Genomic DNA, 56598 nt, shown 5'->3' with positions numbered 1-56598 from the left:
TGGCTGGTCTGAGGTGGTCGGAGATCGCTGCACTCGATGAGCGCGACGCGATGCGGGACGACGACGGACGGCTGTTCCTGGCAATCAGGCGTCGCCATGTCCTCGACGAGGAGGGCAAGCGAGTCACCCTGCCGGGCACGAAGGGTGGGCGAGGGGTCACCCGGATGGTGCCGGTCCTGCCCGAGCTGGTGCCCATCGTGGAGCGTCACCTGACCGGGAAGCCGGACGCGCCGCTCTTCCCCTCGCCGCGAGGCGCGCGCCTCGACTCACGGCACTGGCGGCGAGACGGAGGGTGGAAGGAGGCGTGTGAGGTCGTCGACCGGGTAGGCCTGCGTCCCCACGACCTGCGGCACACCGCTGCAACGGCATGGCTCCGGATGACCGGCGACCTCAAGGCGGTCCAGAGCCTCATGGGACACAGCACGGCGAGCATGACGCTCGACCTCTACGCGCACGTCCTCAACGACACCCTGACGAGGGCAGCGGACATGATGGCCAAGGGCTTGGCTGACGCGGCCAACGGGGAGCCTCTGACCGCGGGCGAGCCCCTAGAAATTGCCGAGGGCTCGTAATGGGCTCGCACGGCGCATCCCTCGTGCCGTTCGATGTCGTCGCAGGGGCCTTGATTGTGGCACTGACCTGCGGAAACGTGGTGGTCGGGGTGACAGGATTTGAACCTGCGGCCTCTTCGTCCCGAACGAAGCGCGCTACCAAGCTGCGCCACACCCCGTGGCAATCGCCGCTCACGCCAGTTCGACGGGAGCAGCGACAGTGAAGGATAGCCCACCCGGCCCGGCCGCTCCCAATCGGTATGCCGTCGCGCAGCCGCCCGCCGGGCGGCGGGCTCAGGCGGTGGCGGGCACCAGGGTGAGCAGGGTGGCCTCGGGACGGCAGCAGAACCGCACGGGGGCGTAGGGCGAGGTGCCCAGCCCGGCCGACACGTGCAGCCAGGCGGCATCCTCCGGGGCGGCCGACGACGGGGCCGAGCCGGCACCCGGCCACCACCGCGACACGCCCTTGGCCCGGGTGGTCGGCAGGTCGCAGTTGGTCACCAACGCCCCGTAGAACGGCACGGCGAGCTGCCCGCCGTGGGTGTGGCCGGCAATCAGCAGCCTGGCCCCGTCGGCTGCCATCGGATCCAGCACCCGCTGGTAGGGGGCGTGCGTGACCCCGATCGTCACGGCGGCGGTGGGCGAGGCAGGCCCGGCCACCGCGGCATACTCGTCCAGCCGGATGTGGGCGTCGTCGGTGCCGACGAGCTCCACCTCGGCGCCGCCGACCGACAGGGTGGTGCGGGCATTGTCGAGGTCGACCCACCCGCCGGCGCGCAGCCCGGCGCGCAGGTCCTCGATCGGCAGGCGCACCCGTCCGGGCGGGGCCTGGGCGTGGCGGCGGGTGAGGTAGCGGGCCGGGTTCTTCGGCACCGGCGCGTAGTAGTCGTTCGACCCCATGACGAACACCCCGGGGAACGCGAACAGCGGCTCCATCGCCCTCAGCGCCCCGGGCACGGCGTCGAGCGCCGCGAGGTTGTCGCCGGAGTTGACCACCAGGTCGGGCGTCAGGGCGGCCAGCCCGCGCACCCACTCGATGCGGCGGCGCTGGCGGGGCACGAGGTGCAGGTCGGAGACCTGGAGGACGCGCAGCGGCGGCGATCCGGGTGCGAGCACCGGCACGGTGAACCGGCGCAGCGCGAACCAGTTGCGCTCGACCAGGCTGGCGTAGCCGACGCCCGCCACGCCCAGGGCGGCGGCACCGGCGACCGCGCCCAACGCGGTGCCCAGGGGAGTGTTCATCGCCGACATCCTTGCAAACCGGATCTCGGTGGCTCGGACCCCCACCCAAACCGGATCTCGGTGGGTCGGACCCCCACCCGCCTGCGAGACTGGGGCCATGACCGACCAGAGCCTCAAGGCCACCGTCCAGAGCGACCTCACCGACGCCATCCGTCAGCGTGACCAGGTGCGGTCCGGCACGCTCCGGCTCGCGCTCACCTCCATCACCAACGAGGAGGTGTCGGGGACCGAGGCCCGCGAGCTGAGCGACGACGAGGTGCTCAAGGTGCTGGCCAAGGAGGCCAAGAAGCGCAAGGAGGCGGCGACCGCCTACGCCGGCGCCGGGCGTCCCGAGCTCGCCGCCAAGGAGGAGGCCGAGCTCGCCGTCCTCGAGGCCTACCTGCCCGCGCAGCTCTCCGACGACGAGCTCACGACCATCGTCGCCGCCGCGATCGAGCAGACCGGGGCGACCGGTATGCCGCAGCTGGGCCAGGTCATGAAGGTCGCCCAGGGCGTCGTGGCCGGCCGGGCCGACGGCGGCCGCGTCGCCGCCGCCGTGAAGGCGGCTCTCACCCAGGGCTGACCGTGCCGTGGGCTTGACGAGCGAAGGGCCCCTCACCGGTGGTGAGGGGCCCTTCGCTGTCGTTCACGGCTTGGGCGGCGGCTTGGTCTTGGTCGGCTTGGGGCCGGGCGTCTTGGTCGGGCTGGGCTGGGGCTTGGGCTGCACGGGCGGCGGCGGGTTGTAGCCGCTGGAGACGTAGAGGCCGATCGTCGACCCGCGCAGCGCCGAGCCGCTCGGGTTGGTGTAGACCACGATGCCCTGCGGGTAGCCGCTGTTGGTCTGCCCCGCGACCTGCACGAGGAAGCCGGCCTCCTTGAGCCTGGCGGTGGCCTCAGCGATCGACAGGCCGCCGACGAAGGGCACCGAGATGCGGTCACCGTTGACGATCTTGTCGCTCGGGTCGTCGAACTGCCGATCGGGCAGGCCCTGCGACGCATTCTCGATCAGGCTCTTCCAGATCGGAGCGGCGATGTCGCCACCGAAGACCCCCGGGTAGAAGCCGCCACCCAGGCTGATGCGGTTCATTCCGCGCTGCGAGTACGGCGTGCCGACCCACACCGCGGCGGCACGCTGCGCCGTGTAGCCGACGAACCAGGACTCCACGTGGTTGTCGGTCGTGCCGGTCTTGCCCGCCGCCGGTCGCGAGCCGAGCTTGGCCCTGCTGCCGGTCCCGTTCTTGATGACACCCTGGAGCAGCGAGGTCGCGCCCTTGGCCACGTCGGGGTCGATGACCTGCTTGCAGGGCGTGGTGCCCAGCTTGAGCGGCTTCTTGTCGGCGGTGGTGATCGACAGGATCGGGTTGGGGGGGCAGTACTTGCCGTTGTTCGCGAGGATCCCGTACGAGCTCGCCAGGGTCATCGGGGTGACGTCACCGGTGCCCAGGACGCTGCTGGCGTAGCACGGGAGGTTGTCGCCCGAGCCCGTGTGCAGGTGCATCTTGGTCATCGTGTTGAGCACGTTCCTGGCGCCCAGCTTGAAGGTCAGCGACGCGAACGCGGTGTTGATCGAGTCCGCGGTCGCCTTCTTCAGGGGGATCGGCCGCCCGCCGACCGCGTAGTCGTTGTGGATCGTGTACGGACCGCCGGGTGCGCAGGAGCCGATCTCCTTGGGGGTGTAGACGGCGCCCTTCGTGGTGCTGGCGAACTTCGACGGCACGGTGCCGTTGACCGGCGTGCCGGTCTCGAGGGCGCGCACGATCGCGAACATCTTGGCCGTCGAGCCGAACTGGAATCCCGCCGTGCCGTTGTACTTCTCGTCGACGTTCCAGTTGACCTCGGTGAAGCCGTAGGCGCTCTGCTGCGCCTTGTTCGTCGGGTACCTGGTGTTCTGCACCATCGCGAGGACCCGCCCGGTGCTGGGCTCGATGATCGTGCCCGCGCTGCCGACCAGCCTGGAACGCTTGGCCTTGGACTTGTCCGCCGGGTCCTTGGGCAGCGCCGTGTTGCCGTACGGCACCCGCTTGGTGAGGTCCTTGAGCGACTGCTCCTGCACCTGCGGGTCGAGCGTGGTCTGGATGGTCAGGCCGCCGCCGGTGATGTTCTTGATCCGCTCAGGGCGGGTCTTGCCGAGCACGTCGAGAGCATGGTTGTCCATGTCCTTGAGGTACTCCATGACGTAGTTGCAGAAGTACGGCTCGGAGGACGCGGCGCAGTTGCTCAGCGGGTTCTTCAGCTTGAGCATCTTCTTGACGGGGATGGCCTTGGCCGACTTGAGCTGCTTGGCCGAGATGATCCCCAGGGCGTACATCCGGTCGAGCACCACGTCTCGGCGGGCCTGCGCCTTCTCGGGGTTGTTCCGTGGGTCGGTCTTGCCCGGGTTCTGCACGAGACCGGCGAGCAGCGCCGCCTGCGGGAGGTTCAGCTTCGACGCGCTGATGCTGAAGTAGTGCTGGGCGGCCGCCTCGACGCCGTAGGCGAGGTCACCGTAGTAGGCGAGGTTGAGGTACCCCTGCAGGATCTGGTCCTTGGTCATCTCCTTCTCGAGCGTGACCGCGTACTTGATCTCCTGGATCTTGCGCGCAGCGCTCTTGCGTACCGCTGCCTGCGCGGCCTCCTCGTCGTTGTTCCGCAGCGCGTTCTCCTGCAGCGTCAGCTTGACGTACTGCTGGGTCAGGGTGGACGCACCCTGGACGTCGCCGCCCTGGGCGTTCGACGCGGCCGCGCGCAGGATTCCACGGGGGTCGACGCCACCGTGCTCGTAGAACCGGCTGTCCTCGATCGCGATCTGCGCCTTCTGCATGATCGGCGCGACCTGCTTGAGGTTGACGATGATGCGGTTCTCCTGCTGGGGGGTCGCCAGGATCCCCCCGCGCGCGTCCTTGATCGTCGACTGCTGCGACAGCTGGGTCGCGGTGAACTCACCCGGCAGGTCGTCGAACATCTTCACACCGGAGGTCGCTGCGCTCCCCGTCGCGCCCACCGCGGGGATCAGCAGACCGGCCGTCAGGAGGCCCATGACCATCGCCGTGGCGACGAAGGCCCCGAGCAGGCTGACGACATTTCCGAGGTTGGTGGCGCGTCCTTGCATGCGGACAGGGTAACTGGCGAACCTTGAGCGGCCCGTTTCCCGCGACCTCGTGCGCGGAATGGGGCGGTTGCGCCCGGTTACCGCCTAGTTTTCGCCCCGCCCATCGGAGCGGGTCGGCATGGCTCGGAATGACTAGTCCCTTTGGTCATGCCAGAACTACACGAATGGGCCATGTCGGCAGAGTGCCTTCAGTTCCTATCGTTTCCACACGTCGATACGGACATAAGACGCACGGTGAAGCGTCTGAAGCAGGAGTATCTGGAGGCACTGAGAATGACTATCGCACCGGAGCGGCCGAGCGGCCAGCCCGTCGGGACGGGTTGGATGGACGACTGGGCCCCGTTGGGTTCCTGCTCGAAGTCGGACCCTGATGCGCTGTTCGTCCAGGGTGCTGCCCAGCAGACCGCCAAGGTCGTCTGCCAGCGTTGTCCCGTGATCGCCGAGTGCCTCGCAGACGCCCTCGACAACCGCACCGAGTTCGGCGTCTGGGGTGGGATGACCGAGCGCGAGCGCCGGGCCCTGCTCAAGCGTCGCCCCAACATCACCTCCTGGGCCGCTCTGTTCGCCCAGGCCCGCAACCAGACGCCGGCCGAGGCCGAGAGCGCCTGACCCCACAGCAGCCGAGAACGCCGCGCCGTTTGCGCGGACCTGCCGACCCCAGGTCGGAGCGACAGAACCCCTGACCCATCCCCCGCGGGTCGGGGGTTCCGTCGTCTGCCGGGGGGCCGGGTCACGACGGGTGGGGTCAGGACGGCTGCGGCCAGGCCGGTGCGATCAAGCGGGTGGGGTCAGACGAGCGCCGTGAGGGCTGTGGCCACCTCGCGCAGACCGTCGAGGTCGTGGATGTCCTGGGCCGAGGCCGGCACCTCCACCACGGGTATGCCGGGATGTCCGGCGGTGAACCGCGCCGCCAACCGCTCCTGCCGATCCGCCGTCTCCGCCAGCGACGCGTGCAGGCGCAGGAGCCCTTCGGTGGTGGCGGCCGTGCTCGACCGGGTCTCCGCGTCGGCCAGCTGCTCGGCCGCGGCGAGCGCCCGCGAGGCCGTCAGGGACGGCGCCGCCACCCGCTGGATCCGGTTCACGACCAGCCCGGCGAGCGGCATGTCCTCCTCGTCGAGGCGACCCGCGAAGAACGACGCCTCGCGCAGGGCGTCGCGTTCGGGGGCCGCGACCACGACGAACGCGGTCTCGGGAGCCTTGAGCAGGGCGTAGGTCAGGTCGGCCCGCTCACGGAACCCGCCGAACATGGTGTCGAGGGCGGCGACGAAGGTCTGGACGTCCTGCAGCAACTGACCGCCGAGCACCCGCGAGAGGGTGTTCGTGACGACGTTGACCCCGACGCTGAACACCTTGAAGCCGGCCCGGCCGCCGGCCTTGGCGGGGGCGGAGAGCAGCCGGATGAACCGCCCGTCGAGGAACGAGCCGAGCCGCTTGGGGGCGTCGAGGAAGTCGAGCGCGGACCGTGACGGGGGAGTGTCGACGATGATGAGGTCCCACCGGCCGTCACGTCCGGCCTCGGCGCGGAGCTGGCCAAGCTTCTCCATCGCCATGTACTCCTGGGTGCCCGCGAACGAGCTCGAGACTGCTTGGTAGAACGGGTTCGCGAGGATCTGGGCGGCCTTCTCGGGGGTGGCGTGCTGTTCGACCACCTCGTCGAAGGTGCGCTTCATGTCGAGCATCATGGCGTCGAGCGTGCCCCCCGAGTCCGCGGTGCCCGCGCCGTCGCCCACGCCGGCCACCGGGCGTGGGGTGTTGTCGAGCTCGCTGAGGCCCAGCGACTGGGCCAGCCGGCGGGCGGGGTCGATGGTGAGGACGACGACGTGGCGACCGTGCTCGGCGGCCCACAGCCCCATCGCGGCGGCGGTCGTGGTCTTGCCCACCCCGCCGGCACCGCAGCAGACGACGATCCGCGTCTCCGGGTCGGTGAGCAGCGTGGCGAGGTCGAGCTGCGCGGCTCCGGTGCCGGGGCGAGCCGTGGCCGTGGCGGGAGACGTCGAGGACGCGGCGGCCCGGGCGGACCTTGTGCGGGGAGGCATCAGACCATCCCCTGCTCGGCGACGGCCTGGGCCAGGACCGTGATCCCGCCGCCCTCGGTGCCCTCCGCGAGCAGCGGCAACCGCACGGTCAGCCGGCCCTCCTGCGCGAGGACAGCCTCCTGCTCGCGCTCCAGGGCGACCCGGTCGGCGTGGTGGACCGCGTCGGCCAGCAGCCCGGCGACCACGCCTTCGGTCACCTGCACGCCCACGGTGGCGAGGTCGGCAGCCACACCCTTGGCGAGCCTGCCGTTGGGCGCTCGCCGCACCGCCGCGAGGGCTGCGTCGGTCAGGAGCGGGTCGCGGAGCTGGTTCACGACGATCGCGCCCAGGGGGAGGTCGGTGCGGCGCAGCTCGGCCAGCGCGTCGACGGTCTCCTGGACGGGCATCTCCTCGAGCAGCGTCACGACGTGCACCGCCGTGGTGTGGCTGCGCAGCATCCGGGTGATCGAGTCGGCCTGCGAGCGGATCGGCCCCACCCGGGCGACGTCGGCGACCTCGGCATTGACGTTGAGGAACCGCACGACCCGCCCCGTGGGTGGGGCGTCGAGCACGACGGCGTCGTAGGTCGGGGCGGCCGGCCCCTTGCCGGTTCGCCGCCCCGCCGCCTCGTAGACCTTGCCGATCAGCAGGACGTCGCGGACCCCTGGAGCGATGGTCGTCGCGAAGTCGACCGCTCCGAAGCGATCGAGCACCGTCATCGCCTTGCCGACCTTGTAGAACTTCTGGAGGTACTCGCGCAGCGACTCCTTGGCGTCGACCGAGATCGCCCACAGCTGGCCGCCGCTGCGGTCGTGCACGATCCGCGTCTCGGTGTGACCGAGGGGTGGCACGTCGAAGGTCTGCGAGATGCCCTGCCGTCCTTCGACCTCCACGAGCAGCACGTGCTTGCCCTGTCGGGTCAGCGCGAGGGCCATCGCCGCAGCGACCGTCGTCTTGCCCGTGCCGCCCTTGCCGGTCACCACGTGGAGACGGACCTTCGACAGGTCGTGGGCCGGGGGCATGACCCCAGCCTAGGAGGCGAGCAGGTCGAGGGCCTCGAGCACCCGGGCGAACGCCGGGTGCTCCGGGTCGATCAAGCCGTAGTGGCCGCCGCCGTCCACGGGCGTGAGGCGCACGTTCGGCGCGTGGTGGGCCGCGGCATACCGCTCGCTCAGCTCGAAGGGCACGACGTCGTCGTCGCGGGCGTGCAGCAACAGCGTCGGTATGGCGGGTGGGAGCCGCGACGGGTCGGCCGCGGCATAGACGTCGGGGAGGTCGGCCAGCCGGCCGCCGAGGAAGGTCGGGATCGCGTCGCCGCCCACGTCGTTCGCCACGCCGTGGGCCAGGTCGACGACACCAGCGAGGCTGACGACTCCGCGGATGCCGTGCGCCCACGACTGGGCCGCGGCCCAGGTCACGAGCTGGCCGCCGGCGGAGTGGCCGACGAGGACCCACGGGCGGTCGAGGTCAGGGTCGCGGCGGACCGCGGCGACGCCGTGCGCGATGTCGTCGGCGGTCCCGGGCCATCCACCACCGGGCATGCCGGGGCGGCGGTACTCGAGGACCGCTGTCGGGTAACCCGCGTCGGCGAACGCCTGCGCCTGCCGGCCGGCGTGGGTGCGGTCGTACTCGGGTCGCCAGAAACCGCCGTGCACGACGACCACGCTGAGGCGACGGGTGACGCGCTCGGGCAGGCGCACGTCGTAGACCTGGGCGGGGTCCTCGCCGTAGGGCGTGGTGCGGGTCGGCGGGGCAGCCCGTTCGTCGAGCACCTGGATCGGGTCACGGGCCATGCGGCCATCCTGCCAGTGGTGGCTAGGCTGCAACCCATGAAGAAGTTCGAGTACGCGACGGTGCCGCTCATCGTCCACGCGACGAAGCAGATCCTCGACCAGTGGGGCGAGGACGGCTGGGAGCTCGTCCAGGTCCTCACCGGGCCCGACGGCAACGGCCTGGTCGCCTACCTGAAGAGGGAGAAAGCCGCATGAGTGCCGTTGAGGACCGCCTGGCCGAGCTCGGCCTGACCGTGCCCGAGGTCGCCAAGCCGGTGGCCGCCTACGTGCCGGCCGTCCAGGACGGACGCCGGATCTACACCTCGGGCCAGCTGCCCATGGTGGCCGGGGCGCTCGTGCAGACCGGCAAGGTCGGCGAGGGCCACGGGCTCGTGCCGCCGGAGGACGCGAAGAAGCTCGCGGAGATCTGCGCGCTCAACGCGATCGCCGCGGTCAAGGGCCTGGTCGGCGACCTCGACAAGGTGACCCAGGTGGTCAAGCTCGTCGGGTTCGTCGCCTCCGACCCGGCCTTCACCGGTCAGCCGGGCGTCATCAACGGCGCCAGCGAGCTGATCGGCAAGGCCTTCGGCGACGCCGGCATCCACGCCCGGTCGGCCGTCGGGGTGGCCGTGCTGCCGCTGGACGCCCCCGTCGAGGTCGAGATCGTCGTCGCCCTCGCCGACGAGTAGACCGGATGGCCGACGCGGTGGTCAGGCGCGAGTTCCCCATCGCCGACTCCCCGTCGCTGCGGGCTCGGGCGGACTCCTGGCTGAGTGCGCCCGACCCGTCGGGACCGGTGCCGCCCAAGCGCGCCGCCACGGTGATGTTCGTGCGCGACGGCGCCGCCGGCGTTGAGGTCTTCATGCTGCGCCGGGTCGCGACGATGGAGTTCGCGCCGCGGATGATGGTGTTCCCCGGCGGTGGGGTCGACCCGCGCGACGCCGATGCGGCGTTGCCGTGGGCCGGCCCGACCCCGGCCGAGTGGGCCGCGCGGCTCGAGGTCGACGAGCCGACGGCCCGGGTGCTGGTCGCGGCGGCGGTCCGTGAGGTGTTCGAGGAGTCCGGCGTCCTGCTGGCGGGGCCCTCGCCCGACGAGGTGATCTCCGACGTCAGCGGCGCCCACTGGCACGAGCAGCGCCGGCGCCTGCTCGACCGCGAGGCGTCGCTGTCCGAGGTGCTGGAGCAGCACGGGCTGGTGCTGCGCTCAGACCTGTTGGGCTACCGCGCCCACTGGATCACCCCGGAGTTCGAGGCGCGTCGCTACGACACGCGGTTCTTCAGCGCCGCGGTGCCGCAGGGCCAGCGCGCCGACGACGACACCACCGAGGCCGACGAGGCCGACTGGGTGCGTCCGGCCGACCTGCTGGCGGCCTGGCGCGACGGGCGGGCGCTGATGCTGCCGCCCACTGTCGTCGCGGTCGAGGAGGTGGCCGCGGCCAGGTCCGCAGCCGAGTTCATCGCCGAGACGCCGGTCATCGCCCCGGTGCAGCCCGAGCTGGTCGACACCGGCGACGGCCTGGTGATGCGGGCGGACCTTCCCCGATGAGTCCAGCAACCTTTGCTAGCAGAGGAAACTCGTTCACGGACAGGCTGCAACCTGTCCGTGAACCCGAAACCCTTGCTAGCAAAGGTTCGTGGAGGGGGCGGTCGGGGTGAGCGCTGCCGAGGCGCCCGAGCCGTCGGCGGCGGTCGGCGACTGGCACGGCGGCCAGGTCACCGAGCGGGCGCTCTGCGTCCTCTGCCCCAACCCGAGCCCGATGACCCTCGACGGCACCAACACCTGGGTGCTGCTCGAGCCCGGCTCGACCGACGCGGTCGTGATCGACCCCGGCCCGCTCGACGAGGGCCACCTGCGCGCGGTGGTCGACGCCGTGGCCGCGAAGGGTGCCCGTGTCGCCCAGACGGTCCTCACCCACGGCCACGCCGACCACGCCGAGGGGGCGGGCCGCTTCGCGGAGCTGACCGGCGCGCCGACCCGGGCGGTCGGTCGCGGCCACGACGACCTCGCCGACGGTGCCGTCGTGACGACCGGGGGCCTCGAGCTGCGGGTCGTCGCCACCCCCGGGCACACGTCCGACTCGCTGTCGTTCGCCCTCGCCGCCGACCACGCCCTCCTCACCGGCGACACGGTCCTGGGCCGCGGCACCACGGTGGTCGCGCACCCCGACGGTGAGCTCGCGGCATACCTGGCGTCGTTGGGGCGGATCGCGCAGCTCACCGGCGACGGGGAGGTGACCGCGATCCTGCCCGGCCACGGGCCCGTGGTGCCGGACGCGTCGGCGATGGTGGCCTTCTACCGGACCCATCGCGCCGAACGCCTCGAGCAGGTGCGCCAGGCGCTCGCGGACGGAGCGGCCGCGTCACCCGACCCGGTGCAGGCCGTGGTCGAGCGCGTGTATGCCGACGTGCCCCGCGAGGTCTGGCCGGCGGCGGCGCAGAGCGTGGCGGCCCAGCTCGAGTACCTCCGGGCGCGCGGCTGACCCGCCGACGACGCGCCGGGGGTGACCGGCGGCCGTCAGTGGCGGGTCGTCAGTGGCGCAACGGGAAGGTCAGCGGGCCCGGCGCTTGAGGCGCTCGACGTCGAGCAGCAGCACCGCGCGCGCCTCGAGCCGCAGCCAGCCACGCGTGGCGAAGTCGGCGAGCGCCTTGTTGACCGTCTCGCGGGAGGCGCCGACCAGCTGTGCGAGCTCTTCCTGGGTGAGGTCGTGGGCGACCAGGATGCCCTCCTCGACGGGGCGTCCGAACCGGGCCGACAGGTCGAGCAGGGCCTTCGCGACGCGGCCGGGGACGTCGGTGAAGACGAGGTCGGCGAGGTTCTCGTTCGTGCGGCGCAGGCGCTTGGCGAGCGCGGCCAGCAGGACCTTCGCGACGCCGGGGCGCCCTTCGAGCAGGCCGTTGAGGTCGTCGTTGCCGATGCCCAGGAGCTGGGTCTCGGCCACCGCGGTCGCCGTCATCGTGCGCGGGCCGGGGTCGAACAGGCTGAGCTCGCCGAACATCTCACCCGGGCCGAGGATCGCGACGAGGTTCTCGCGGCCGTCGGCGCTGCGGCGCCCGAGCTTCACCTTGCCCTCGCGGATGACGTAGAGCCGGTCGCCCTGGTCACCCTCCGTGAACAGCACGTCGCCGCGCTCGAGGCGGGTCTGCGTCATCGAGGCCATCAACGTCGTCGACGCCTCGTCGTCCAGCGCTGCGAACAGCGGGGCCTTCTTCACCACGTCGTGATCCACGGGCGACAGTGTGCCACGTCGGATGTCTGCCTCGCCCCGTAGTCTGTGGTGGTGTCTGGAGCTCCCGCGCGCGCTGCCGGCGACGAGTCCCCCGTCGCCCTGACGCGGCGTGCCCGGCGGATGTACCGGATCCTCCACGAGCACTACCCCTATGCCCACTGCGAGCTCGACTTCGACAACCCGCTGCAGCTCCTGGTGGCGACCGTGCTGTCCGCGCAGACCACCGACGTGATGGTCAACAAGGTGACGCCGCAGCTCTTCGCGCGCTACCCCGACGCCGCCGCGCTGGCCGGGGCGGACCGCGAGGAGATGGAGGCGCTGCTCAAGCCGACCGGCTTCTTCCGCGCCAAGACCAACTCGGTGATGAAGCTCGGCGCCGACCTGGTCGAGCGCTTCGACGGCGAGGTGCCGCCGCGGATGAAGGACCTCGTCACGCTCCCCGGCGTCGGCCGCAAGACCGCGAACGTCGTGCTCGGCAACGCCTTCGGCATCCCCGGCATCACCGTCGACACCCACTTCGGCCGGCTGGTCCGCCGGTTCGGCTGGACCACCGAGGACGACCCGGTCAAGGTCGAGCACGCCGTCGGGGCGCTGATCCCGCGCAAGGAGTGGACGATGCTGTCGCACGTCCTGATCTTCCACGGCCGCCGCACCTGCCACGCGAAGAAGCCCGCCTGCGGCGCGTGCCCCGTGGCCCGGTTGTGCCCCTCCTACGGCGTGGGGGAGACCGACCCGGTCAAGGCCGAGAAGCTGCTCAAGTTCGAGCTCGCGCCCGGGGCGACCAACCCGTATGCCGCGGCGTCGGCTGCCGCTGCCGGCTCCGGTGCGGTGGCGCAGGCCGATGTGACCGGGACCCGCGCGCCGTGACCCTCGGCCGTCCCTCCTGGATCGACCGCGCCCGTGACGCGATCGCCGCCGCGGACCGCGGGTACTTCGAGACCTTCGCCCCGCCGCCGGAGGGGGGCCGACGCTCCAGCGTGATGATCCTGTTCGGCCCGTCGCCGGCCGGGGGCGAGGACGTCGTGCTCACCGAGCGCGCCCACACCCTGCGGACCCAGCCCGGCGACATCTCGTTCCCCGGCGGCAAGCGCGAGCCGTCCGACCCCTCGAACGCCGCGGCCGCCCTGCGCGAGACGCAGGAGGAGGTCGGGATCGACCCCGCCACGATCGAGGTCGTGGCGGAGCTGCCCGACATCTACCTGAGCCCCCGCCAGTTCGTCGTCACCCCGGTGCTCGGCTGGTGGCGCGACCCGAGCCCGCTCGACACGGTCGACCCGACCGAGGTGCATCGAGCCGTCCGGGCGCCGCTGGCGGAGCTGCTCGACCCCGCGGCCCGGTTCACCGTGTCGCACCCGAGCGGCTACCGCGGGCCGGGGTTCGAGTTCGACGGGTTGTTCGTCTGGGGGTTCACGGCCGGCCTGCTGTCCGCGGTGCTCGATTTCGGCGGGCTGACCGTTCCGTGGGACCGTAGCGTCGAGCGTCCGCTCCCCGACCGCTACCGGCCGGGGGGATCGCAGGACGCCCTCACCCGGACCGCGACGGAAGGCCGAGCCTGATGTTCCTCGGACTGACCGTCCTCGACTACCTGCTGATCCTGTTGTTCATCAGCTATGCGTTCACCGGGTTCCGCCAGGGTCTGGTGGTCAGCGTCCTGTCCCTCGCGGGGTTCCTCACCGGCGGTGCGCTCGCCATGTGGCTCGTCCCCAAGGGGATCGAGCAGTGGACCGAGCTGGAGTCGTCGCCGCTGCTGCGCTCGGTCGTCCTGATCGCCGGGGTGTTCATCCTCGCGTCCGCCGGCCAGGCGGTCGCCGTGGCGGTCGGCGGGTCGCTGCGGTCGCGGCTGAAGATCAAGCCGGCCCAGTGGTTCGATGCCAGCGCCGGCGCCGTCGCCGTCGTCCTCTCGGCCGCCGTGCTCGTCTGGTTCATCGCCGGTGCCCTGCGTGGGGGTGCGCCGGCCCCGATCGCCAAGGCCATCGGTGAGTCCCGCGTGCTGCGCGCCATCGACACGGTGGTGCCGCCGGGCACGTCGCGACTGTTCGCGTCGTTCCGGGAGGTGCTCGACCGCGAGGGCTTCCCGCGCGTGTTCGACGGCCTCGAGAGCGAGCGGATCGCCCCGGTCGCCCCTCCCGACCCTGCTGTCGCCCAGACCGCAGGGGTGCGGGCAGCCGCAGCCTCGGTCATCAAGATCACCGGGGTCGCCGATGCCTGCAACCGCGGGCAGGAGGGCAGCGGCTGGGTCGTCGCCCGCGAGCGCGTGGTGACCAACGCCCACGTCGTCGCCGGCATGGAGACCGCCACCCTGCGCATCCACGGCACCGGGCGGTCCTACGTCGGCCGCGTGGTCATCTTCGACGCCAAGCGCGACCTGGCTGTCCTCGCCGTGCCCGGCCTGCCGGCCCAGCCGCTGAGCCAGGGAGCCGACCTGGCCCGCGGCGACAGCGGGGTCGTGGCCGGCTTCCCGCTCGACGGTCCCTACCGGCTCGACGCCGCGCGGGTCCGGGAGGTCGTCGACGCCCGAGGCTCGGACATCTACGGCCAGCCCGGCACCAGTCGTGAGGTCTACTCGCTCTACGCCCAGGTGCGTCCCGGCAACTCCGGTGGCCCGCTGCTGTCGACCGACGGCCGCGTGGTCGGCGTCGTCTTCGCGAAGTCGCTCGACGACGCCAGCACCGGCTACGCGCTGACGATGGACGAGGCCAAGCCCGTCCTCGACGCCGCCTCGAGCGCCTCGACCCCGGTCGACACCGGCGCCTGCGTCGCCGGCTGAGCCACCCGGCATATCCCTCTCGCACCCCCACCCCGAGCACTTGTTGCCATCTGGTGGTCACGGATCGGTGGTTTCGGGGGTCTGGTGACCACCTGCACGCAACAAGTCACCCACTCCGAGGACTTGTTGCCATCTGGTGGTCACGGATCGGTGGTTTCGGGGGTCTGGTGACCACCTGCACGCAGGAAGTGCGGGTGAGACCGCGTCGCCTCAGTGGAGGGTGGCGAGCCAGTCGAGCAGGTGCTGGTTGACCACGTCGGGGGCCTCCTCGGGCAGGAAGTGACCCGCGTTCGGCACGAGGTGTCGCTCGAACGGGCCGGTCACGTAGGAGGCCGAGCCGCCCGCCGTGTCGGCCAGCACCGCACCGTCGTGCTCGCCGTGCAGCTGGAGCACCGGCAGGCTGATCGGTGTCCTCATCCGGGCCGCGAACTTCCAGCCGTCGGGCCGGACCTGGCTGCGGACCACCCACCGGTAGTACTCCGCGGCGGAGTGGGCCACGAACGGCAGCGCCATCGCGTCGGCGTAGATCCGGGCTTCCTCCGGTGAGGGCCAGATCCCCTCGGGGGAGGCCCACTCGCGCAGCAGCCGCTGGACGTAGCCGCCGTGCACGGTCATCTGCCGCTCCGGGACGAACGGTCTCTGCAACCCGCCCAGGTAGGCGTTCGCCCTGAGCTGGCGCGGGTTCGCGAACGACGCCTTCCGGAACACTAGCGGGTGGGGCATCGACAGTGATGCGATGGCCCGGGTCACGGTGGGCTGCAGGGTCGGCATGCTCCACGCGATCCAGCCGCCCCAGCCGTGTCCGACCACCACCGCGCGTGATCCCCCGAGCGAACGCAGCACCGACGCCACGTCGGTCGCCGACGTGCGCGTGTCGTAGCCGCGTGGGGGCTTGTCCGACGCCCCGTAGCCGCGCAGGTCCATCGCGCAGGCGCGGTACCCGCTCTCGGCCAGGGCTGCCATCTGGTGCCGCCACGCCCACCAGAACTGCGGGAAGCCGTGCAACAGCAACACGATCGGCCCTTCGCCCTGCTCGGCGACGTGGAAGCGCGCACCGTTGGCCGCGACGAACCGGTGCTCCCACGGGCCCTCGATGAGGACCATCGAGGCGTCGAGACTCATGGCTGGGTATGCCGTTCGGCTGGGTGTCGGTGGACGGGTCGCGTCTGTCGCTGGCCCGGTGAGGGTACCGCTCCGGGTGGGGGTCCGTCAGGACGCTGACTTGACCGCGGTGACGGTGTCCTGGGCGTTCTTGATGGTGCGCTCGGGCTTGCCCTTGATCTTCTTCATGCTGTTGCGCCCCACGAGCCCGAGGACCGCGGCGACGAGGAACAGCAGCCCGGTGGTGATCAGGTAGCCGGCCCACTCGGGGAGCCAGATGTCGATCACGGCGACGATGGTGTGGAACAGGAAGATCAGCCCGAGCAGGGCGACGAACCCGGCGGCCGCGAACATGCCGGCGCCCGCTGCGGCCCGCTTGGCGTCAGCCGCGATCTCGGCCTTGGCCAACGCGATCTCGCTGCGGACGATCGTCGAGACGTCGTGGGTGGCGTCGGCAACGAGCTGACCGATGGTCCGTTCGGTGCCGTCGTTGTTCAGCTGGTTGGGAGCCATGCGCCTCACCTTCGCTTCCTCGTGTCCGGTGTGCCGGCTTCCCAACCCTAACGGCGTCGTTGGCCGTCCACATCCGTGACCTCGTCCGATGCCCGTTCCGTGACCTCGCCCGACGCTCCCTGCGTGGGCCCGGCCGATGCCGCGGCGGGCACTGTGTCCGGCGCCTCGAAGCAGTCGGGGATGCCGTCGCCGTCGTCGTCGCGCGACTCCAGCTCCCAGAGGCGCCGGTAGACCCGGTTGCGGGCACGCAGCACCACGGTGGCGAGGATCGCCGAGACCAGTGACCCGACCAGGACCGCCAGCTTCACGTGCTCGTCGCGGGGGCTGCCCGTGCCGAAGGCCAGCTCGCCCACGAGGAGCGAGACGGTGAACCCGATACCGGCCAGCAGCGACAGCCCCACGACGTCCCACCAGGCCAGGTCGTCGTCGAGCTCGGCCCGGGTGAACCGCGCGAAGACCCACGTGCCGCCGAAGACCCCGACCAGCTTGCCGAGGACCAGCGCGAGGACCACCGCGACCGCGGCCTCGTCGGCGAGGCTGTCGCCGAAGCCGCCACCCACCACCCTGACCCCGGCGGCGAAGAACGCGAACACCGGGACCGCGACCCCGGCCGACAACGGTCGCAGCCGGTGCTCGAACCGGTGCGCGACGTCGGTGTCGGCGTCGAGGGGGCTCACCGTCGGCACCCGTGACACCCGCGACGCCCGGGTCTGCGGTTTCACCGGCACGACGAGCCCCAGCAGCACGCCCGCCACGGTGGCGTGGATGCCGGAGGCGTGCACGAGCGCCCAGGTGACGGCGGCCAGGGGGAGCAGCAGCCACCAGTGCGCGACCCGGCGTTGGACCAGGGCCGCGAAGAGGGCCAGCGGCACCAGGGCGAGCGCGAGCAGGGGGAGGTCGAGCTCCTTCGTGTAGAAGACCGCGATGATCGTGATTGCGACCAGGTCGTCGACGACCGCGAGGGTGAGCAGGAAGCTGCGCAGCGCCGACGGCAGGTGGGTGCCGATCACCGCGAGCACGGCCAGCGCGAAGGCGATGTCGGTCGCCGTCGGGATCGCCCAGCCCCGCAGCGCGTCACCCTGCGCGCCCAGGAGGGTGACGGACCCGGCATACACGAGGGCCGGGAGGGCGACGCCGGACACGGCGGCGGCCACGGGCAGGGCGGCCCTGGACGGGGTGCGCAGCTCGCCGACGAGGAACTCGCGCTTGAGCTCGAGGCCGGCGACGAAGAAGAAGATTGCGAGCAGGCCGTCGGCCGCCCACTGCCCGAGGGACAGGTCGAGGTGCAGCGCAGCCGGGCCGAGCGTGGTGTCGCGCAAGCCGCTGTAGGCCGCGTGCCACGGCGAGTTCGCCCAGGCCAGTGCGGTGACGGCCGCGAACAGCAGCAGGGCGCCACCCACGGTCTCGGTGCGCAGGGCCCCGGCGACGTGCTGCGCCTCCTGCCACGTGGTGCGGGCGAAGAGACGGGGCCGCAAGGGGTTGAGGCTCATGGGTTCCTCAGGGGTCGGCAACGGGCACAGACGTCCGCGCGGACGCCGCCGACCAGACTTCCCGGCTCACCTGCGGTCCATCCTAGTCGCGGGCGACGGTGGGGGTCTCGCTGCGAGCCCGGTCCCGGAGCACCGCGAACATCGCGGCGAGGGCCTGGTCGTCCTCGTCGCTGGCGCTGACCTCGCCCTCCTGGGTGAGGGTCTTCCCGAAGGAGAGCCCGGGGCCGTCGACCACGGTCATCTTCACGCGCTCGAGGGTCTGTCGAAGCGCCGACTTCGCGTAGCTCGCGCCGTGCCAGCCGTAGCCGACGCAGCCCACCGGCAGGCCCTCCCACTCGGCGTAGAGGTAGTCGATGGCGTTCTTCAGGGCAGCGTTGTAGCCGCGGTTGTACTCGGGCATGACGAGCACCAGCGCGTCGGTCGCCAGCATGGCCGCCGACCACCGGCGGGTGTGCTCGTGGGTGTAGTTGCCGTCGGCGGGCTGGCCCGGCTCGTCGAGGAAGGGCAGGTCGAGCTCGCGCAGGTCGTGGACCGTCACGTCGAAGTCGGCCGGGACCGCCTCGAGCGCCCACTCGGCGACCTGGTGGCCGATCCGCTTGGGACGGGTGCTGGCGATGACGACGGACAGGCGGATGGAGGCCATGGCGAGAGCCTAGGCGGCCGTGCTCAACCGCGGGTCAGGCGCTCGACCCACTCGGCCGGCCACGGAGCGCTCGTGGGGCGACCCGGTCCACGGCGGTCGAGGTGCACCGTGACGTAGCGCCCGTGCGCGGCCCGGACGCGGGCCGACTGCTCGAACTCCTCACCCCAGACCTCGAACCCGAAGGTCATCGACGACGTGCCCAGCTCGGTGACCGAGACGGTCGTCGTCACCTCCTGGCCGAAGAACAGGGGAGCCTCGAAGTCGGCCTCGAACCGGACCCGAGGGGCGACGGGGAAGTAGCCGTCCAACCCCCGTTCCCTCGTCAGCGCGGCTTCTGCTGCCTCGACCAGCCGGATGACGGTGCTGTTGTGGTAGATCCCGGCGGCGTCGGTGTCGATCCACTCGATCCGCGACCGCAGCGACGCGCTCGCGGTTGCCACGGCGGACGGGCTCATGCGGACACGGGCTGAGGGGTCGTCGCGGCGGGCTGGCTCGCGCCAGGACGCCAGCGCAGGTGGACCTGGTCCTCGGTGCCCTCCCGGAGCAGGGCCAGTCGCGGGGGGATCTTGTCGGTGCGCGCCGTGGGTGGCCGGCGCCGCCCGGCCTTCCACGGGTCGGGCCACTCGGCAGCCGGCCCGGCGTAGCCCTGTTCGGCGGCGGCGTGCAGCGTCCACATCGGGTCGTAGAGGTGGGTCCGGCCGAGGGCGCAGAGGTCTGCGCGCCCCGCGAGGAGGATCGAGTTGACGTCGTCGTGGGAGGAGATCGCGCCGACCGCGATGACCGCAACCCCTGCGGGACGGGCGACCTCGTGACGGATCCGGTCTGCGAAGGGGGTCTGGTACGACCGCCCGAAGGCCGGCTTCTCCGCCTTGCTGACCTGGCCGGTCGAGACGTCGATGGCCGCGGCGCCGTGGGCGATGAAGGCACGCGCGATCTCCACGCCGTCGTGCTCGGTGTTGCCGTCCGGCAGCCAGTCGGTCGCCGAGATCCGCACGGTCACCGGCACGTGGTCGGGGACCGCGGCGGTGACGGCGTCGAACACCTCGAGCGGGAAGCGCAGCCGGTTCTCCAGCGACCCGCCGTACTCGTCGGTGCGCTGGTTGGAGACGGGCGAGAGGAACGACGACAGCAGGTAGCCGTGTGCGGCGTGCACCTCGACGAGGTCGAACCCGGCCACGATGCCGCGCCGGGTCGCGTCGCGGAAGTCGGCGACGACCTGGTCCATGTCGGCCCGCGTCATCTCCCGGGGCAGGTGGCAGCCCTCGCCGTAGGGCAGCGCCGACGGCCCGACGACCTCCCAGTTGGCTTCGGGCAGTGGCTCGTCCATGCCCTCCCACATGAGCTTGGTCGAGCCCTTGCGGCCCGAGTGCCCCAGCTGCAGGCCGATCTTCGCGGTGCTGCGCTCGTGGACGAACGCCACGACCCGCCCCCAGGCGTCGCGCTGCTCGTCGGTCCACAGCCCCGGGCAGCCGAGGGTGATCCGGCCCTCGGGTGACACACAGGTCATCTCCGACATCACCAGGCCGGCCCCGCCGAGGGCCTTGGAACCCAGGTGCACGAGGTGGAACTCACCCGGCACACCGTCCACGGCGGAGTACATGTCCATCGGGGAGAGGACCACCCGGTTCTTCAGCTCCAGCGGGCCGATCCGCGCCGGCTGGAACATCGCCGGGGCCAGCTCATCGGCCTCGACGGTTCCGATGCCGGCAGCCACCCCTAGCGCGAAGGCGGCCTGGATCCGGGCGGCGAAGTCGGTGTCGCGGTCCTTGAGGTTCTCGAAGGTGATCCGGCGGGAGCGGGTGAGGAGGTTGAAGACGAACTCGTCGGGGTCCTGGTCGGCGTACATGCCGATGTTCTCGAACCACTCGAGGCTGGCCTGGGCCGCGCGCTGCGTCGACTCGACGACCGGCTTGCGCTCCTCCTGGTAGGCAGCCAGGGCCTGCGGCACGGACGCGTGCTCGTGCAGGCAGGCGGCCAGGGCCAGGGCGTCCTCCATCGCAAGCTTGGTGCCCGACCCGATGGAGAAGTGCGCGGTGTGGGCGGCATCGCCCAGCAGGACGACGTTGTCGTGGTGCCAGCTCTCGTTGCGGACGGTGGTGAAGCTCAGCCACTTGGAGTTGTTGGTGAGGATGCGGTGGCCGCCGAGGTCGTCGGCGAAGATCTCCGCGACCCGTTGCACGGCATACTCGTCCGACACCCCGGGAGGGAACACCTCGTCGGCGGTGCGGTCGAGACCGGCGCGGCGCCAGACCTCCTCGTGCATCTCGACGATGAAGGTGGACCCCTGGTCGGAGTAGGGGTAGCCGTGGATCTGCATGGTCCCGAACTCGGTGTTGCGCACGATGAACTGGAAGGCCTCGAAGACGAGGTCGGTGCCGAACCAGATGTACTTGTTGTGGCGCGGGTCGAGGCTGGGGCCGAACGCGTCGGCGTACTTCGTGCGGACCTGGGAGTTGAGGCCGTCGGCGGCGACGACGAGGTCGTGGGACGCGCACAGCTCGTCGGCGTCGGGCGCGACGGTGCGGTAGTGGACCTCGACGCCGAGCTCGGCCACCCGCGCCTGGAGGATGGCGAGCAGCTCCTTGCGGCTCATCGCCGCGAACCCCTGGCCCCCGATCGTCGACGACGTGCCGTCGATCGCCACGTCGATGTCGGTCCAGCGGGCGAACCGGCTCTCCATCGCCCGGTAGATCGTGGTGTCGGCGCTCTCGATCCCGCCGAGGGTCTCGTCGGAGAAGACCACCCCGAAGCCGAAGGTGTCGTCGGGGGCGTTGCGCTCCCAGACGGTCACCTCGTGGCCGGCGTCGAGCTGCTTCATCAGGGCTGCGAGGTAGAGGCCACCCGGGCCTCCGCCCACGATCGCGATCCTCATGACGTCGTCTCCTCGGTGGGCTGTCGGTCTGGCCGTTGCTGCTGGGTCAGGTCGCGGAGCTTGAAGTGCTGGAGCTTGCCGCTGGTGTTGCGGGGCAGCTGGTCGACGAAGCGCACCCGGCGGGGGTACTTGTAGGGCGCCAGCGTGGCCTTCACGTGGTCCTGGATCTCCCTGGCCTTGGCGTAGTCGCCGACCACCCCCTCGCGCAGCACGACGAACGCGCTGACGATCGAGCCCCGCTCGGGGTCGGGCTCGCCGACGACACCGGCCTCCACCACGTCGGGGTGGCCGTCGATCGCGGCCTCCACCTCGGGCGCGCCGATGTTGTAGCCCGACGACACGATCATGCTGTCGGTGCGTGCTCGGTAGAAGAAGTAGCCGTCCTCGTCCTCCACGAAGGTGTCACCGGTGACGTTCCAGCCGTCGACGACGTAGGCGTGCTGCCGGTCGTCGTCGAGGTAGCGGCACCCGACCGGGCCGATCACCGCGAGCCGTCCCTCGGTGCCCGGCGGCACGGGGCGGTCGTCCGGGCCGAGGATCGTGGCGCGGTAGCCGGGCACGGGCTTGCCGGTGCTGCCGGGACGGATGTCGTCGCCTGCGGCGGAGATGAAGATGTGCAGCATCTCGGTGGCGCCGATGCCGTCGACGATCACCAGCCCGAGCTCGGACCGGACCGTCTCCCACACCTCGTGCGCGATGTGCTCGCCAGCGCTCACCGCGATGCGGAGCCCCTTGAGCCGGGGGAGGTGCCCGGCCTTGATGATCTGCTTGTACGCGGTGGGAGCCGTGGCGAGGACGGTCACCCCGTGCTCCTCCACGATCTCGGCGAGCTGTGCGGGCGTGGCCATCTCGGTCACCAGTGCGCAGGCACCGGCCCGGAGGGTGAACACCACGAGCATGCCCAGCCCGAAGGTGAAGGCGAACGGCGCGGTGCAGGCCACGACGTCGTCCTCGGTGAGCCGCAGCGTATGGCGCCCGAAGGTGTTGTCGATCGACAGGATGTCGCGGTGGAAGTGCGTGGTGATCTTGGGGACGCCGGTGCTGCCCGAGGTGGGGCCGAAGAGGGCGACGTCGTCGGCTGCGGTGTCGACGGCGCGGTAGGTGTCCGGCTTCGACCGGACCCGGCGAGTCAGGTCGTCGTCGCCGTCCCCGCCGTAGGGGACGACGAGGAGGTCGCTCGCGACGGTGTCGCGCACCGTCTCGACGTCCTCGACGAACCGGTGGTCGACGAGTGCCACGGAAGGGCGGGTCTTCTCGACGATCGGGCCGAGCTCGCGGGCGCGCAGGGCGGCCATCGTCGTGACCGCGATGCCGCCGGCCTTGAGGGTGCCCAGCCACGCGGCGACGGTCCAGGGGTTGTTGGGGGAGCGGAGCAGGACGCGGTTGCCGGGCACGAGGCCGAGGTCGTCGGTCAGCACGGCGGCGACCTGGTTGACCCTCCGCAGCAGGTCGCCGTAGCTCCACACCGTGCCGTCGGGGGTGCGCAGCGCAGGCCGGTCGGCGCCGTGCTGCGCGATGGTCGCGTCGAGCAGCTCGACCGCGGCGTTGAGGCGCTCGGGGTACTGCAGCTCCGGCGTGGTGAACTCCAGCGTCGGCCACTCGCTGGTGGGCGGCAGGTGGTCGCGGGCGAACGTGTCGGTGTAGCCGCTCGGGGAGAGGGCGGTGGTGGGGGAGCTGGACATCACTGACCTCCGGGGGTGGCGCGGATCATGCCTTCCTGCACGACGGTGGCTAGGTGCTCGCCGTCGGGGGTGAAGAAGCGACCGAGGCCGACACCACGGCCGGAGTCGGCGGCGACCGCCTCCTGGGCGTAGAGCAGCCAGCCGTCGAGGGCGCCCGGCGCCGGCTGCCGGTGGAACCACATCGCGTGGTCGAGGCTGGCCGTGACCAACCCGGGCTGGGCCCAGGCGAGGTCGAGGACGCGCAGCACCGGCTCCAGGATCGTGTAGTCGCAGACGTAGGCCAGGGCGGCGAGGTCGCGCTGGGCATCCGTGAGCCCGTCGACCGGCCGCAGCGCGTCGAACGGCTTGACCCACAGGGCCTGCTGGGGCGCGGAGCCACCGTCGACCTCGAGGTAGACCGGGCCGGGGACGTGGCGCATGTCGAAGCTGCGCCCGCCCGACCAGTACTCCTTCGACACCGCCGTCATCGTCGAGTCCCCGCCCGGGTCGCGGTCGCGCAGGTATGCCGCGGAGCTGGGCAGCGTGTCGGCTGCCGGGACGTCGGCCGGTGCCGACGCGGCATACCGGCCCCCGGGCTCGCCGGCGGCGAAGCTGGCGAGGCAGGTGTAGGCGGCCTTGCCGTTCTGGAACGCGCGCACCTGCCGCGTGGCGTAGCCACGCCCGTCGCGCAGCACCTCGACCTCGTAGGTGACCGGTGCACCGATGTCGACCGGCCGCATGAAGTAGCTGTGCATCGAGTGCATGGTCTTGCCGTCGGTCACCGTGCGCAACGCTGCCGCCGCGGCCTGCGCGACCATGTCGCCGCCGTAGGCCTTGGGCCACGGGCACGGCTGCGTCGTCGCGGTGAAGGCGACGTCGAAGTGCTGGGCCGCAACGGGATCCAGGGCCAGCGCCCTCGTGACGATCTCGCTCGTGGGTGCCTTGGCCTCGTCCGGCGCGCTCGTCACGGGCGGTCCGCCCAGTGGCGCAGCTCGTGGTCGGAGACCTGGGGGAGGTTGACGACGATGTTCTCCGGGGTGCGGGTCGTCATCCAGGTCAGGGGGTTGTTGCGGTCGAGGTTGCACTCGACGTGCGGCATGAACGGCGGCACGAACACCCAGTCACCCTCGGCCATGTCGAGGTAGTCCTCGAACCGCTCGCCGAAGTAGATGCGCGCGCGACCGGAGAGGACGTAGCCGCCGGTCTCGGCCTCGCCGTGGTGGTGCGGCGCGGAGCGGTAGCCGGCCTCGTTGCTCACCTTGCCGAACCACAGCCGCCGCGCCGGGGTGTGCTGGATGCTGACGCCCGAGACGCGGCTGGCGCCCTCCGACTGGCCCGTGTCGCCGACCTCGAGCCCGGCGCGGGTGACGACAGGGACGACGAGCCCGTTGGCATCGGCATACATCGAGTTGTCGCCTTCGAGCTGGTACTTGCTGAGGTCAGGTTCCACGGGTGGCTCTCCTTCATCGGGGTCTGGGTCAGGTCTGGGTGAGGTCTGGGGGAGGTCTGGGGGAGGTCTGGTGTGGCGCTCAGGCCGTGGGTGCGGTGAGACGGATCGTGTTGCGCAGCAGCCCGATCCCCTCGATCTCGGTCTCGAGCACATCGCCGTCGACGAGGAACTGCTTCGGGTCGCGGGCGACGCCGACGCCTCCGGGTGTGCCGGTGAGCACCAGGTCTCCGGGCCGCAGGACCGTGAAGGTCGAGATGTAGGCGAGCAGATCGGCGGCGTCGAAGACCAGCGTCGCCGTGCTGTCGCGCTGCACCTGCGCGCCGTTGACGCGGCAGGTGATGGTCAGGCCGCGGGTGGGGTCCACCTCGTCGGGGGTGACGACGACGGGGCCGGTCGGGGTCGAGTCGTCCCAGGCCTTGCCCTGGAACCACTGGAGCGTGCGGTACTGCCAGTCGCGCACGGACACGTCGTTGGCCACGGTGTAGCCCGCGATCGCGGCCGCTGCCGTGGCGCGGTCGGCGCGACGGATGGTCGCCCCGACGACGACAGCCAGCTCTGCCTCCCAGTCGACGTCGGTGCCGGCGGGGAGGGAGACGTCGTCGACCGGGCCGACGAGGCTGTCGGCGTACTTGACGAAGAGCGTCGGGTGGGTCGGCAGCTCGCGCCCGGTCTCGAGGATGTGGTCGCCGTAGTTGAGGCCGCAGCAGATCACCTTGCCGGGCCGGGGCAGCGGCCGCACCGGCTCGGCCCCGGGGAGGAGCTCACCCAGTGGGCTGTCCGGTCCGAGGGTGCCGCCGGCGGCGAGGTGGGCGGACAGGTCGGTGGCGGGGAGGGCTCGCCAGCCGTCGGCGGCGCGGGCCGCGGCGCGCGTGGTCCCCTGGTGGGCGACGGTGCCGAACTGCATATAGCGAGATTTTCACGATCGTCGCCAAACGTCAATAGATGGGCTAGGCTCGAGCCACGTCACTCCGTCCCGCGCCGGCCACCCCTGGAGGTTCGATGTCCGCCCAGCCGCTGACCCCCGTGCCCGTCAACCCCGCGTCCCTGCCGACGCCGAGCGGCTACTCGCACGGCACGCTCAGCGGCAACACGCTCTACCTCGGCGGCCAGACGGCGCTCGACGAGCAGCTGCAGATCGTGCCGGGCGGGATCGTCGAGCAGTTCCGGCAGGCCTTCTCCAACGTCCTCACCACCCTGACCGAGGCGGGCGGCATCCCCGCCGACCTCGTGAGCATCACGATCTACCTCACCGACATCCCCGACTACCAGGCCCACGGCCGCGAGATCGGTCGCGCCTGGCGTGAGCTGGCCGGCCCGGTCTACCCCGCGATGGCAGGGATCGGCACGACCGCGCTCTGGCAGCCCGAGGCCCTCATCGAGATCGTCGGCGTCGCCGTCATCCCCGACGAGCGGCTCCGGCCTCAGCGGTGACGTAGTCGTGCGCCGGCCCCGCGAGGAGCTGGTGCAGGGCGAAGAAGGTCTCTGCCGCCCTGGTCCCCGACCACGAGTCGGGCAGCAGCTCGGTCGGCAGGCCGGGGTCGAGGTAGGGCAGCCGGCGCCACGAGGTCAGGGCCCGCACGTAGTCCGCGAAGGCCTGCGGCCCGGGCCGGACCTGCGGCTGGGCGGCCCAGCCCGCCCGCGCCGGCTCGAAGGTGTCGAGGAAGTCGGTGTAGAGCTGTCCCAGCGAGGCCAGGTCCCACCACTGGGCGACCTTGTCGGCGGGGTCGCCGAAGGCCAGGTACTCCGCGCGGAACAGGTCGACGTAGGGGTCGAGGCCGTCACCGAGCAGGACCGCCCGGGCGTCGTCGGCGAGGTGGCCGGGCGCGATCCACACGCCGGAGGACACGGTGCCGAAGCCCAGCCACGACAGCCGGGCGCGCAGCGCGTGCCGTTTCTGCCGCTCGGACTCCGGGACCGAGAAGACCACGACGACCCAGTCGTGCGAATGCTGCCCGGGTCGGGCGAAGATCCGCCGGTCGCCGACCTCGAGCACCTGCCTGGCGTACTCCGACAGCGCGTAGCCGGCCACGCCGTCACGGCGCTCGGCCTCGACGATCCCCCGGCGCTTGAGCCTCGACAGCGAGGAGCGGACCGCCTGCTCGTCGACCCCTGCTGCTGCCATCAGCCGGATCAGCGCGCTCACGCTGATCCAGCCACCGAACTCGCGGACGTAGAGGCCGAGCAGGGTGACGATGAGGGCGCGCGGCGGCAGTGGCCCCCGCTCGCTGCCACCATCGAGCTCGGTCGTCGTCACGGGACGAAATCTATCCGGCGGGTGGGCGAGACTTGTCCTCATCGGTGGCGAGTTCTAGAGTTCCGTTGCACAGAACTTGAAATCCGTATCGTGGAAGATTGAGGTCACGCGATGTCCGCACCGAGCCCGGGGTACTCCATCACCGTGCGCGCCGAGGCGCCGGCCGCGATCGACACCACCGGGGTCATCGCGGCCGCCGTCGCCGCGGCGGGAGGGGCGCTCACCGCCCTCGACGTCGTGGAGTCACACGGCTCCACGCTGGTCGTGGACGTGACCTGCAACGCCTCCGACGCCGACCACGCCGACCGGATCACCGCCGAGATCGCGGCGGTCGCGGGGGTCACGGTCCGCAAGGTCAGCGATCGCACCTTCCTGCTCCACCTCGGCGGCAAGCTCGAGGTCGTGCCGAAGGTGCCGCTGAAGCACCGCGACGACCTGTCCCGCGCCTACACCCCCGGGGTGGCCCGGGTCTGCCTCGCCATCGCGGAGAACCCCGAAGACGCGCGACGCCTCACCATCAAGCGCAACACCGTCGCCGTCGTGACCGACGGCTCGGCGGTCCTGGGCCTGGGCAACATCGGCCCGGCGGCGGCGCTGCCCGTCATGGAGGGCAAGGCCGCGCTGTTCAAGCAGTTCGCTGGCGTGGACGCCTGGCCGGTCTGCCTCGACACCCAGGACACCGAGCAGATCATCATGATCGTCAAGGCGATCGCCCCGGTCTACGGCGGCGTGAACCTCGAGGACATCTCGGCTCCCCGCTGCTTCGAGATCGAGGCCCGGCTGCGCGACGAGCTCGACATCCCGGTCTTCCACGACGACCAGCACGGCACCGCCATCGTCACCCTCGCCGCCCTCCGCAACGCGCTGCGCGTCGTGGGCAAGACGCTGGAGGAGGTGCGGATCGTGGTCTCGGGGGTGGGGGCTGCCGGTCATGCCATCATCCGGCTCCTCGACGCCCAGGGGGCCACCGACATCATCGGGTGCGACCGCCGCGGTGCACTGGACCCCGAGGCCGACCATGCCGACGAGTTCCGGGGCTGGATCGCCCGCAACACCAACCCGTCCCGCACGACCGGGACCCTCAAGGAGGTGCTGCGCGGAGCTGACGTGTTCATCGGCGTCTCGGCGCCGAACCTGCTCGACGGTGACGACATCGCGACGATGGCCGAGCGCGCCATCGTCTTCGCGATGGCCAACCCGGACCCCGAGGTCGACCCTGTGGCGGCGAGCCGGCACGCTGCCGTCGTCGCCACCGGCCGGTCCGACTACGCCAACCAGATCAACAACGTGCTCGCCTTCCCGGGATTCTTCCGCGGCCTGCTCGACGCCGGGGCGCGCGACATCACCGACGAGATGATGATCGCCGCCGCGGGCGCCATCGCCGACTGCGTCCACCCCGACGAGCTGAACGCCAGCTACATCGTGCCCAGCGTCTTCGACCCCGACGTCGCACCGGCCGTGGCCGCTGCGGTGCGGCAGGCAGCCGGCGGGCGCCACGCCGACCCGGCCGCGCGGCATACCGGCTCTGCCACGAGCCGCGAGGCGACAGCTCGATGACCGTGGACCTGGCCGCCCTCGGAGCCGCCCTCGACGACCGGCTGCGGGCCGCCGATGCCGACCTCGCCGCGCGGTTCCCCGGCGAGCGACCGGTGCGCCAACCGGTGCACACGGTCTACGTGCCGGCCGACCGCTACGACGCCGACCTCGGGTCGCGGTGGCAGGCCGAGGCGCTCGCGGCCCTGGACGAGCACGGCGGTGGCGCCGAGGGTGCGGCCGACGCGTTCGGTCTCCCGGCGCACCTCGCGGCGGACCTGTACACCCGTGTGCGCGCCAAGCTCGAGCGGGAGGCCATCGAGGACCTGCGGATCGACTTCGAGGACGGCTACGGCGCCCGGCCCGACGACGAGGAGGACGCGGCCGTCGACGCCGCCGCGGCGGGACTCCTGCGCGCGGTGGAGGCAGGGACCGCGACCGCCTTCAGCGGTATCCGGTTCAAGAGCTTCGAGGCGCCGACGCGGGCTCGCGGGCTGCGCACCTTCGCGCGGTTCGTCGGGGCGGTGGCGCGCGACGGGCGGCTGCCCGACGGGTTCGTCGTGACCTTCCCCAAGGTGACCTCGGTGGACCAGGTCGAGGCGATGCTCGTGGCCTGCCAGCAGGTCGAGGCGGCGGCCGGGCTGGCCGACGGGGCGATCCGGTTCGAGATCCAGGTCGAGACCCCCCAGGCGATCTGCGGGCCGGACGGCACGGCCCTGGTCGCCCGGATGGTGCACGCCTCCTCGGGGCGCTGCACCTCTCTGCACTACGGCACCTACGACTTCTCGGCGTCGTGCGGCATCGCGGCGGCGTACCAGTCGATGGAGCACCCGGCGGCCGACCACGCCAAGGCGGTCATGCAGGTCGCCGCAGCCGGCACCGGCGTGCACCTGTCCGACGGTTCCACCAACATCCTCCCGGTGGGCAGCCACGACGACGTGCTCGCGGCCTGGCGGCTGCACGGGCGGCTGGTGCGACGCTCGCTCGAGCGCGGCTACTACCAGGGCTGGGACCTGCACCCGGCCCAGCTGCCGAGCCGGTACGCCGCGACCTACTCGTTCTTCCGCGAGGGCCTGCCCGCGGCGGCGGAGCGGCTGCGCAACTACGTGGGCCAGGTCGCGTCCGGGGTGATGGACGAGCCGGCGACGGCCCGGGCGCTCGCTGACTTCGTCGTGCGGGGCCTGGACTGTGGCGCCGCCGACGAGCAGGAGGTGCACGTCCTCACCGGCCTGGACCGCCCCGCCATCGATCGGCTCGCGAAGCGGTCCCTGGCCTGACGGGGTCGCCGGGACCGCCGGCGGAGGCCGCGCAGTAGGTTGGCCGCATGCGCGTCAGGGTGGAGTTCACGACCGAGCCGTTCCACGGCGAGGACGGCCAGCTGCCCGAGCACGTCACCGCCTCCGCCGACGCCCTCCGGTATGCCGGGTTGGCGCCCGACCTGGGGCCACTCGGCACCTCGGTGGAGGGCGAGGCGGACCAGGTGGTCGACGCGCTGTCGGCGGCACTCAAGGAGGCACTGGCGCACGGGGCGACCCGGGTGACCCTCGTCGTCGGCGACATCGACGCGACCACCGACCACCCGGACGGCCCGCCGGCCGCGGCAGGGGCGTCGTCGACCGACCTCACCGACGGGTTGTCACGCCTCATCGCGGACGTCGAGCGCGAGCTCGGAGGCGCGTTGGCCGGTCTGCCGCGGGCCGAGAAGCAGCACGCGGTCCGGCTGCTCGAGGAGCGTGGCGCGTTCGAGATGCGCCGCAGTGCCGAGACGGTGGCGGAGGCCCTCGGACTGACCCGCTTCACCGTCTACAACTACCTCAACCGAATTCGCGAGACGGCTGCCGAGCCGTCGGGCTGAGTCGCCGACGAACGAGTTTCTCTCCGCCGCGTCATCGCGGACCCCTCTCGCGCGTCGAGTCAGCGGTCGTCGTCGACCTGGCGTCGGACCGGGGTGCCGCGTGGCGTGGGTCACAGCAGGAAGTTTTCCGGCCGCCGTGCGTCATGTTCGGTCCCTCTCGCGGTCTCAAGTCATTGGTGGGTGAGGGCCCCGGGCGGGTGTTCGCTGCGCCCAGAGGTCTGGCGCCCCCGAGTTCCGGGGGCCGCCGGCTCTTGGTCACGCACACAACGATTCAGATTCCGCGCAGAGATGGTGGTAACAGTGAGTTCAGCAACAGCGCGCCCGACGCGCCCGCACGGGTCATCGCAGGGTGCCCGACGGTGGCTTCGTGGGTTCGTGGCCTTCCTCCTCGTGGTCGCCGGCGGAAGCGCCGCGACCGTGGTCACCTCCGGCAGCGCGCTGGCGGCCGGGGGTGCGCTGACCGCAGCCGCCGCTCCCCAGGCGGCCCCGGCCGCACCCGCCCCCAACGGGTCGTGCGGAATGGCCAGCCCGGGCACGGGTCCGTACGCCAGCACCCTGTGCTGGCTGGACATGACGAGCTACAACATCGTGGCCGCTGCCACCGGCCAGCAGATCACGGAGTCGCTCCCGGGCGGCTACACGGCTACCTTCACGCTGACCGTCACCGGCCCGCGAGCGCTCTCCGCCTACCCCTTCCCGACCTTCTCCCAGGCCTACCTCGGCACGGGTTCCTACACGGGCGTGCCCGGGAAGCCGGCTCTCTACCAAGGCCTGTGGAACTCCGGGCTGGGGACGTCCGCCGCGCAGAACAGCTCGACCATCAACCTCTCCAACATCGTCGTGACCGACTCGGCCGGGAACCGGGTGACCAACTACTCGCTGGTCAGTGCTGACGCCGAGAGCACGGACTACCCGAGCAACGTCGCCTACCCGGAGTCCTTCACCTGGACCTCCGACCAGCCGTTCACCTCGCTCCAGCCGCTGGGCAACTCCTGCGGCGGCGGGTTCACCGGGGTGGGCACGACCACCGTCACCTGCACCGGTGGCGGCGCGGGAAGCCAGCAGCGCAAGACCGGTAACGCGATCCTGGCGACGACCAACCCCTCCACCCTCACCGCCGTGGTGCAGGCCTCCGCATCGCGACAGGGCGTGGCCTTCGGCTTCCTCTTCGAGAGCGTGACCCTGAACAAGACGGTGGTCAACGCGTATGGGGGAGACTCCTTCACCGTCGACGTGACCGGCAGCAACGGAACGCTGCAGGGCACCGCGAGCACCGCGCCCGGGGGCGCCTCGGCCACGACTGGTCCCGTCACCGTCATCGGCGACACCGCAGGTTCCATGGTCACCCTCTCGGAAACCGCGGCCGCCGCGAACGTCGGCACCTACACCCCGGCCTAGTCCTGCACGAGCGCGAATCCCGGCACCGCCGGACCGTTGCCGGCGGGAAACGCGGGCCTGTCCGCCCAGGTGAGCCTCTCCCCGGGCGCCGATGTCGTGTGCACCATCACCAACACGGCCCCGGCAGACCCGAAGCTGACCCTCGTGAAGTCGTCCACGACCACGCAGCTCACCCAGGTGGGTCAGCAGGTCCCCTACTCGTTCCTGGTGACGAACACCGGCAACGTGACCGTCACCGACCTGTCGGTCGCCGACACGCAGCTCGCGCCCGCGGTGCAGGCGAACATGTCTGCGGTCAGCTGTCCCTCGACGACGTTGGCGGCAGGTCAGTCGGTGACCTGCACGGGCACGTACACCGTGACCCAGGCCGACCTGGACAACGGTGAGCTCAAGGACTCGGCGACCGCGACGGGCGAGACGCCGTCGGGACCGGTGACCACGCCGCCGTCCGCTGTGACCATCCCCGGGAACTCGAGCCCGTCGATCTCGATCGTGAAATCGGCCAACCCGACGGTGGTCGCCGCGGCGGGTGACACGGTGGCGTACTCGTTCGTGGTGAAGAACACCGGCAACGTGACGCTGCACGACGTGGCGGTGGACGACACGTTCACGGCTCCGGCTGGTCCGGCACTGGCGATCTCCTGCCCGAAGACGGTGCTGGCCCCGGACGAGTCGGAGACCTGCACGGCCAGCTACTCGGTGACGCAGGCCGATGTCGATGCCGGCAGCATCCTGAACTCGGCGACCTCGACGGGCACGCCCCCGACCGGTCCGCCCGTCGTCTCACCTCCCTCGACCGCTGTCGTCAACACGCCCTCACCCGAGCCGTCGATCTCGATCGTGAAGTCGGCCAACCCGACGGTGGTCGCCGCGGCGGGTGACACGGTGGCGTACTCGTTCGTGGTGAAGAACACCGGCAACGTGACGCTGCACGACGTGGCGGTGGACGACACGTTCACGGTGCCGGCTGGTCCGGCACTGGCGATCTCCTGCCCGAAGACGGTGCTGGCCCCGGACGAGTCGGAGACCTGCACGGCCAGCTACTCGGTGACGCAGGCCGATGTCGATGCCGGCAGCATCCTGAACTCGGCGACCTCGACGGGCACGCCCCCGACCGGTCCGCCGGTGGTGTCACCCCCGTCCACGGCAGTCGTCACCGCCAACCCCTCCACCGGGTTGTCGTTGGTGAAGTCGGCGGTGCTGAGCACCGACGCGAACGGTGATGGCAAGGCGGGGGTCGGGGACGAGATCTCGTACTCGTTCCTGGTCACGAACACTGGTGCGGTCACGCTGCACGGCGTCACGGTGGTTGACCAGCTGGTCGCTCCGGCGGGTCCGGCGCTGACCGTGACGTGCCCGGCCGGTGACCTGGCTCCGGGTGCGGACCTGACCTGCACGGCGAGCCCGTATGTGGTGACCCAGGCTGATGTCGATGCTGGGTCGGTGGCGAACTCGGCCACCGCCACGGGTGTCCCGCCGACCGGTCCGCCGGTGGTGTCGCCGCCGTCGGACACCACCACCCCGACCCCGTCGAACCCCGGCATCAGGCTGACCAAGGTCGCCTACCTGGACGACCGGGACGGGGACGGCAAGGCAGGCGTGGGAGAGCTGATCTCCTACGAGTTCACCGTGGAGAACACCGGATCCGTGACGCTCACGAACGTGCACGTCGACGACCCGATGCTCGCCCAGCGACACCTCACCATCACGTGCCCGGGGGACTCTCTCGGCCCCGGCGACGTCATGGTCTGCGTGTCGAGTGACTACACGGTGACCCAGGCCGAGGTGGATGCTGGCGTCGTGGCCAATGTCGCGACCGCGACCGGTGTCCCCCCGCACGGCGACCCGGTCGGTTCGCCGCCGTCGAAGGCAGACGTCCCGACCACGACGGCTCCGCCCACCGAGGAGCACCCGGCCTCGTCTCTCGCCTTCACCGGCTCCAACGTCTTCGGAGCGGTGACGCTCGGCGGGCTGCTGCTCCTGGCGGGCCTGGCGCTCACCCTGGTCACCTCCCGCCGCAGGACTGATGCCTGATGCGAGAGACGACCGACACCAAGGACAGGTCCGACGGCAAGAACAGCCTGACCATGAACACTCCGTCGAACGTCCGACGGGTGGTGGCCGGCTGCCTCCTCGGTCTGGCCGCCGCCTCACTCGCCTCGTGCTCCGATGCACCGGAAAGACGGGCGGACTCCGCCAAGGCGCCCACCTCGGCCACCGCGAGGGCGACCGCCGCCGACGTGGTGGGCGCCAAGGCCGACCTCTCCGGGTTCAGCTGCTCGGCTGACGACAAGGGCAGCTGGACCGCGTCGGGGACGCTGCACAACAACCTCGGCACAGCGCAGACCTACCGCCTGCTGGTGTCCGTGGCGAAGGTGAAGACCGGCACCGTCCTGGGATCGGTCGCCAAGTCGTACGACCTGAAGGCCGGCGAGGAGCGGAAGGTGACCTTGCCGGACTTCGCCGACGGAAATCAGGCCAAGGGTCTGAGCTGTGTCTCCCACGTGGTCCGGGGCACCGCCACGTAGCCGAAGGGGGTCGAAGGGGCGCGCCGGACTCGGCGCGCCCCTTCGGCGTGGGTGGGCCCGACCACGGCGTGGCCGGGTCCGAAGCGGTCGAGGGCAGGTCCGTCCCCGAGGTGGCGTCGAAAGATTTCAACAAAGTGTTGACTCCGTCACATCGGTGCTCCTATCCTTCCATCATTCGTAAACAGGTTTCCACCATTCGGAAGATCTCCGGAGTGTTCGGGAAGCCATCCGCGCCACCACGCCTGACCCGCGAGGGTCGACGGGCACCGCTAGGAGCACCATGAGCTTCGTCCTCGGACCCAACCAGTACGGCAAGGCGGAGAACCGCGTCGTCCGCGTCTACCGCGACACCGCCCGCCACGAGATCCGCGACCTCAACGTGTCGACCGCCCTGCGCGGCGACTTCACCGAGGCGCACACCACCGGTGACCAGGCCAAGGTCCTGCCCACCGACACCCAGAAGAACACTGCCTTCGCGTTCGCCAAGGAGCACGGCGTCACCTCCCCGGAGGACTACGCCCTCACCCTCGGGCAGCGCTTCCTCGACGTCACGCCCGCCGCGACCGCCAGCCGGATCGAGGTGGAGGAGTACGCCTGGGACCGCATCGAGGTCGGCGGCACCGGCCACGACCACGCCTTCGTCAAGCGCGGCGGTGAGGTGCGCACCACCGTCGTCACCCGTGACCGCAGCGGCGACGAGCCGCGCGCCTGGGTGGTCTCGGGCGTCAAGGACCTGGTCGTCCTCAAGTCCACCGGCTCGGAGTTCAAGGGCTACCTCAAGGACGAGTACACGACCTTGCAGGAGACCGACGACCGCATCCTCGCGACGTCCCTGGTGGCGCGCTGGCGCTACGAGACCACCGAGGGCGTGGACTGGAACAAGTCGTTCGACGACGTGCGCTCACTCCTCCTGGAGACCTTCGCGACGACCTACAGCCGGGCGCTGCAGGAGAGTCTCTACGCGATGGGCTCGGCCGTGCTGGCCGCCCACCCCGAGGTCGCGGAGATCAAGTTCTCGGCGCCGAACAAGCACCACTTCCTGGTCGACCTCGCGCCGTTCGGTCTCGAGAACCCCGGTGAGGTGTTCATCGCTGCCGACCGGCCCTACGGGCTGATCGAGGCGACGGTCCAGCGCGAGAACGGCTCGGACGCCGGCGACGCCTGGCTCACCGTGCCCGGCTTCTGCTGACGCGACCCGGCAGCCCGGCCCACCGCAGCACCCGCAGCACCCGTAGCACCGGCAGCACCCGCAGCACTCTCGCGCAGCACCCACCCTGCAGCACCCGCAGCACTCTCGCGCAGCACCCACCCTGCAGCACCCTCCTTCTGCACCCCTCCTCGCGGAGCCTCCCGAAAGGTGCCTGTCATGAGCACAGCCACCGCAACACCCAAGTCCCAGCGCGCCTCCCGCCACCCGGTGGACGAGGTCCTGCCCATCCCGAAGCTCGCGATCTACGGCTTCCAGCACGTGCTGGCGTTCTACGCCGGCGCGGTGATCGTGCCGATCCTCCTGGCCAGCGCCATCGGTCTGTCGACCCAGGAGCTCATCCACCTCATCAACGCCGACCTCTTCACGTGTGGGATCGCCTCGATCATCCAGTCCGTCGGGTTCTGGAAGGTGGGCGTGAAGCTGCCTCTCCTGCAAGGGGTCACGTTCACCGCAGTGTCCCCGATGATCGCCATCGGCCTGGCCGCCGGCGGGGGGACCGACGGGCTGCTCGTGATCTACGGGGCGGTCATCGTGGCGGGTCTGTTCACCTTCCTCGTGGCTCCCTACTTCAGCCAGCTGATCCGGTTCTTCCCGCCGGTCGTCACCGGGACGGTGATCACGATCATCGGCCTCGCGCTGCTGCCGGTGGCCGCAGCGGACGCCGCGGGTGGCGCCGGCCCCACGCTCGACCCGTCCAGTGGGCGCAACCTCGCCTACGCGCTCGGCACGCTCGCCCTCATCGTCGCGATCCAGCGGATCTTCAAGGGCTTCATGGCCACCGTGGCCGTCCTCATCGGCCTGGTCGTCGGCACCGTGATCGCGTGGATCCTCGGTGACGCGCACTTCGACTCCGTGTCGGGTTCGGGCTGGATCGGGGTGACCACGCCGTTCCACTTCGGCTGGCCCAAGTTCTCGGTGGCCGCGATCATCTCGATGGTCGTCGTCATGCTCATCACCGCCGTCGAGACCACGGGCGACGTGTTCGCCACCGGTGAGATCGTCGAAAAGCGGATCGGCAAGGAGGACATCGCCCGTGCCCTGCGCGCCGACGGCCTCGCCACCACGATCGGAGGAGTGTTCAACTCCTTCCCCTACACCTGCTTCGCCGAGAACGTCGGCTTGGTGCGACTGACCCGGGTCAAGAGCCGTTACGTCGTCGCCACCGCCGGGCTGATCATGGTCGTCATCGGCCTGATCCCCAAGGCCGGCGCCATCGTCGCGGGCATCCCGCACCCCGTCCTCGGCGGCGCCGCGCTGGCGATGTTCGCCACCGTCGCCGTCGTGGGCTTCCAGACGCTCTCCCGGGTCGACTTCCACGACCACCGCAACGTCGTCATCGTCGCCACCGCGGTCGGCCTCGCCATGTACGTCACCGCGCAGCCCGACGTCGCCAAGGCGGTCCCGGACTGGGCCCAGATCATCCTGGGCTCGGGCATCACGCTCGGCTCGATCACCGCCATCGTGCTCAACTTCCTCTTCCACCACGTCGGGTCGAACCGTGGCCCGGCGGTGGCCGGTGCGCCGGGATCGCTCGTGCGGCTCAGCGAGGTCAACCAGATGTCGCGCGAGGACTTCGCCGACACGTTCGGCAGCCTCTTCCAGGGCCCTCGCTGGGTGGTCGAGCGGGCCTTCGACTCGCGGCCGTTCAGCGACACCAGCGACCTGCGGCGCGCGTTCCAGGAGGCGTTGTTCTCGGCCACCGAGGACGAGCAGCGCCAGCTGATCGACTCCTACCCCGACCTCGGTGCCGACAGCGTGGCCGAGGGCGACGAGGGGCCGGACTCCCTGCGCGACCAGTCCTCGCTCGGGCTGACCCGGCTCGACGAGAAGAGCCACGGCGAGCTGGCCGAGCTGACCTCGCAGTACCGCGACCGCTTCGGCTTCCCGCTCGTGACGTGTGTGCGCGACCGCGACTCGTTCGACCAGGTGGTGCGCACGGGCTGGGAGCGGCTCAACAACTCCCAGGCGCAGGAACACGCCTCGGCCCTCGTGGAGATCGCCAAGATCGCCGGCTACCGGTTTGATGACCTCGTGGCCGACGCGAACCCGATCCACTCCGCGCGCACCCGGTCGGTGGAGGGCCGATGACGCTCGAGCTGACCCTCGAACGCCTCAACGCACTGCCCGAGCGCGAGCTGGAGGAGCGGCTGACCGCGTGCCTCCCGGTGCCCAGATGGGTCGCCGCCGTCCGTGACGGCCGACCGTATGCCGCGTGGCCGGAGCTCGAAGCCACCGCCGGCGCCGCCGCCCAGCACCTCGACGACGAGGAGCTGGAGGCGGCGCTGGCCGGCCACCCGCGGATCGGCGAACGCGCCGCGAGCCCGCACCACAACGCTGCTGCCAGCGCCCGTGAGCAGGCCGGGGTGGACCCGGCCGACGCCGAGGTGGCGCGCGCGCTCGCCGAGGGCAACGCGGCATACGAGAGACGGTTCGACCGGGTGTTCCTCATCCGGGCGGCCGGCCGGTCCGCGCCGGAGATCCTCGCCGAGCTCGACCGGCGGCTCGGCAACGACGACGACGCCGAGCGTGAAGAGACCGTGACCCAGCTGCGCGAGATCGCGCTGCTCCGACTCCGACAGGTGGCCTCCTGATGGGAACCCTGAGCACGCACGTCCTCGACACCAGCCTCGGCAAGCCTGCCGCTGGCATCACGGTGGTGCTGGAAACCGTTGCGGGTCAACCGATCGGCGACGGCATCACCGACGGGGACGGCCGCATCGGGGGCATCGGTCCGGAGCGCCTGGAGGCGGGCGACTACCGGCTGAGGTTCGCCTCGGGTGGCTACTTCGCGGCGCGCGGCGTCGAGGGCTTCTACCCGGAGGTGGTGGTGGTCTTCACCATCGCCGACGCCGACCAGCACTACCACGTGCCGGTGCTGCTCAACCCGTTCGGCTACTCCACCTACCGGGGGTCGTGACCATGGCGACCGTCCCACGGCTGGTCCTGGACGGTTGCACGGTGGTGACGATGGACCCGGTCCGCACCGAGCACGCCGTCGGGCACGTCGTCGTCGAAGGGACGCGCATCGTCGCCGTCGCTGCGGGCCGCTACGTCGACGACGGCACCGTCGCAGACGTGGTGGATGCCTCGGGGTGCCTGGCCACCCCCGGCCTGGTCAACACCCACCACCACCTCTACCAGTGGGCCACCCGCGGGCTGGCGGTCGACGCCACGCTGTTCGGCTGGCTCACCGAGCTCTACCCGGTCTGGGGCGGCATCGACGAGGACATCGTGGGGGCGGCCGCGGCGGCAGGTCTGGGCTGGCTGGCGCGCACGGGCTGCACGACGTCGATGGACCACCACTACGTCTTCCCCACCCAGGGCGGCGACGTCCTGGGCGCCGAGATCGAGGCGGCGCGACGGATCGGCCTGCGGTTCCTGGCCACCCGCGGGTCGATGGACCTCGGTCAGAGCCAGGGCGGTCTGCCGCCCGACCACGTGGTGGAAGACCTCGACACGATCCTCGCCGCGACGGCGGGCGCGGTCGACGCGCACCACGACCCGTCGCCCGACTCGATGCTGCGGATCGGCGTCGCCCCGTGCTCGCCGTTCTCCGTGACGGCGGACCTTCTGCGCGAGTCTGCGGCCCTGGCGCGTGACCGCGGGGTGCGGCTGCACACCCACCTGGCCGAGACGGTCGACGAGGGGCGCTACTGCGCCGAGCGGTTCGGGCTGAGCCCGTTGGCCTACCTCGAGTCGCTCGGCTGGCTCGGCGACGACGTGTGGCTCGCCCACGGCATCCACTTCGACGGCGACGCGATCGGAGCGCTGGCGATCTCGGGCACCGGCGTCGCGCACTGCCCGTCGTCGAACGCCCGCCTGGGCGCTGGTGTCGCTCGCACCCGTGACCTGCGCGACGCCGGCGTGCCGGTGGGCCTCGGCGTGGACGGGGCTGCGTCGAACGAGGCGTCCTCCCTGGTCGAGGAGGCGCGGCACGCGCTGCTCTTCGCCCGCGCCCGAGGCGGTCCCGAAGCCCTCGGCGTGAGGGACGCCCTCGAGCTCGCCACCATCGGCGGCGCTCGGGTGCTCGGTTGGGACGACCAGATCGGGTCGCTCGAGGTCGGCAAGCTGGCCGACGTCGCCCTGTGGCGGCTCGACGGGCTGGGCCATGCCGGCATCGTCGACCCGGTCGCGGCGCTCGCCCTCGGCTCCCAGCCCCCGCTCGAGCTGTTGCTCGTCGGGGGCAGGTGCGTCGTCTCGGGTGACGGCCTCGTCACCGCCGACGAGCAACTGCTTGCGGCACAGGCGGTTTCGGCGGGGGAGCGGTTGCTGTCGCGCCACCGTGCCGCGCCCGCGCACCGCTCCGCCACGCTCTGAGACGACCGCCCCGGCGGTCTTGACGCTCGGGTGGCCTGACGCCTACCCTCTCACTAGTTGGAAAAGTGATTCCATGATACGGAAATATCGATGAACAGCCAGAAGGAGATCGTCGTGACGGACCATGGACTGCGCTACGAGGTGAACTGCTCGATCCTCTTCACCGAGCTGCCGCTCCTCGAGCGGCCCGCCGCCGCGAAGGCCGCCGGCTTCGACGCCGTGGAGTTCTGGTGGCCGTGGCCCGACCAGCCGGTCCCCGGCGACCGCGAGGTGGACGCCTTCGTCGGCGCCATCTCTGACGCGGGGGTGCAGCTGGTCGGTCTGAACTTCTTCGCGGGCGACCTGGCCGGACCCGACTGCGGGGTGCTCTCGATCCCCGACCGCGTGCAGCAGTTCCGCGACAACGTCGACGTCACGGTCGGCATCGGCGAGCGGCTCGACGTCACGGCGTTCAACGCGCTGTTCGGCAACCGGGTCGACGGGGTGTCGGCGCAGGAGCAGGACGAGCTCGGTCGTGAGTCGGTCGGCTTCGCCGCCAAGGCCGCCGACCGGATCGGGGCGACCGTCCTGGTCGAGTCGGTCAGCGGCCCCAAGCCCTACCCGCTGCGCACGGCAGCCGACGCGGTGGCGGTCGTCGACGACGTGCGGGCCGCGGGTGCGGGCAACGTCGGCTTCCTCCTCGACCTCTACCACCTGGCCGCCAACGGCGACGACCTCGACGCCGCGGTCGCGGCCTACGCCGACCGCACCGCCCACGTGCAGATCGCCGACGCGCCCGGTCGCGGCGAGCCGGGCTCGGGTGACCTCGACCTCCAGCGCCACCTCGGCGCCCTCGCCGCGAGCGGGTATGCCGGGTGGGTGGGTCTGGAGTACAAGCCCACCACCGCAACCACCCCCGAGAGCTTCGGCTGGCTGCCGCGCGAGCGCCGTCGCGCCGCCCGACCCTGACCCCACCCCTCGGTTCGAGCTGATCCCCGAACCGACTCCGGTCCGCGACCACCTCGAACCGAACACCAAGGAGCACGACATGACCACCATCGCCTTCATCGGACTCGGCATCATGGGCAGCCCCATGGCCGTCCACCTCCAGGACGCCGGGCACGACGTCGTCGGCTACAACCTGCACCCCGACAAGACCAAGCCGCTCGTCGAGGCCGGCGGCACCGCGGCGACCTCGGTCGCCGAGGCCGTCCGTGACGCCCAGGTGGTCGCGGTCATGGTCCCCGACAGCCCCGACGTGCAGGACGTCCTGCTCGGTGAGGACGGCGTGTTCGCGAACGCCAAGGAGGGCACGCTGGTCATCGACTTCTCCAGCATCCGCCCCGACGTGACCGTCGAGCTCGCCAAGGCCGCGCAGGACAAGGGGTTCCGGCTCCTCGACGCCCCGGTCTCCGGTGGCGAGGCCGGCGCCAAGAACGCCGCGCTGTCGATCATGGTCGGCGGCTCGGCAGCGGACTTCGCCGAGGCCAAGCCGCTCTTCGACGCGGTCGGCAAGACCGTCGTCCACGTGGGCGGCAACGGCGCGGGCCAGACCGTCAAGGCGGCCAACCAGCTCATCGTGGCCGCCAACATCCAGGCCCTGGCCGAGGCCGTGGTCTTCCTCGAGGCCTACGGCGTCGACCTCGGCCCCGCGCTCGACGTGCTCGGTGGTGGTCTGGCCGGCTCCAAGGTGCTCGACCAGAAGCGCGACAACATGACGAAGAAGTCCTTCGATCCGGGGTTCCGGATCGACCTGCACCACAAGGACCTCGGGATCGTGACGAGTGCCGCGCGGGAGGCCGGGGTGGTCGTACCCCTCGGCGGGCTCGTCGCCCAGCTGATGGCGTCGGCCCGGGCGAACGGCGACGGCGGCCTCGACCACTCGGCCCTGCTGCGGGGCGTCCAGCGCCTCTCCGGTCAGAACCCCTGACCCTCCCTCGAACCTCCCTGACCTCTTCCGAACCAGGAGCACCACCATGGCACGCATGACTGCGGCCCAAGCGGCCGTCGAGATCCTCAAGAAGGAAGGGGTGACCAACGTCTTCGGCCTGCCCGGAGCGGCGATCAACCCCTTCTACAAGGCGATGCAGACCAACGGCGGCCTGCACCACACCTTGGCCCGCCACGTCGAGGGCGCCTCCCACATGGCCGAGGGCTACACCCGGGCCAGGGCCGGCAACATCGGCGTCTGCGTCGGCACCAGTGGTCCCGCCGGCACCGACATGATCACCGGGCTCTACTCGGCCAGCGCCGACTCGATCCCGATCCTGTGCATCACCGGGCAGGCGCCGGTCGCCAAGCTGCACAAAGAGGACTTCCAGGCCGTCGACATCGCCTCGATCGCCGGGCCGCTCACCAAGATGGCGGTCACCGTCCTCGAGCCGGCCCAGGTGCCGGGCACCTTCCAGCAGGCGTTCCACCTGATGCGCTCGGGGCGCCCCGGCCCGGTGCTCATCGACCTGCCGATCGACGTCCAGCTGGCCGAGATCGAGTTCGACGTCGAGACCTACGAGCCGCTGCCGGCCTACAAGCCGGCTGCCACCCGCCCCCAGGTCGAGAAGGCGCTCGACCTGCTGGCCGCCAGCGAGCGGCCGCTGATCGTCGCGGGCGGCGGGATCATCAACGCCGACGCGGCCGGTCTCCTGGTCGAGCTGGCCGAGCTGACCGGCGTCCCGGTCATCCCCACGCTGATGGGGTGGGGCACCATCCCCGATGACCACGAGCTCAACGCCGGCATGGTCGGCCTGCAGACCAGCCACCGCTACGGCAACGCCACCATGCTCGAGTCGGACTTCGTCCTCGGCATCGGCAACCGGTGGGCCAACCGCCACACCGGTGACGTCGAGACCTACACCAAGGGCCGCACGTTCGTGCACATCGACATCGAGCCGACCCAGATCGGCCGGGTCTTCGCGCCCGACTACGGGATCGTCTCGGATGCGAAGGCGGCGCTGCAGCTCCTCGTCGAGGTGGCTCGAGAACGACGGGACGCGGGTCGGCTCGCCGACCGCAGCGCGTGGGCGCAGTCCTGTCAGGACCGCAAGCGCTCCATGTTGCGCAAGACCAACTTCGAGGTCACCCCGATCAAGCCGCAGCGGGTCTACCAGGAGATGAACCGTGCCTTCGGCAAGGACGTCCGCTACGTCTCGACGATCGGCCTGTCCCAGATCCAGGCGGCCCAGCTGCTGCACGTCTACAAGGACCGGCACTGGGTCAACGCCGGCCAGGCGGGTCCGCTCGGCTGGACCGTCCCCGCGGCCCTCGGCGTCGCCACCGCTGTGCCGGACGAGACGGTGGTCGCACTCTCCGGTGACTACGACTTCCAGTTCATGATCGAGGAGCTGGCGGTCGGGGCGCAGTTCAACATCCCCTACATCCACGTCCTGGTGAACAACGCCTACCTCGGCCTGATCCGGCAGTCGCAACGCGGGTTCGACATGGACTACTGCGTCCAGCTCTCTTTCGACAACATCAACAGCCCCGAGGTCGGTGGCTACGGCGTCGACCACGTCAAGGTCGTCGAGGGACTGGGCTGCAAGGCGATTCGCGTCTTCGACCCCGAGGAGATCCACTCCGCCCTGGAGAAGGCGAAGGCGATGGCCCAGGAGTACCGCGTGCCGGTCGTCGTCGAGGTCATCCTCGAGCGCGTCACGAACGTCTCGATGGGCCTGTCCATCGACGGCGTCACCGAGTTCGAGGAGCTGGCCGCCGGCGGCGCCGACGCCCCGACGGCGCTCTTCGCGAACCTGGACTAGGGCTGTCGATGCCTCGCATCCTGCTCGCCCCCGACAAGTTCAAGGGCACCCTGACGGCCGCCGAGGTCGCGAGGCACCTGTCGATCGGCGTGCGCTCGGTCCTGCCGGAGGCGGACGTGGCCGTCATCCCCGTCGCCGACGGGGGTGACGGCACCCTCGCCGCAGCCCTCGCCGCGGGCTTCACGCGGGTGCCGGTGCAGGCCACCGGCCCGACCGGTGTGCCGTGTGGGTCGGCCTACGGCCTCCGCGGAGCGGAGGCGGTGGTCGAGCTGGCCGAGGTGTCCGGACTGGCGCAGCTGCCCGACCGCCGGCCGGCGCCGCTCACTGCCACGAGCAGGGGGACCGGCGAGCTGATCGCCGCCGCGCTGGACGGGGGCGCGCGGCGCGTCGTCGTCGGGATCGGCGGGAGTGCCTGCACCGACGGTGGGGCCGGCCTGCTCCAGGCACTCGGCGCCACCATCCAGACCGCGACCGGCAGCGTCGTCGGGGCCGGTGGGGTGGGGCTGCTCGACGCGGCCAGTCTCGACCTGAGCGGGCTGCATCCCGGGCTGGCCGGGGCCGAGCTCGTCGTCGCCTGCGACGTCGACAACCCCCTCACGGGCAGCCGTGGGGCGGCGGCCGTCTACGGCCCGCAGAAGGGCGCCGGCCCCGCGGACGTCGAGCTGCTCGACTCCGCCCTGACCCGCTGGGCCGACCTCGTCGCCCGGGCCACCGGCGCTGACCGACGGGACGCGCCGGGAGCAGGAGCGGCAGGTGGGGTCGGCTTCGGGCTGATGGCCGTCCTCGGCGCGACGACCCGACCGGGGGCCGAGCTGGTCTTCGAGCTCACCGGCCTGCCGGACGCCGTCGCAGGTGCCGACCTCGTCGTGACCGGCGAGGGCTCGCTCGACGCCCAGACCCTGCACGGCAAGGCCCCGGCGGCAGTGGCCGCACTGGCCCGCGACAAAGGGGTGCCTGCCGTGGCGGTGGCCGGCCAGGTCACGCTCACTCCCGATGAGCTGGGAGCGGCAGGGCTGCACGCGGCCTACGCGCTCGTCGACGAAGGGGCTTCGCGGCAGGAGGCGCTGGACGCGCCCGGGCCGCTGCTCGAGCGGATCGGTGCGCGCATCGCGCGCGAGCACCTCGGAGGTGGGCGATGAGGGTCGCCCGCGTCGGTCCACCGGGATCGGAACGGCCGGTGGTGGTCGCGCCCGACGGCACGCTGCTCGACCTGCGCGGTCTGACCCACGACATCGACGCCGCCTTCCTGGCGGAGCTGGGCACGGTCGACACCACTGCGCTGCCACGCCTTGCCGGCGACGCTGCCCCACGGTTCGGCCCACCAGTGACCCGGCCCGGCAAGGTGGTCGGCATCGGTCTCAACTACCGCGACCACGCGGCCGAGGCGAGGGTGCCGCTGCCCTCCGAGCCCGTCGTCTTCCTCAAGGCCCCGACCGCGGTGTGCGGGCCCACCGACGACATCCGGCTGCTGCCGCGATCGGTCACGACCGACTACGAGGTCGAGCTCGGGGTCGTCCTCGGTGCGCCACTCACCCACGAGCGCGATACCGACCGCGCGTTGGGGGCCGTCGCCGGCTACGTGCTGGCCCACGACGTCTCCGACCGGGCGCTGCAGCTCGAGCGCGGTGGCACGTGGACCAAGGGCAAGTCGGCCGACACCTTCTGCCCGGTCGGACCGTGGCTGGTCACGCCCGACGAGCTCGGCGACCCGGCGCGGGTCAGGTTGCGGCTCACCGTGAACGACGTGGTGCGCCAGGACGGCTCCACCGGCGACATGCTCTTCTCCGTCGCCGAGCTGCTCTGCTACGTCAGCGGGCTGATGACCCTCGAGCCCGGCGACCTCGTCATCACCGGCACGCCGGCAGGGGTGGCGATGGGCCACCCTGAGCCCCGCCCCTACCTGCGGCACGGCGACGTGGTGGAGGTCGAGGGCGGCGTCCTCGGCAGCCACCGGAGCCGGGTGGTGGACCACACCCGTTCCGCCACACCGGCAGCGGCGAGCTGAGGCAGGGATTACGGTCATGACAGGTTCGGTGGACGGCTCCGGGAAGAGGTCGGGCGTGACGGCAGAGGTGGTCCTGCGGGCAAGGCGTGCCGTGGTCGACGGCGCGGAGGTCGCGGTGGCGGTCTCCGTCGCGGACGGGCGCATCGTCGCGGTCGAGCCCTACGACACCGAGGTGCCCGGCGCCCGCGTGGTCGACCTGGCCGACGACGAGGTGCTGCTCCCCGGCCTCGTGGACGCCCATGTCCACGTGAACGAGCCCGGCCGCACCGACTGGGAGGGCTTCGCGAGCGCCACGCGCGCCGCGGCGGCCGGTGGCGTCACGACGATCATCGACATGCCCCTCAACTCCATCCCGCCAACCACCACGGTGGCGGCCCTCGAGGAGAAGCGCGCCGTCGCCCGCGACCAGGCCTGGGTCGACGTGGGGTTCTGGGGTGGCGCCGTGCCCGGCAACCTGCCCGACCTGCGCCCGCTCCACGAGGCCGGCGTCTTCGGCTTCAAGTGCTTCCTGCTGCACTCCGGCGTCGACGAGTTCCCCCACCTGTCGGCGGCCGAGCTGCGCGAGGCCCTGGCGGAGACTGCGACCTTCGGCGGGCTGGTCATCGTGCACGCCGAGGACGAGCAGACCATCGAGTCGTCACCCCACCCCCACGGCCCCGGGTATGCCGGGTTCCTGGGTTCGCGTCCCAAGGAGGCGGAGGAGCGGGCCATCGCCGAGGTCATCGCCGCGACGCGGGAGACCGGGGGACGGGCGCACATCCTGCACCTGTCCGACGCCGACGCGATCCCGTTGATCGCCGGCGCCCAGGCCGAGGGGCTGCGCCTCTCGGTGGAGACCTGCCCGCACTACCTCACCCTCGACGCCGAGGAGATCCCCGACGGGGCGACGCAGTTCAAGTGCTGCCCGCCGATCCGCGAGCACGACAACCGCGACCGGCTCTGGGCCGGGCTCGAGGACGGCGTGATCCGGACGGTCGTGTCGGACCACTCGCCGTGCACCGAGGACCTCAAGCGGTTCGACTCGGGCGACTTCGGCGAGGCGTGGGGCGGGATCGCCGGCCTCCAGCTGGGCCTCCCCGCGGTCTGGACCGAGGCCCGCACCCGGGGACACTCCCTCGTCGACGTCGTCCGGTGGATGGGGGAGGGGCCGGCCGACCAGGTGGGCCTCGGTGACCGTGGCCGGATCGCCGTCGGCGCCACGGCCGACCTCGTCGTGTTCGCGCCGGACGAGTCGTTCACGGTCGACGTCACCTCCCTGCGCCACAAGAACCCCGTGTCGGCCTATGCCGGCCGCGCGCTCACCGGGGCGGTGCGCCAGACCTGGCTGCACGGCATACCGGTCGACATCGAGGCCGACCCGCGCGGTCGGCTGCTCACGAGATCGTCATGACGAGAGGACAGCGATGACCACGCCCCGCCCCACGACCACCCCCTACTACGTCCCGGCGGGAGGTCTGCCGCCGCAGACCCAGCTGACCACCGACCGGGCGGTGTTCACCGAGGCGTACGCCGTCCTGCCGCGGGGGACGATGACCGACATCGTCACCAGCAACCTGCCGTTCTGGGAGGGCACGCGGTTGTGGGTCATCGCCCGCCCGCTGTCCGGGTTCGCCGAGACCTTCTCGCAGTACATCGTCGAGGTGTCGCCCGGTGGTGGCTCCGACCGCCCCGAGGCCGACCCGAGGGCCGAGGGAGTCCTCTTCGTCGTCGCTGGCGGGCTCACCCTGACGCTCGGCGACGAGGCGCACGAGCTGGTCGAGGGTGGCTACGCGTTCCTCCCACCTGGCCAGGAGTGGACCCTGCACAACCGCGGCGAGGCGTCCGCGACCTTCCACTGGATCCGCAAGGCCTACCAGGTCGTCGAGGGCATCGAGGTGCCCGAGGCCTTCGTGACGAACGAGGCCGACGTCGAGGGCGGCGAGATGCCCGGCACGAACGGCGTCTGGACCACCCAGCGGTTCGTCGACCCGACCGACGTGCGGCACGACATGCACGTCAACATCGTCAACTTCGAGCCTGGCGGCGCGATCCCGTTCCCGGAGACGCACGTGATGGAGCACGGCCTCTACGTCCTCGAGGGCAAGGCGGTCTACCTGCTCAACAACGACTGGGTCGAGGTGCAGGAAGGCGACTTCATGTGGTTGCGCGCCTTCTGCCCGCAGGCCTGTTACGCCGGTGGTCCCGGCCGGTTCCGCTACCTGCTCTACAAGGACGTCAACCGGCACGCCGTCCTCAGCCGGCAGCTCGTCTAGGAGGCTGGGCGCAGGTGGGCATGATGGTCCGGTGACGGGTGGAGGTGGAGCATGACGCAGCCACGGCGACAGTCGGGCATCGTCAGCCTGCTCACCCGCGAGGACGCCTACGTGTCGGGACCCCAGGTGCTCTCCGAGCTCCGTCGCGTGATCGCCTCGGGGGCGGTGCCGCCCGGCAGCCCGATCCCCCTCGACGACGTGGCGACCTTCTTCGGGGTGAGCCTCATCCCGGTGCGCGAGGCACTCAAGACGCTGCTCGGTGAGGGGTTGCTGGAGCACCAGCCACGCCTCGGCTACACCGTCACGGCCCTCTCGCAGGCCGAGCTCGACGAGCTCTACGTCGTGCGCGGGGCGCTCGAGGCGGCCGCCCTGGAGGTGGCCGTGCGCCAGTCCGCCAAGGCCGACCACGACCGCGCCACCGCAGTCCACGCCGCCCTCGACCGGGCTGTCGCCTCCGACGACGCGGCGGCCTTCCAGCGAGCCAGCCGCGAGTTCCACGAGGCGCTCCTCGCGCCCTGCCGGATGCCACGGCTGCTGCACATGCTCGACATCGCCTGGAACCTCACCGAGCCGGTCCAGACCATGATGCGCACCACGGAGGAGGACCGGGCGGAGATGCGCGAGGACCACCAGCAGATGCTCGACGCCTTCGTCGCCCGCGACGCCGAGACCCTCAAGGCCGTCGCCGAGGCCCACCACGACCGGCTCACCGCCTGCATCGCCCGCCTCGGCGGCTGAGCTGCGCGGAGCCGGCTGCCGGCCGCCTGGATATACCCAGATATACGGTTCAAAGCCTTCTGTCCCAAGGGATCCCCTCCTAGCGTTCTCCGCAAGCACCCGCGGTGACGCGGTGGACAAAGGAGTCCGGATGAGCACCACCGAAAAGCCCTTCGAGACCGAGGAAGCGGCCGCTGCGGCCGGGTTCGCGACCCACCACGGGGAGCACGACCACGGCGCCGGCGCAGGCCTGATCAAGCCGTCGTACGACGAGCGCCTGACCAACGAGGACCTCGCGCCGCTCAAGGAGCAGAGCTGGTCCTGGTACAACATCTTCGCCTTCTGGATGTCCGACGTGCACAGCGTCGGCGGCTACATCACGGCGGGCAGCCTCTTCGCGCTCGGCCTCACGAGCTGGCAGGTCTTCGTGTGCCTGATCGTCGGCATCACGATCGTGCTCTTCTTCTGCAACCTGGTCGCCAAGCCCAGCCAGCGCACCGGTGTCCCCTACCCGGTGATCTGCCGGTCGGTCTTCGGGGTGCTGGGCGCGAACATCCCCGCCATCATCCGGGGGCTGATCGCGGTGGCCTGGTACGGCATCCAGACCTACCTCGCCTCCGCATCGCTCGACATCCTGCTCGTCCGCATGTGGCCCGGTCTCGAGCCCTACGCCGACGTGACGCAGCACGGGTTCCTCGGCCTGTCGACGCTCGGCTACGGGACCTTCGCCCTGCTGTGGGTGGCGCAGGCGGCGGTCTTCTGGACCGGCATGAACACGATCCGCAAGTTCATCGACTTCGCCGGGCCGGCGGTCTACGTCGTGATGATCGCGCTGTGTGTCTACCTGCTGTCCAAGGCGCACTGGAGCGTCAACCTCAACCTGTCGGACCACGAGCTGTCCGGCGGCAAGGTGTTCACCACCATGCTGGCCGCGACCGCCCTCGTCGTCTCCTACTTCTCCGGGCCGATGCTCAACTTCGGCGACTTCTCCCGCTACGGCCGCACCTTCGAGGCCGTGAAGAAGGGGAACTTCTGGGGCCTGCCGGTCAACTTCGTCTTCTTCTCGCTGCTGACCGTCCTCACCGCTGCTGCCACCCTGCCGGTCTACGGCAAGCTGATCACCGACCCGGTGGAGACCGTCGGCCACATCGACAACACCTTCGCCCTGGTCCTCGCGGCGCTGACCTTCACCACGGCCACGATCGGCATCAACATCGTCGCCAACTTCGTGTCACCGGCGTTCGACTTCTCCAACGTCAGCCCGCAGAAGATCAGCTGGCGGATGGGCGGCATGATCGCGGCGGTCGGCTCGGTGCTGCTCACGCCGTGGAACCTCTACAACAGCCCGGAGACGATCCACTACACCCTCGACACGCTGGGCGCCTTCATCGGCCCGTTGTTCGGAGTCCTCATCGCCCACTACTACGTGGTGCACAAGCAGCGGGTCTGCGTCGACGACCTGTTCACCCTCGACGAGGGCGGCGCCTACCACTACCAGCGCGGCTACAACCCGCCGGCCATCTGGGCCACCGCGATCGCAGCCGCCGGTGCCCTCGCGGCGGTGTTCGTCCCCGGTATCAACCGGTTCGACGACTACTCCTGGTTCATCGGCTGCGGCCTGGGCTTCGCCGCCTACGCGCTGCTCGCCCCCCGGATGGGCGTCAGCGACAGCCCGCTCGACGCGAAGACGTGTGTGAAGTGACCGTCCACCTCACCGTCATCAACCCGAACACGACGGCCTCGATGACGGCGCTGATCGAGGCGGAGGCTCGCCGGGTGGCGGGCCCGGGGACGGTCGTCACCGCCCGCACCCCGTCGATGGGGCCCGCCTCGATCGAGAGCCACTACGACGAGGCGCTGGCGGTGCCGGGCCTGCTGGAGGTCATCCGCGCGGACCAGCAGGCGGACGCGTTCGTGCTCGCCTGCTTCGGGGACCCGGGCCTCGACGCCGCCCGGGAGGCGGCCTCCAGACCCGTCATCGGCATCGCCGAGGCGGCGATGAAGACGGCGACGCTGCTGGGTCGCAGCTTCTCCGTCGTCACCACGATGAGCCGCACCGTGGGTCGCGCGTGGGACCTCACGCGCACCTACGGGATGGAGCGCCAGTGCGCCGGCGTGCACGCGTGCGACATCCCGGTGCTCGAGCTGGAGGAGGACCGCGACCGGACGTATGCCGTGATCCTCGCGTTCGCGAAGAACGCCCTGGCGGCCGACGGCTCGGACGCCATCGTGCTGGGGTGCGCGGGGATGGCCGGGCTGCCCGAGCTGCTCACCGAGCAGCTGGGGGTGCCGGTCGTCGACGGTGTCGCGGCTGGGACCCTCCTGGCCGAGAGCGTCGTGCGGCTCGGGTTGCGCCCCTCGACCCACGGCGAGCTGGCCCCTCCACCGCCGAAGGCCTACACCGGGGCGCTGCGGGGGTTCGGCCGCGGCTGACCTTCCACATCGCGAAACCCGTCTCCCGAAACCCTTGATTCAACAGTTTGTTGAGAAGTATCGTTCTGGGAACCAACGACAGGGCCGTCGTTCGGCATGGATAACCGGCGGACCCACTCCTGTCAGCAACCATGCCCCTGGGCGGTGACGCCTGGGGGATGATGGTCCCCAACGACGGGGCGACGGGAGTTGCGCGATGGCGTCAGCGAACACGCACGGTGTCACCACACATGCTGTTGACGAGCACGCTCGTGACGAGCACGGCGTCACGGTCAACGGAGCGGTGCGCCCGCTCGGCGGCACCGACCCCAGCACCACCACGCTCGACTGGCTCAGGGCCCAGGGCCTGACTGGCGCCAAGGAGGGTTGCGCCGAGGGGGAGTGCGGCGCCTGCTCGATCATGGTCGCCCGCCCCACCGAGGGGGCCGGCACGCAGTGGACGGCGATCAACGCCTGCCTCGTGCCGGTCGCCGCGCTCGACGGCCAGGAGGTGGTCACCTCCGAGGGACTCGGCGGTCCTGATGCCCTCCACCCGGTGCAGCGCGAGATGGCGGTCCGCGGTGGGTCGCAGTGTGGCTACTGCACTCCGGGCTTCATCTGCAGCATGGCCGCCGAGTACTACCGCGAGGGCCGGTGTGCCGGCGCCGCCGGCTCCCCGGACCCGTCGCAGAACGGTCACGAGCCGGCGACCACCGCCAACGAACCGGGGGTCGCGCCCGACCACGAGCACGGACCCAACGGCTTCGACCTGCATGCCCTGTCGGGCAACCTGTGCCGTTGCACGGGCTACCGCCCGATCCGCGACGCCGCCTACGCCCTGGGTGAGCCGGCCGACGACGACCCGTATGCCGCGCGGCTGGCTGCCGCGCCCCCCGCCGCACGCGCCACCCGGCTCGACGGTCCGACCGGGACCTACGCCCGTCCCGGCGACCTCGCCGAGGCGCTGTCCCTGCTGGCCGAGCACCCCGACGCCGTCCTCGTGGCCGGCTCGACCGACTGGGGGGTCGAGGTCACCATCCGGGGCGTGCGCACGCCGTTCGCGATCGGCATCGACCGCCTGCCGGAGCTGCGCACCCTCTCGGTCGGTGACGACTCGGTGGAGATCGGTGCCGCCCTCAGCCTGAGCGAGGTCGAGCGCGGCCTGGCTGGACGGGTCCCCTTGCTGGACAAGATGTTCCCGCAGTTCGCCTCCCGGCTGATCCGCAACGGCGCGACCATCGGTGGCAACCTCGGCACCGGCTCGCCCATCGGCGACACCCCTCCCGCGCTGCTCGCGCTGGAAGCGGTCGTGGTGCTCGCGTCGGCCGACGGCGAGCGCGAGGTGCCCCTGGCTGACTACTTCACCGGCTACCGCCAGACCGTCAAGCGCGAGGGTGAGCTCATCCGCGCGGTGCGCATCCCGTTGCCGCTCAGCGAGGTCACGGCGTTCCACAAGGTGGCCAAGCGCCGGTTCGACGACATCTCCAGCGTGGCGGTCGGCTTCGCGCTCGACCTGCGTGACGGCGTCGTCACCAAGGCGCGGATCGGGCTGGGTGGCGTCGCTGCCACCCCGATCCGCGCGCTCGCCACGGAGGCGGCGCTCGAGGGTCGGGCGTGGAACGCCGACGTGGTCCGCGAGGCCGCGGCCGTGATGCGCGCCGAAGGCACGCCGATGGACGACCACCGCGCCAGCGCGGCATACCGCACGGCGACGCTCGGCACAGCGCTCCTCAAGCTGCATGCCGAGACCGCGACCCAACAGGAGGTCGGAGCATGAGTGCATTGTCCGAGCGCCCTGCCAATCCCGTTGTGGGGCAAGAGATCCCGCACGAGTCGGCCGCGCTGCACGTGACCGGTGAGGCGCTCTACACCGACGACCTCGCGGTCCGCACCCACGGCATCCTCCACGCCCACCCGGTGCAGGCTCCGCACGCCCATGCCCGCGTCACGAGGCTCGACACGGCGCCTGCCCTGCGGGTCCCCGGCGTCGTGCGGGTCCTCACCGCCGACGACGTGCCGGGAGTCAACGACGCGGGCGTGAAGCACGACGAGCCGCTGTTCCCGTCGGAGGTCATGTTCTTCGGCCATGCCGTGTGCTGGGTTCTCGGCGAGACGCTGGAGGCCGCCCGGCTGGGCTCGCTCGCGGTCGAGGTCGACTACGAGCCGCTGCCGTCGCTGGTCACGGTGCACGAGGCGATCGAGGCCGGGAGCTTCCAGGGCGGCCAGCCGCACATGGAGCGCGGTGACATCGAGGCGGGGTTCGCCGGCGCCGCCCACGTCTACAGCGGCGAGTTCGAGTTCGCGGGGCAGGAGCACTTCTACCTCGAGACGCACTGCTCGATCGCGCTGGTCGACGAGAACGGCCAGGTCTTCGTCCAGAGCTCGACCCAGCACCCGACCGAGACCCAGGACATCGTCGCCCACGTGCTCGGCCTGCCGAGCCACGCCGTCACCGTCCAGTGCCTGCGCATGGGCGGCGGCTTCGGGGGCAAGGAGATGCAACCCCACGGGTACGCCGCGATCGCCGCCCTCGGGGCGACGCTCACCGGCCGTCCGGTGCGACTGCGGCTGACCCGGACCCAGGACATGACCATGTCGGGCAAGCGGCACGGCTTCCACGCCCAGTGGCGGGTCGCCTTCGACGACACCGGTCGGCTGCAGGCCCTCGACGCCACGCTGACCTCCGACGGGGGCTGGAGCCTCGACCTGTCGGAGCCGGTGCTGGCCCGGGCCCTGTGCCACATCGACAACGCCTACTGGATCCCCAACGTCCGGGTGAACGGCCGGATCGCCAAGACCAACAAGACCAGCCAGACGGCGTTCCGTGGGTTCGGCGGGCCGCAGGGCATGCTCGTCATCGAGGACATCCTCGGCCGCTGCGCGCCCCAGCTCGGCATCGACCCGATCGAGCTGAGGTCGCGCAACTTCTACGTCGACGGGCAGTCCACCCCCTACGGCCAGCCGGTCCGGCACCCCGAGCGGGTGGCGACCTGCTGGGAGCAGGTGCTCACGACGGGTGACGTCGCGGCGCGGCGGGCCGAGATCGCGGCATACAACGCCTCGCACGAGCACTCCAAGCGCGCCCTGGCGATGACGCCCGTGAAGTTCGGGATCTCGTTCAACTTCACGTCGTTCAACCAGGCCGGCGCCCTCGTCCACGTCTACAAGGACGGGTCGGTCCTGATCACCCACGGCGGCACCGAGATGGGCCAGGGCCTGCACACCAAGATGCTCCAGGTCGCCGCCACGACGCTCGGGGTGCCGCTGTCGACCGTCCGGCTCGCGCCGACCCGCACCGACAAGGTGCCCAACACCTCGGCCACCGCCGCGAGCTCGGGTGCCGACCTCAACGGTGGGGCGGTCAAGGACGCCTGCGAGCAGATCATCGAACGCCTGCGGGCGGTCGCCGCCGGGCGGCTCGGCGTGCACCCGGCCGACGTGCGGTTCAGCGACGGACACGTGGGCAAGGTCGGTGGCGGCGCCACCGTGCCGTGGGCGGAGCTCGTCAACCAGGCCTACTTCCAACGGATCCAGCTATGGGCCGCCGGTTTCTACCGCACCGAGGGGCTGCACTGGGACTCCTCGGCCATGCACGGCTCGCCGTTCAAGTACTTCTCCTACGGCGTGGCCGCCAGCGAGGTCGAGGTCGACGAGTTCACCGGCGCCTACCGGCTGCGGCGCGTCGACATCGTGCACGACGTGGGCGACTCCCTGTCACCGCTGGTCGACATCGGCCAGGTCGAGGGCGCGTTCGTCCAGGGCGCCGGCTGGCTGACGCTGGAGGACCTGCGCTGGGACGAGTCCGACCGGCCCTCACGGGGGCGGCTGGCCACCCAGGCGGCGAGCACCTACAAGCTGCCGAGCTTCTCCGAGATGCCCGAGGTGTTCAACGTGGCGCTGCTGGAGCGTGCCCACGAGGACGGCGCGGTCTACGGTTCCAAGGCTGTCGGCGAGCCACCCCTGATGCTGGCGTTCTCGGTGCGCGAGGCCCTGCGCGAGGCCGCGGCCGCCTTCGGCCCGGCGGGCACGTCGGTCGACCTCGCCTCTCCGGCGACCCCGGAGGCGGTGTTCTGGGCCGTGCAGGAGGCCAGGGGCGGCGCCGAGCCGCCGCACATGACCGCGATGGTCGAGGGTGCGCCGGGGGTCGTGCCCGACCAGCCCGGAGCCGACGCCGCACCCCTGCGGCCGCGCTCGGAGCAGGCCGCCCAGCCGGCCAGGGCGGGGACCTGACCATGGAGTGGCTGTCTGCCGTCGAGCGGTTGCGGCGTGAGCGCCGACCCGGCGTGCTCGTCACGCTGACCTCGGTGCGAGGACACTCACCGCGTGAGGCCGGGGCCAAGATGGTCGTCGGTGTGGGCGCGACGTGGGGCAGCATCGGTGGCGGCAACCTCGAGGCGACTGCCGTGGCCAGGGCTCGCACGATGCTGGCCGAGGGCGGGCCGGCGCCGGAACAGATCTCGTTGTCCCTCAACGACAAGTCGCCCGCCGAGCACGGCCAGCAGTGCTGTGGCGGTGAGGTGCAGGTGCTCCTCGAGCCGCTCGCGGTGGTGCCGGCGGTCGCGGTCTTCGGGGTCGGCCACGTGGGTCTCGAGCTGGCCCGCATCCTCGCGCGCCACGACCTCGAGCTCCACCTGGTCGACTCTCGCGCCGACCAGCTCGGGCCCGACCGGCTCGGGGTCCTCGACGACTCGACGGCGCGGGTCCACGTCCACCACGCGCCGGTCCCCGAGCTCGTCCTCGGCCAGGTGCCGCAGGGCACGCACGTCCTCGTGATGACGCACGACCACGCCGAGGACGCCGCCCTCTGCGATGCGGCGCTGCGCTGTGAGCACCTCGGGTCGATCGGCCTGATCGGCTCGTCCGCCAAGTGGTCGCGCTTTCGCCAACGCCTTGCTGCCGAAGGACACTCGGACGCCGACCTCGCCCGCATCCAGACGCCCATCGGGTCACCGCAGCTCACCGGCAAGGACCCGGCGACGATCGCGCTCAGCGTGGCTGCCGACCTGGTCCGGGTGTTCGAGTCCGAGACCTCGAAGGTGGCCCGATGACCCTCTTCCGGGCCACCGTGCTCGACACGCCCGACGACCCCTTCGACGGTGGCGTGCTGCGCGCCCAGGACGACTGCGGGCTGCTCGTCGAGGGCGGCGTGATCGTCGCGCGCGGCGACTTCACGACGCTGCGCGCCGAGCACCCCGACGAGGACGTCCTCGACCTCCGCGAGGGCATGGTCCTGCCCGGGCTCGTCGACACCCACGTCCACTTCCCGCAGGTGCGCGTGATCGGCGGGCTGGGGATGCCACTGCTCGACTGGCTCGACCAGTGCGCCCTCCCGGAGGAGATGCGGCTGGCCGACGTCGACATGGCCAGAGGGGTGGCGAGGGACTTCGTCACCGGCCTCGTCGACGCCGGCACCACCACTGCGCTGGTGTTCGGGTCGCACTTCGCCTCGGCGGTCGACGTGATGTTCGAGGCCGCCGACCTCTGGGGTCTGCGGGTCACCACCGGGCTGGTCACCTCAGACCGGATCCTGCCCGAGCCGTTGCTGACCACGCCGGCGCGGGCCTACGAGGAGTCGCGCGACCTGGCCTCGCGCTGGCACGGCAAGGGGCGCCTGCGGTATGCCGTGACGCCGCGCTTCTCGCTGTCGGCCAGTGACGCGATCCTGGAGTCGTGCGCCGCGACGTTCGGTGAGGTCGACGGATCCTGGTTCACCTCCCACGTCAACGAGAACACCGCCGAGGTGAAGGAGGTCGCCGAGCTGTTCGGCGGCGCCTCCTATGTCGACACCTACGACCGGCACGGGCTGGTCACCCCTCGCTCGGTGCTCGCCCACAACGTGCACCCCACCGACCCCGAGCTGGCGACCCTCGCCGCACGCGGCGCCTCGGTCGCGCACTGCCCGACCAGCAACTCGGCGCTCGGCAGCGGCCTCTTTCCCTTGCGGCGCCATGTCGAGGCCGGCGTGCAGGTCGCGATGGGCTCTGACGTCGGCGCCGGCACGGGCTTCTCGAT

At 71.4% G+C, this 56598-nt stretch carries 53 protein-coding genes and 1 tRNA gene (2 of these 54 cut by a window edge); 36 read left to right on the top strand and 18 right to left on the bottom strand.

Features of this window, described 5'->3' with window-relative positions; all coding sequences use genetic code 11:
• A protein-coding gene (locus ABD262_RS11390) for a tyrosine-type recombinase/integrase (protein WP_344135809.1) crosses the window boundary here: on the top strand, positions 1 to 572 show its 3' portion. 568 nt of this gene lie to the left of the window's left edge; only the last 572 of its 1140 coding nucleotides appear in the window; its start codon lies off the left edge, out of view; its stop codon occupies positions 570 to 572.
• A gap of 81 nt (positions 573 to 653) precedes the next feature.
• Here ABD262_RS11390 and ABD262_RS11385 read toward each other — a convergent pair.
• A tRNA-Pro gene (locus ABD262_RS11385) sits at positions 654 to 730 on the bottom strand.
• A gap of 115 nt (positions 731 to 845) precedes the next feature.
• The gene (locus tag ABD262_RS11380; RefSeq protein ID WP_344135806.1) at positions 846 to 1793 is read right to left on the bottom strand and encodes a metallophosphoesterase; all 948 of its coding nucleotides are present in this window, start codon (positions 1791 to 1793) and stop codon (positions 846 to 848) included.
• 97 nt (positions 1794 to 1890) lie between these two features.
• On the opposite strand from ABD262_RS11380, the gene ABD262_RS11375 reads away from it, so the two are divergent.
• On the top strand, positions 1891 to 2355 hold the full coding sequence (locus ABD262_RS11375) for a GatB/YqeY domain-containing protein (protein ID WP_344135803.1): 465 nt from the start codon (positions 1891 to 1893) through the stop codon (positions 2353 to 2355).
• A gap of 63 nt (positions 2356 to 2418) precedes the next feature.
• Here the strand turns inward: ABD262_RS11375 and ABD262_RS11370 are convergent, their stop codons facing one another.
• Positions 2419 to 4860 (bottom strand): transglycosylase domain-containing protein, encoded by a 2442-nt coding sequence (locus tag ABD262_RS11370; protein ID WP_344135800.1) that lies wholly within the window; start codon positions 4858 to 4860, stop codon positions 2419 to 2421.
• Positions 4861 to 5133: 273 nt separating this feature from the next.
• On the opposite strand from ABD262_RS11370, the gene ABD262_RS11365 reads away from it, so the two are divergent.
• A complete protein-coding gene (locus ABD262_RS11365) occupies positions 5134 to 5469 on the top strand; it encodes a WhiB family transcriptional regulator (RefSeq protein ID WP_344135796.1) in 336 nt (111 codons plus the stop codon).
• Between the two features lie 179 nt (positions 5470 to 5648).
• On the opposite strand, the gene bagB is transcribed toward ABD262_RS11365, so the two are convergent.
• From bagB to ABD262_RS11350, 3 genes are read right to left on the bottom strand one after another with little or no spacing between them, the layout of a single operon-like run.
• The gene (bagB, locus tag ABD262_RS11360; protein ID WP_344135794.1) at positions 5649 to 6896 is read right to left on the bottom strand and encodes an ArsA family ATPase; all 1248 of its coding nucleotides are present in this window, start codon (positions 6894 to 6896) and stop codon (positions 5649 to 5651) included.
• A complete protein-coding gene (bagA, locus tag ABD262_RS11355) occupies positions 6896 to 7897 on the bottom strand; it encodes an ATPase BagA (RefSeq protein ID WP_344135792.1) in 1002 nt (333 codons plus the stop codon). Before bagA ends, bagB begins: the two co-directional genes overlap by 1 nt.
• Before the next feature lie 9 nt (positions 7898 to 7906).
• The gene (locus tag ABD262_RS11350) at positions 7907 to 8668 is read right to left on the bottom strand and encodes an alpha/beta hydrolase family protein (RefSeq protein ID WP_344135789.1); all 762 of its coding nucleotides are present in this window, start codon (positions 8666 to 8668) and stop codon (positions 7907 to 7909) included.
• A gap of 36 nt (positions 8669 to 8704) precedes the next feature.
• Between ABD262_RS11350 and sp36 the strand changes: the two genes are divergently transcribed.
• The 4 genes from sp36 (at position 8705) to ABD262_RS11330 (ending at position 11127) form a co-directional block, all read left to right on the top strand.
• Complete coding sequence (gene sp36 / locus ABD262_RS11345) at positions 8705 to 8863, top strand: Sp36 family protein (RefSeq protein ID WP_344135786.1); 159 nt, start codon at positions 8705 to 8707, stop codon at positions 8861 to 8863.
• Complete coding sequence (locus ABD262_RS11340) at positions 8860 to 9336, top strand: RidA family protein (protein WP_344135783.1); 477 nt, start codon at positions 8860 to 8862, stop codon at positions 9334 to 9336. The genes sp36 and ABD262_RS11340 overlap by 4 nt, the downstream gene beginning before the upstream one ends.
• Before the next feature lie 5 nt (positions 9337 to 9341).
• Positions 9342 to 10193: an NUDIX hydrolase gene (locus ABD262_RS11335; RefSeq protein WP_344135780.1), complete on the top strand. Its 852-nt coding sequence runs from the start codon at positions 9342 to 9344 to the stop codon at positions 10191 to 10193.
• Between the two features lie 211 nt (positions 10194 to 10404).
• Complete coding sequence (locus tag ABD262_RS11330) at positions 10405 to 11127, top strand: MBL fold metallo-hydrolase (RefSeq protein ID WP_344138162.1); 723 nt, start codon at positions 10405 to 10407, stop codon at positions 11125 to 11127.
• A gap of 69 nt (positions 11128 to 11196) precedes the next feature.
• Here the strand turns inward: ABD262_RS11330 and ABD262_RS11325 are convergent, their stop codons facing one another.
• Entirely contained in the window at positions 11197 to 11874 is a 678-nt protein-coding gene (locus ABD262_RS11325; protein WP_344135777.1) for a Crp/Fnr family transcriptional regulator, read from the bottom strand.
• A 120-nt stretch (positions 11875 to 11994) separates the two neighbouring features.
• Between ABD262_RS11325 and nth the strand changes: the two genes are divergently transcribed.
• The 3 genes from nth to ABD262_RS11310 are packed head-to-tail and all read left to right on the top strand — an operon-like array spanning position 11995 to position 14641.
• The gene (nth, locus tag ABD262_RS11320) at positions 11995 to 12741 is read left to right on the top strand and encodes an endonuclease III (RefSeq protein WP_344138160.1); all 747 of its coding nucleotides are present in this window, start codon (positions 11995 to 11997) and stop codon (positions 12739 to 12741) included.
• The gene (locus tag ABD262_RS11315) at positions 12738 to 13430 is read left to right on the top strand and encodes an NUDIX hydrolase (protein ID WP_344135773.1); all 693 of its coding nucleotides are present in this window, start codon (positions 12738 to 12740) and stop codon (positions 13428 to 13430) included. The genes nth and ABD262_RS11315 overlap by 4 nt, the downstream gene beginning before the upstream one ends.
• Positions 13430 to 14641: a MarP family serine protease gene (locus tag ABD262_RS11310; protein WP_344135771.1), complete on the top strand. Its 1212-nt coding sequence runs from the start codon at positions 13430 to 13432 to the stop codon at positions 14639 to 14641. Before ABD262_RS11315 ends, ABD262_RS11310 begins: the two co-directional genes overlap by 1 nt.
• A 210-nt stretch (positions 14642 to 14851) precedes the next feature.
• Here the strand turns inward: ABD262_RS11310 and ABD262_RS11305 are convergent, their stop codons facing one another.
• The 10 genes from ABD262_RS11305 to ABD262_RS11260 all read right to left on the bottom strand — a co-directional run bounded on the left by ABD262_RS11305 (position 14852) and on the right by ABD262_RS11260 (position 25275).
• On the bottom strand, positions 14852 to 15763 hold the full coding sequence (locus ABD262_RS11305) for an alpha/beta fold hydrolase (RefSeq protein ID WP_344135768.1): 912 nt from the start codon (positions 15761 to 15763) through the stop codon (positions 14852 to 14854).
• A gap of 87 nt (positions 15764 to 15850) precedes the next feature.
• Positions 15851 to 16255: a phage holin family protein gene (locus tag ABD262_RS11300; RefSeq protein WP_344135765.1), complete on the bottom strand. Its 405-nt coding sequence runs from the start codon at positions 16253 to 16255 to the stop codon at positions 15851 to 15853.
• A gap of 47 nt (positions 16256 to 16302) precedes the next feature.
• Positions 16303 to 17745 carry a Na+/H+ antiporter NhaA gene (gene nhaA / locus ABD262_RS11295; RefSeq protein ID WP_344135762.1) on the bottom strand — a complete coding sequence of 481 codons (1443 nt, stop codon included), beginning with the start codon at positions 17743 to 17745 and terminating at the stop codon, positions 16303 to 16305.
• Positions 17746 to 17827: 82 nt separating this feature from the next.
• Complete coding sequence (locus ABD262_RS11290; protein WP_344135760.1) at positions 17828 to 18388, bottom strand: NADPH-dependent FMN reductase; 561 nt, start codon at positions 18386 to 18388, stop codon at positions 17828 to 17830.
• A 23-nt stretch (positions 18389 to 18411) separates the two neighbouring features.
• Entirely contained in the window at positions 18412 to 18843 is a 432-nt protein-coding gene (locus ABD262_RS11285) for an acyl-CoA thioesterase (RefSeq protein WP_344135757.1), read from the bottom strand.
• Positions 18840 to 21260, bottom strand: coding sequence for a bifunctional salicylyl-CoA 5-hydroxylase/oxidoreductase (locus tag ABD262_RS11280; protein ID WP_344135754.1), 2421 nt, complete (start codon positions 21258 to 21260; stop codon positions 18840 to 18842). Before ABD262_RS11280 ends, ABD262_RS11285 begins: the two co-directional genes overlap by 4 nt.
• A complete protein-coding gene (locus ABD262_RS11275) occupies positions 21257 to 22942 on the bottom strand; it encodes an AMP-binding protein (RefSeq protein ID WP_344135751.1) in 1686 nt (561 codons plus the stop codon). The genes ABD262_RS11280 and ABD262_RS11275 overlap by 4 nt, the downstream gene beginning before the upstream one ends.
• Positions 22942 to 23889: an acyl-CoA thioesterase gene (locus tag ABD262_RS11270; RefSeq protein ID WP_344135748.1), complete on the bottom strand. Its 948-nt coding sequence runs from the start codon at positions 23887 to 23889 to the stop codon at positions 22942 to 22944. Before ABD262_RS11270 ends, ABD262_RS11275 begins: the two co-directional genes overlap by 1 nt.
• On the bottom strand, positions 23886 to 24371 hold the full coding sequence (locus ABD262_RS11265) for a cupin domain-containing protein (RefSeq protein WP_344135745.1): 486 nt from the start codon (positions 24369 to 24371) through the stop codon (positions 23886 to 23888). The genes ABD262_RS11270 and ABD262_RS11265 overlap by 4 nt, the downstream gene beginning before the upstream one ends.
• 79 nt (positions 24372 to 24450) lie before the next feature.
• Positions 24451 to 25275, bottom strand: coding sequence for a fumarylacetoacetate hydrolase family protein (locus ABD262_RS11260; RefSeq protein ID WP_344135742.1), 825 nt, complete (start codon positions 25273 to 25275; stop codon positions 24451 to 24453).
• 95 nt (positions 25276 to 25370) lie between these two features.
• Between ABD262_RS11260 and ABD262_RS11255 the strand changes: the two genes are divergently transcribed.
• Positions 25371 to 25802, top strand: coding sequence for a RidA family protein (locus ABD262_RS11255; protein ID WP_344135739.1), 432 nt, complete (start codon positions 25371 to 25373; stop codon positions 25800 to 25802).
• On the opposite strand, the gene ABD262_RS11250 is transcribed toward ABD262_RS11255, so the two are convergent.
• Positions 25768 to 26625 (bottom strand): PaaX family transcriptional regulator, encoded by an 858-nt coding sequence (locus tag ABD262_RS11250; RefSeq protein WP_344135735.1) that lies wholly within the window; start codon positions 26623 to 26625, stop codon positions 25768 to 25770. The two genes, ABD262_RS11255 and ABD262_RS11250, sit on opposite strands and share 35 nt — an antisense overlap.
• A 111-nt stretch (positions 26626 to 26736) precedes the next feature.
• On the opposite strand from ABD262_RS11250, the gene ABD262_RS11245 reads away from it, so the two are divergent.
• The 25 genes from ABD262_RS11245 to ABD262_RS11125 form a co-directional block, all read left to right on the top strand.
• Entirely contained in the window at positions 26737 to 28182 is a 1446-nt protein-coding gene (locus ABD262_RS11245; protein ID WP_344135732.1) for an NAD-dependent malic enzyme, read from the top strand.
• On the top strand, positions 28179 to 29435 hold the full coding sequence (locus ABD262_RS11240; RefSeq protein WP_344135729.1) for a DUF6986 family protein: 1257 nt from the start codon (positions 28179 to 28181) through the stop codon (positions 29433 to 29435). Before ABD262_RS11245 ends, ABD262_RS11240 begins: the two co-directional genes overlap by 4 nt.
• Before the next feature lie 47 nt (positions 29436 to 29482).
• Entirely contained in the window at positions 29483 to 30013 is a 531-nt protein-coding gene (locus ABD262_RS11235; RefSeq protein ID WP_344135726.1) for a helix-turn-helix domain-containing protein, read from the top strand.
• 375 nt (positions 30014 to 30388) lie between these two features.
• Positions 30389 to 31411 carry a CshA/CshB family fibrillar adhesin-related protein gene (locus ABD262_RS11230; RefSeq protein ID WP_344135723.1) on the top strand — a complete coding sequence of 341 codons (1023 nt, stop codon included), beginning with the start codon at positions 30389 to 30391 and terminating at the stop codon, positions 31409 to 31411.
• A gap of 69 nt (positions 31412 to 31480) precedes the next feature.
• On the top strand, positions 31481 to 33445 hold the full coding sequence (locus tag ABD262_RS11225) for a DUF7507 domain-containing protein (protein WP_344135720.1): 1965 nt from the start codon (positions 31481 to 31483) through the stop codon (positions 33443 to 33445).
• The gene (locus tag ABD262_RS11220) at positions 33445 to 33939 is read left to right on the top strand and encodes a hypothetical protein (protein WP_344135717.1); all 495 of its coding nucleotides are present in this window, start codon (positions 33445 to 33447) and stop codon (positions 33937 to 33939) included. Before ABD262_RS11225 ends, ABD262_RS11220 begins: the two co-directional genes overlap by 1 nt.
• A 280-nt stretch (positions 33940 to 34219) precedes the next feature.
• On the top strand, positions 34220 to 35128 hold the full coding sequence (pucL, locus tag ABD262_RS11215; RefSeq protein ID WP_344135714.1) for a factor-independent urate hydroxylase: 909 nt from the start codon (positions 34220 to 34222) through the stop codon (positions 35126 to 35128).
• Positions 35129 to 35305: 177 nt separating this feature from the next.
• Positions 35306 to 37237 (top strand): 2-oxo-4-hydroxy-4-carboxy-5-ureidoimidazoline decarboxylase, encoded by a 1932-nt coding sequence (uraD, locus tag ABD262_RS11210; RefSeq protein WP_344135711.1) that lies wholly within the window; start codon positions 35306 to 35308, stop codon positions 37235 to 37237.
• Entirely contained in the window at positions 37234 to 37740 is a 507-nt protein-coding gene (uraD, locus tag ABD262_RS11205; RefSeq protein WP_344135708.1) for a 2-oxo-4-hydroxy-4-carboxy-5-ureidoimidazoline decarboxylase, read from the top strand. The genes uraD (ABD262_RS11210) and uraD (ABD262_RS11205) overlap by 4 nt, the downstream gene beginning before the upstream one ends.
• Positions 37740 to 38066, top strand: a complete 327-nt coding sequence (uraH, locus tag ABD262_RS11200) for a hydroxyisourate hydrolase (RefSeq protein ID WP_344135705.1) — start codon at positions 37740 to 37742, stop codon at positions 38064 to 38066. The genes uraD (ABD262_RS11205) and uraH overlap by 1 nt, the downstream gene beginning before the upstream one ends.
• A gap of 2 nt (positions 38067 to 38068) precedes the next feature.
• Entirely contained in the window at positions 38069 to 39466 is a 1398-nt protein-coding gene (locus tag ABD262_RS11195; protein ID WP_344135702.1) for an 8-oxoguanine deaminase, read from the top strand.
• A gap of 90 nt (positions 39467 to 39556) precedes the next feature.
• Positions 39557 to 40414 (top strand): hydroxypyruvate isomerase family protein, encoded by an 858-nt coding sequence (locus tag ABD262_RS11190; RefSeq protein WP_344135699.1) that lies wholly within the window; start codon positions 39557 to 39559, stop codon positions 40412 to 40414.
• On the top strand, positions 40314 to 41375 hold the full coding sequence (locus ABD262_RS11185; protein ID WP_344138158.1) for a 2-hydroxy-3-oxopropionate reductase: 1062 nt from the start codon (positions 40314 to 40316) through the stop codon (positions 41373 to 41375). The genes ABD262_RS11190 and ABD262_RS11185 overlap by 101 nt, the downstream gene beginning before the upstream one ends.
• 46 nt (positions 41376 to 41421) lie before the next feature.
• Positions 41422 to 43200 carry a glyoxylate carboligase gene (gene gcl / locus ABD262_RS11180; protein ID WP_344135697.1) on the top strand — a complete coding sequence of 593 codons (1779 nt, stop codon included), beginning with the start codon at positions 41422 to 41424 and terminating at the stop codon, positions 43198 to 43200.
• A gap of 8 nt (positions 43201 to 43208) precedes the next feature.
• Complete coding sequence (locus tag ABD262_RS11175; protein ID WP_344135695.1) at positions 43209 to 44339, top strand: glycerate kinase; 1131 nt, start codon at positions 43209 to 43211, stop codon at positions 44337 to 44339.
• Positions 44336 to 45205: a fumarylacetoacetate hydrolase family protein gene (locus ABD262_RS11170; protein WP_344135693.1), complete on the top strand. Its 870-nt coding sequence runs from the start codon at positions 44336 to 44338 to the stop codon at positions 45203 to 45205. The genes ABD262_RS11175 and ABD262_RS11170 overlap by 4 nt, the downstream gene beginning before the upstream one ends.
• 16 nt (positions 45206 to 45221) lie before the next feature.
• Positions 45222 to 46595, top strand: coding sequence for an allantoinase AllB (allB, locus tag ABD262_RS11165; protein WP_344135691.1), 1374 nt, complete (start codon positions 45222 to 45224; stop codon positions 46593 to 46595).
• A gap of 13 nt (positions 46596 to 46608) precedes the next feature.
• A complete protein-coding gene (locus ABD262_RS11160; RefSeq protein WP_344135689.1) occupies positions 46609 to 47457 on the top strand; it encodes a bifunctional allantoicase/(S)-ureidoglycine aminohydrolase in 849 nt (282 codons plus the stop codon).
• A gap of 51 nt (positions 47458 to 47508) precedes the next feature.
• Entirely contained in the window at positions 47509 to 48195 is a 687-nt protein-coding gene (locus tag ABD262_RS11155) for a GntR family transcriptional regulator (RefSeq protein WP_344135686.1), read from the top strand.
• 130 nt (positions 48196 to 48325) lie between these two features.
• Positions 48326 to 49876, top strand: coding sequence for an NCS1 family nucleobase:cation symporter-1 (locus ABD262_RS11150; RefSeq protein WP_344135683.1), 1551 nt, complete (start codon positions 48326 to 48328; stop codon positions 49874 to 49876).
• A complete protein-coding gene (locus ABD262_RS11145) occupies positions 49873 to 50607 on the top strand; it encodes an aspartate/glutamate racemase family protein (RefSeq protein WP_344135679.1) in 735 nt (244 codons plus the stop codon). The genes ABD262_RS11150 and ABD262_RS11145 overlap by 4 nt, the downstream gene beginning before the upstream one ends.
• Before the next feature lie 196 nt (positions 50608 to 50803).
• Complete coding sequence (locus ABD262_RS11140; protein ID WP_344135676.1) at positions 50804 to 52363, top strand: xanthine dehydrogenase small subunit; 1560 nt, start codon at positions 50804 to 50806, stop codon at positions 52361 to 52363.
• Positions 52360 to 54816, top strand: coding sequence for a xanthine dehydrogenase molybdopterin binding subunit (gene xdhB, locus ABD262_RS11135; protein WP_344135673.1), 2457 nt, complete (start codon positions 52360 to 52362; stop codon positions 54814 to 54816). Before ABD262_RS11140 ends, xdhB begins: the two co-directional genes overlap by 4 nt.
• Before the next feature lie 2 nt (positions 54817 to 54818).
• Entirely contained in the window at positions 54819 to 55634 is an 816-nt protein-coding gene (gene xdhC, locus ABD262_RS11130; RefSeq protein WP_344135670.1) for a xanthine dehydrogenase accessory protein XdhC, read from the top strand.
• Positions 55631 to 56598: the 5' portion of a guanine deaminase gene (locus tag ABD262_RS11125; RefSeq protein ID WP_344135667.1), read on the top strand. It continues 343 nt past the right edge of the window; only the first 968 of its 1311 coding nucleotides appear in the window; the start codon lies at positions 55631 to 55633; its stop codon lies off the right edge, out of view. Before xdhC ends, ABD262_RS11125 begins: the two co-directional genes overlap by 4 nt.

The organism is Pedococcus bigeumensis (assembly GCF_039531795.1).
GTDB lineage: Bacteria > Actinomycetota > Actinomycetes > Actinomycetales > Dermatophilaceae > Pedococcus > Pedococcus bigeumensis.
Note: the sequence above shows the minus strand (reverse complement) of the source record. Positions and strands in the feature narration are given on the sequence as shown.

Coding starts and splice junctions, on each gene's coding strand:
- ABD262_RS11380 (WP_344135806.1), bottom strand. CDS start 1,793: ATGAACACTCCCCTGGGCACCGCGTTGGGCGCGGTCGCCGGTGCCGCC.
- ABD262_RS11375 (WP_344135803.1), top strand. CDS start 1,891: ATGACCGACCAGAGCCTCAAGGCCACCGTCCAGAGCGACCTCACCGAC.
- ABD262_RS11370 (WP_344135800.1), bottom strand. CDS start 4,860: ATGCAAGGACGCGCCACCAACCTCGGAAATGTCGTCAGCCTGCTCGGG.
- ABD262_RS11365 (WP_344135796.1), top strand. CDS start 5,134: ATGACTATCGCACCGGAGCGGCCGAGCGGCCAGCCCGTCGGGACGGGT.
- bagB (WP_344135794.1), bottom strand. CDS start 6,896: ATGCCTCCCCGCACAAGGTCCGCCCGGGCCGCCGCGTCCTCGACGTCT.
- bagA (WP_344135792.1), bottom strand. CDS start 7,897: ATGCCCCCGGCCCACGACCTGTCGAAGGTCCGTCTCCACGTGGTGACC.
- ABD262_RS11350 (WP_344135789.1), bottom strand. CDS start 8,668: ATGGCCCGTGACCCGATCCAGGTGCTCGACGAACGGGCTGCCCCGCCG.
- sp36 (WP_344135786.1), top strand. CDS start 8,705: ATGAAGAAGTTCGAGTACGCGACGGTGCCGCTCATCGTCCACGCGACG.
- ABD262_RS11340 (WP_344135783.1), top strand. CDS start 8,860: ATGAGTGCCGTTGAGGACCGCCTGGCCGAGCTCGGCCTGACCGTGCCC.
- ABD262_RS11335 (WP_344135780.1), top strand. CDS start 9,342: ATGGCCGACGCGGTGGTCAGGCGCGAGTTCCCCATCGCCGACTCCCCG.
- ABD262_RS11330 (WP_344138162.1), top strand. CDS start 10,405: ATGACCCTCGACGGCACCAACACCTGGGTGCTGCTCGAGCCCGGCTCG.
- nth (WP_344138160.1), top strand. CDS start 11,995: ATGTACCGGATCCTCCACGAGCACTACCCCTATGCCCACTGCGAGCTC.
- ABD262_RS11310 (WP_344135771.1), top strand. CDS start 13,430: ATGTTCCTCGGACTGACCGTCCTCGACTACCTGCTGATCCTGTTGTTC.
- ABD262_RS11305 (WP_344135768.1), bottom strand. CDS start 15,763: ATGAGTCTCGACGCCTCGATGGTCCTCATCGAGGGCCCGTGGGAGCAC.
- ABD262_RS11300 (WP_344135765.1), bottom strand. CDS start 16,255: ATGGCTCCCAACCAGCTGAACAACGACGGCACCGAACGGACCATCGGT.
- nhaA (WP_344135762.1), bottom strand. CDS start 17,745: ATGAGCCTCAACCCCTTGCGGCCCCGTCTCTTCGCCCGCACCACGTGG.
- ABD262_RS11290 (WP_344135760.1), bottom strand. CDS start 18,388: ATGGCCTCCATCCGCCTGTCCGTCGTCATCGCCAGCACCCGTCCCAAG.
- ABD262_RS11285 (WP_344135757.1), bottom strand. CDS start 18,843: ATGAGCCCGTCCGCCGTGGCAACCGCGAGCGCGTCGCTGCGGTCGCGG.
- ABD262_RS11280 (WP_344135754.1), bottom strand. CDS start 21,260: ATGAGGATCGCGATCGTGGGCGGAGGCCCGGGTGGCCTCTACCTCGCA.
- ABD262_RS11275 (WP_344135751.1), bottom strand. CDS start 22,942: ATGTCCAGCTCCCCCACCACCGCCCTCTCCCCGAGCGGCTACACCGAC.
- ABD262_RS11260 (WP_344135742.1), bottom strand. CDS start 25,275: ATGCAGTTCGGCACCGTCGCCCACCAGGGGACCACGCGCGCCGCGGCC.
- ABD262_RS11255 (WP_344135739.1), top strand. CDS start 25,371: ATGTCCGCCCAGCCGCTGACCCCCGTGCCCGTCAACCCCGCGTCCCTG.
- ABD262_RS11245 (WP_344135732.1), top strand. CDS start 26,737: ATGTCCGCACCGAGCCCGGGGTACTCCATCACCGTGCGCGCCGAGGCG.
- ABD262_RS11240 (WP_344135729.1), top strand. CDS start 28,179: ATGACCGTGGACCTGGCCGCCCTCGGAGCCGCCCTCGACGACCGGCTG.
- ABD262_RS11235 (WP_344135726.1), top strand. CDS start 29,483: ATGCGCGTCAGGGTGGAGTTCACGACCGAGCCGTTCCACGGCGAGGAC.
- ABD262_RS11220 (WP_344135717.1), top strand. CDS start 33,445: ATGCGAGAGACGACCGACACCAAGGACAGGTCCGACGGCAAGAACAGC.
- pucL (WP_344135714.1), top strand. CDS start 34,220: ATGAGCTTCGTCCTCGGACCCAACCAGTACGGCAAGGCGGAGAACCGC.
- uraD (WP_344135711.1), top strand. CDS start 35,306: ATGAGCACAGCCACCGCAACACCCAAGTCCCAGCGCGCCTCCCGCCAC.
- uraD (WP_344135708.1), top strand. CDS start 37,234: ATGACGCTCGAGCTGACCCTCGAACGCCTCAACGCACTGCCCGAGCGC.
- uraH (WP_344135705.1), top strand. CDS start 37,740: ATGGGAACCCTGAGCACGCACGTCCTCGACACCAGCCTCGGCAAGCCT.
- ABD262_RS11195 (WP_344135702.1), top strand. CDS start 38,069: ATGGCGACCGTCCCACGGCTGGTCCTGGACGGTTGCACGGTGGTGACG.
- ABD262_RS11190 (WP_344135699.1), top strand. CDS start 39,557: ATGAACAGCCAGAAGGAGATCGTCGTGACGGACCATGGACTGCGCTAC.
- ABD262_RS11185 (WP_344138158.1), top strand. CDS start 40,314: ATGCCGGGTGGGTGGGTCTGGAGTACAAGCCCACCACCGCAACCACCC.
- gcl (WP_344135697.1), top strand. CDS start 41,422: ATGGCACGCATGACTGCGGCCCAAGCGGCCGTCGAGATCCTCAAGAAG.
- ABD262_RS11175 (WP_344135695.1), top strand. CDS start 43,209: ATGCCTCGCATCCTGCTCGCCCCCGACAAGTTCAAGGGCACCCTGACG.
- ABD262_RS11170 (WP_344135693.1), top strand. CDS start 44,336: ATGAGGGTCGCCCGCGTCGGTCCACCGGGATCGGAACGGCCGGTGGTG.
- allB (WP_344135691.1), top strand. CDS start 45,222: ATGACAGGTTCGGTGGACGGCTCCGGGAAGAGGTCGGGCGTGACGGCA.
- ABD262_RS11160 (WP_344135689.1), top strand. CDS start 46,609: ATGACCACGCCCCGCCCCACGACCACCCCCTACTACGTCCCGGCGGGA.
- ABD262_RS11155 (WP_344135686.1), top strand. CDS start 47,509: ATGACGCAGCCACGGCGACAGTCGGGCATCGTCAGCCTGCTCACCCGC.
- ABD262_RS11150 (WP_344135683.1), top strand. CDS start 48,326: ATGAGCACCACCGAAAAGCCCTTCGAGACCGAGGAAGCGGCCGCTGCG.
- ABD262_RS11140 (WP_344135676.1), top strand. CDS start 50,804: ATGGCGTCAGCGAACACGCACGGTGTCACCACACATGCTGTTGACGAG.
- xdhB (WP_344135673.1), top strand. CDS start 52,360: ATGAGTGCATTGTCCGAGCGCCCTGCCAATCCCGTTGTGGGGCAAGAG.
- xdhC (WP_344135670.1), top strand. CDS start 54,819: ATGGAGTGGCTGTCTGCCGTCGAGCGGTTGCGGCGTGAGCGCCGACCC.